The sequence below is a fragment of the Streptomyces scopuliridis genome, from assembly GCF_042790125.1.
Lineage (GTDB): Bacteria > Actinomycetota > Actinomycetes > Streptomycetales > Streptomycetaceae > Streptomyces > Streptomyces scopuliridis_A.
In genome coordinates this window covers 1-57671 of record NZ_JBHTZS010000037.1, presented here as the reverse complement: position 1 = coordinate 57671, position 57671 = coordinate 1, and the positions used below count along the sequence as shown (strand labels likewise).

At 69.2% G+C, this 57671-nt stretch carries 37 protein-coding genes and 5 pseudogenes (1 of these 42 running past the window's edge); 22 read left to right on the top strand and 20 right to left on the bottom strand.

The annotated features are described in order from the left end of the window. The 6 genes and pseudogenes from ACFRKB_RS34165 to ACFRKB_RS34140 all read right to left on the bottom strand — a co-directional run. Positions 1-24 carry the start of a cytochrome P450 gene (locus tag ACFRKB_RS34165; RefSeq protein WP_383110500.1) on the bottom strand. The gene continues 1437 nt to the left of window position 1, outside the view, so 24 of the gene's 1461 nt are visible here — the first part of the coding sequence; it begins with the start codon at positions 22-24; its stop codon lies beyond the left edge, outside the window. An 8-nt stretch (positions 25-32) separates the two neighbouring features. After that, positions 33-1049, bottom strand: a complete 1017-nt coding sequence (locus tag ACFRKB_RS34160; protein ID WP_383110499.1) for a 3-oxoacyl-[acyl-carrier-protein] synthase III C-terminal domain-containing protein — start codon at positions 1047-1049, stop codon at positions 33-35. A 17-nt stretch (positions 1050-1066) separates the two neighbouring features. Beyond that, entirely contained in the window at positions 1067-7168 is a 6102-nt protein-coding gene (locus ACFRKB_RS34155) for an SDR family oxidoreductase (RefSeq protein WP_383110498.1), read from the bottom strand. Then, a complete protein-coding gene (locus ACFRKB_RS34150) occupies positions 7165-8628 on the bottom strand; it encodes an acyltransferase domain-containing protein (protein WP_383110515.1) in 1464 nt (487 codons plus the stop codon). The genes ACFRKB_RS34155 and ACFRKB_RS34150 overlap by 4 nt, the downstream gene beginning before the upstream one ends. A gap of 864 nt (positions 8629-9492) precedes the next feature. After that, a pseudogene (locus tag ACFRKB_RS34145) lies at positions 9493-9591 on the bottom strand (integrase core domain-containing protein); the annotation flags it as partial. 99 nt (positions 9592-9690) lie between these two features. Further along, a pseudogene (locus tag ACFRKB_RS34140) lies at positions 9691-10010 on the bottom strand (transposase); the annotation flags it as partial. Between the two features lie 833 nt (positions 10011-10843). On the opposite strand from ACFRKB_RS34140, the gene ACFRKB_RS34135 reads away from it, so the two are divergent. The 5 genes from ACFRKB_RS34135 to ACFRKB_RS34115 all read left to right on the top strand — a co-directional run bounded on the left by ACFRKB_RS34135 (position 10844) and on the right by ACFRKB_RS34115 (position 17910). Then, positions 10844-11704: an SDR family oxidoreductase gene (locus tag ACFRKB_RS34135; RefSeq protein ID WP_383110497.1), complete on the top strand. Its 861-nt coding sequence runs from the start codon at positions 10844-10846 to the stop codon at positions 11702-11704. Positions 11705-11782: 78 nt separating this feature from the next. Continuing rightward, on the top strand, positions 11783-13426 hold the full coding sequence (locus tag ACFRKB_RS34130; protein WP_383110496.1) for an NAD-dependent malic enzyme: 1644 nt from the start codon (positions 11783-11785) through the stop codon (positions 13424-13426). Between the two features lies 1 nt (position 13427). Beyond that, positions 13428-14888 (top strand): class II fumarate hydratase, encoded by a 1461-nt coding sequence (fumC, locus tag ACFRKB_RS34125; RefSeq protein ID WP_383110495.1) that lies wholly within the window; start codon positions 13428-13430, stop codon positions 14886-14888. A 402-nt stretch (positions 14889-15290) separates the two neighbouring features. Continuing rightward, on the top strand, positions 15291-17318 hold the full coding sequence (locus ACFRKB_RS34120; protein ID WP_383110514.1) for a HelD family protein: 2028 nt from the start codon (positions 15291-15293) through the stop codon (positions 17316-17318). Positions 17319-17466: 148 nt separating this feature from the next. Continuing rightward, the gene (locus tag ACFRKB_RS34115) at positions 17467-17910 is read left to right on the top strand and encodes a hypothetical protein (protein WP_383110494.1); all 444 of its coding nucleotides are present in this window, start codon (positions 17467-17469) and stop codon (positions 17908-17910) included. A gap of 361 nt (positions 17911-18271) precedes the next feature. Here ACFRKB_RS34115 and ACFRKB_RS34110 read toward each other — a convergent pair whose 3' ends face one another. Beyond that, positions 18272-18841, bottom strand: a complete 570-nt coding sequence (locus ACFRKB_RS34110) for a TetR/AcrR family transcriptional regulator (protein ID WP_383110493.1) — start codon at positions 18839-18841, stop codon at positions 18272-18274. A gap of 102 nt (positions 18842-18943) precedes the next feature. On the opposite strand from ACFRKB_RS34110, the gene ACFRKB_RS34105 reads away from it, so the two are divergent. Further along, positions 18944-19855 (top strand): alpha/beta hydrolase family protein, encoded by a 912-nt coding sequence (locus tag ACFRKB_RS34105; RefSeq protein ID WP_383110492.1) that lies wholly within the window; start codon positions 18944-18946, stop codon positions 19853-19855. Between the two features lie 321 nt (positions 19856-20176). On the opposite strand, the pseudogene ACFRKB_RS34100 reads toward ACFRKB_RS34105, so the two are convergent. Next, positions 20177-20775: pseudogene (locus tag ACFRKB_RS34100) on the bottom strand (Tn3 family transposase); the annotation flags it as partial. A gap of 92 nt (positions 20776-20867) precedes the next feature. Between ACFRKB_RS34100 and fusA the strand changes: the two are divergent. Both fusA and ACFRKB_RS34090 read left to right on the top strand, forming a co-directional pair. Further along, positions 20868-21303, top strand: a pseudogene (gene fusA, locus ACFRKB_RS34095) (elongation factor G); the annotation flags it as partial. A gap of 125 nt (positions 21304-21428) precedes the next feature. Next, entirely contained in the window at positions 21429-22160 is a 732-nt protein-coding gene (locus tag ACFRKB_RS34090) for a hypothetical protein (protein WP_383110491.1), read from the top strand. 69 nt (positions 22161-22229) lie between these two features. On the opposite strand, the gene ACFRKB_RS34085 is transcribed toward ACFRKB_RS34090, so the two are convergent. Together ACFRKB_RS34085 and ACFRKB_RS34080 are read right to left on the bottom strand one after the other, a co-directional pair. Continuing rightward, positions 22230-22598, bottom strand: a complete 369-nt coding sequence (locus tag ACFRKB_RS34085) for a DUF6086 family protein (RefSeq protein ID WP_383110490.1) — start codon at positions 22596-22598, stop codon at positions 22230-22232. Beyond that, positions 22595-29788 (bottom strand): hypothetical protein, encoded by a 7194-nt coding sequence (locus ACFRKB_RS34080; protein ID WP_383110489.1) that lies wholly within the window; start codon positions 29786-29788, stop codon positions 22595-22597. The genes ACFRKB_RS34085 and ACFRKB_RS34080 overlap by 4 nt, the downstream gene beginning before the upstream one ends. A 491-nt stretch (positions 29789-30279) precedes the next feature. On the opposite strand from ACFRKB_RS34080, the gene ACFRKB_RS34075 reads away from it, so the two are divergent. Both ACFRKB_RS34075 and ACFRKB_RS34070 read left to right on the top strand, forming a co-directional pair. Beyond that, a complete protein-coding gene (locus tag ACFRKB_RS34075) occupies positions 30280-30702 on the top strand; it encodes a hypothetical protein (protein WP_383110488.1) in 423 nt (140 codons plus the stop codon). A gap of 107 nt (positions 30703-30809) precedes the next feature. Then, on the top strand, positions 30810-34388 hold the full coding sequence (locus ACFRKB_RS34070) for an NACHT domain-containing protein (RefSeq protein WP_383110487.1): 3579 nt from the start codon (positions 30810-30812) through the stop codon (positions 34386-34388). Positions 34389-34630: 242 nt separating this feature from the next. On the opposite strand, the gene ACFRKB_RS34065 is transcribed toward ACFRKB_RS34070, so the two are convergent. Continuing rightward, complete coding sequence (locus ACFRKB_RS34065; RefSeq protein ID WP_383110486.1) at positions 34631-35539, bottom strand: MBL fold metallo-hydrolase; 909 nt, start codon at positions 35537-35539, stop codon at positions 34631-34633. A gap of 592 nt (positions 35540-36131) precedes the next feature. Here ACFRKB_RS34065 and ACFRKB_RS34060 point away from each other — a divergent pair. The 3 genes from ACFRKB_RS34060 (at position 36132) to ACFRKB_RS34050 (ending at position 38146) form a co-directional block, all read left to right on the top strand. Continuing rightward, positions 36132-36536, top strand: a complete 405-nt coding sequence (locus ACFRKB_RS34060) for a nuclear transport factor 2 family protein (protein ID WP_383110485.1) — start codon at positions 36132-36134, stop codon at positions 36534-36536. 194 nt (positions 36537-36730) lie between these two features. After that, a complete protein-coding gene (locus ACFRKB_RS34055) occupies positions 36731-37039 on the top strand; it encodes a hypothetical protein (RefSeq protein WP_383110484.1) in 309 nt (102 codons plus the stop codon). Between the two features lie 120 nt (positions 37040-37159). Beyond that, positions 37160-38146: an SDR family NAD(P)-dependent oxidoreductase gene (locus ACFRKB_RS34050; protein ID WP_383110483.1), complete on the top strand. Its 987-nt coding sequence runs from the start codon at positions 37160-37162 to the stop codon at positions 38144-38146. Between the two features lie 207 nt (positions 38147-38353). Here ACFRKB_RS34050 and ACFRKB_RS34045 read toward each other — a convergent pair whose 3' ends face one another. The 3 genes from ACFRKB_RS34045 to ACFRKB_RS34035 form a co-directional block, all read right to left on the bottom strand. Then, a complete protein-coding gene (locus ACFRKB_RS34045; RefSeq protein ID WP_383110482.1) occupies positions 38354-39277 on the bottom strand; it encodes a helix-turn-helix transcriptional regulator in 924 nt (307 codons plus the stop codon). Positions 39278-39340: 63 nt separating this feature from the next. Further along, positions 39341-39550: a hypothetical protein gene (locus tag ACFRKB_RS34040; RefSeq protein WP_383110481.1), complete on the bottom strand. Its 210-nt coding sequence runs from the start codon at positions 39548-39550 to the stop codon at positions 39341-39343. Between the two features lie 342 nt (positions 39551-39892). Further along, positions 39893-40696: a helix-turn-helix transcriptional regulator gene (locus ACFRKB_RS34035; protein ID WP_383110480.1), complete on the bottom strand. Its 804-nt coding sequence runs from the start codon at positions 40694-40696 to the stop codon at positions 39893-39895. Between the two features lie 136 nt (positions 40697-40832). Between ACFRKB_RS34035 and ACFRKB_RS34030 the strand changes: the two genes are divergently transcribed. Then, positions 40833-41249: a DUF2000 family protein gene (locus ACFRKB_RS34030; RefSeq protein ID WP_383110479.1), complete on the top strand. Its 417-nt coding sequence runs from the start codon at positions 40833-40835 to the stop codon at positions 41247-41249. A 237-nt stretch (positions 41250-41486) separates the two neighbouring features. On the opposite strand, the gene ACFRKB_RS34025 is transcribed toward ACFRKB_RS34030, so the two are convergent. From ACFRKB_RS34025 to ACFRKB_RS34015, 3 genes are all read right to left on the bottom strand, one after another. Beyond that, entirely contained in the window at positions 41487-44600 is a 3114-nt protein-coding gene (locus tag ACFRKB_RS34025; protein WP_383110478.1) for an nSTAND1 domain-containing NTPase, read from the bottom strand. A 5-nt stretch (positions 44601-44605) separates the two neighbouring features. After that, positions 44606-45916 carry a S1 family peptidase gene (locus tag ACFRKB_RS34020; protein ID WP_383110477.1) on the bottom strand — a complete coding sequence of 437 codons (1311 nt, stop codon included), beginning with the start codon at positions 45914-45916 and terminating at the stop codon, positions 44606-44608. Positions 45917-45992: 76 nt separating this feature from the next. Beyond that, entirely contained in the window at positions 45993-46433 is a 441-nt protein-coding gene (locus tag ACFRKB_RS34015) for a CU044_2847 family protein (RefSeq protein WP_383110513.1), read from the bottom strand. 322 nt (positions 46434-46755) lie between these two features. Between ACFRKB_RS34015 and ACFRKB_RS34010 the strand changes: the two are divergent. After that, positions 46756-46914: pseudogene (locus ACFRKB_RS34010) on the top strand (GNAT family N-acetyltransferase); the annotation flags it as partial. A 286-nt stretch (positions 46915-47200) separates the two neighbouring features. Continuing rightward, complete coding sequence (locus ACFRKB_RS34005; RefSeq protein ID WP_383110476.1) at positions 47201-48124, top strand: MerR family transcriptional regulator; 924 nt, start codon at positions 47201-47203, stop codon at positions 48122-48124. Between the two features lie 111 nt (positions 48125-48235). On the opposite strand, the gene ACFRKB_RS34000 is transcribed toward ACFRKB_RS34005, so the two are convergent. Next, positions 48236-49498, bottom strand: coding sequence for an IS701 family transposase (locus tag ACFRKB_RS34000; RefSeq protein WP_383110475.1), 1263 nt, complete (start codon positions 49496-49498; stop codon positions 48236-48238). Positions 49499-49902: 404 nt separating this feature from the next. On the opposite strand from ACFRKB_RS34000, the gene ACFRKB_RS33995 reads away from it, so the two are divergent. Beyond that, positions 49903-50292 carry a fucose-binding lectin II gene (locus tag ACFRKB_RS33995; protein WP_383110474.1) on the top strand — a complete coding sequence of 130 codons (390 nt, stop codon included), beginning with the start codon at positions 49903-49905 and terminating at the stop codon, positions 50290-50292. 419 nt (positions 50293-50711) lie between these two features. Continuing rightward, entirely contained in the window at positions 50712-51194 is a 483-nt protein-coding gene (locus tag ACFRKB_RS33990; protein ID WP_383110473.1) for a MarR family winged helix-turn-helix transcriptional regulator, read from the top strand. An 18-nt stretch (positions 51195-51212) separates the two neighbouring features. On the opposite strand, the gene ACFRKB_RS33985 is transcribed toward ACFRKB_RS33990, so the two are convergent. Beyond that, a complete protein-coding gene (locus ACFRKB_RS33985) occupies positions 51213-52598 on the bottom strand; it encodes an MFS transporter (RefSeq protein ID WP_383110472.1) in 1386 nt (461 codons plus the stop codon). Between the two features lie 583 nt (positions 52599-53181). Then, entirely contained in the window at positions 53182-53337 is a 156-nt protein-coding gene (locus ACFRKB_RS33980) for a hypothetical protein (protein WP_383110471.1), read from the bottom strand. Between the two features lie 462 nt (positions 53338-53799). On the opposite strand from ACFRKB_RS33980, the gene ACFRKB_RS33975 reads away from it, so the two are divergent. Genes ACFRKB_RS33975 through ACFRKB_RS33960 form a run of 4 tightly spaced genes read left to right on the top strand, consistent with a single transcriptional unit; the run spans position 53800 to position 57608 of the window. Next, complete coding sequence (locus ACFRKB_RS33975; protein WP_383110470.1) at positions 53800-54678, top strand: alpha/beta fold hydrolase; 879 nt, start codon at positions 53800-53802, stop codon at positions 54676-54678. Further along, complete coding sequence (locus ACFRKB_RS33970; RefSeq protein WP_383110469.1) at positions 54675-55292, top strand: hypothetical protein; 618 nt, start codon at positions 54675-54677, stop codon at positions 55290-55292. Before ACFRKB_RS33975 ends, ACFRKB_RS33970 begins: the two co-directional genes overlap by 4 nt. Then, entirely contained in the window at positions 55292-56857 is a 1566-nt protein-coding gene (locus tag ACFRKB_RS33965) for a linalool dehydratase/isomerase domain-containing protein (RefSeq protein ID WP_383110468.1), read from the top strand. Before ACFRKB_RS33970 ends, ACFRKB_RS33965 begins: the two co-directional genes overlap by 1 nt. 40 nt (positions 56858-56897) lie before the next feature. After that, positions 56898-57608, top strand: coding sequence for a DUF169 domain-containing protein (locus ACFRKB_RS33960; protein ID WP_383110467.1), 711 nt, complete (start codon positions 56898-56900; stop codon positions 57606-57608). The last annotated feature ends 63 nt before the right edge of the window (positions 57609-57671 follow it).

Sequence of the window (57671 nt, the reverse complement as noted above, 5' to 3'; positions counted from 1 at the left end):
GGTCGCCGTACTCGTGTCTGTCATGGACAGCCTCAATTCATGGTTGATCGGCCGGCAGGTGCCGCGGCGACGGAATCGCGGGTGATCTCGATCAGCGCGGTGGTCCAGCGGAAGCCGACCCCGAAACTCACGACGAGGACGCGGTCCCCGGCCCGCAGGGTGCCGGAGCGGAACGTCCTGTCGAGGGCGAGCAGGACATCGGACGGGCCGGCGTGGCCGAGGTGCCGGCCGTAGGCCCAGCTGGTGTTGTCGGAACGCAGGCCGAGCGCCGAGCCGCTGAGCAGCAGGTCGAGGACGACCGAACCGATCGCGATGGGCACCACGTGCGAGATGTCCGCCGGTTTCACGGCGGCTTCGTCGAGGACGGTTTCGATGCAGTGGTGGGTGGCCCGTTGCAGCACCTCGATGTGGGGCATGAACCCGGTCTCCTCGACGGGGAACCGCCGGGCGGCACCGGTGTACCCCTGCCTGGCCCGGGTCTGCGTCTCCAGTTGCGGCTCCGTGACATGGGCGGTTGCCACCAGGCGGGCGCAACCCGTCCCACGGGTGAGGACGGCGGCGGCACCGGCGTCACCGGCCACATAACCCAACTCCCGCGCATAGCCCCACCGTTCGTTCGGGAACCGGACACCGGTCGTGACCAGCGTGGCTTTCGCGTCCGGCCGGGCGGTGAGGTGTTCGGCCGCGGTGACGAGCGCGGCGGCACCGCCGTCACTGGCAGCGCCGACCTCGATCGAGGCGGTGTCCTTTCCGCCCAGTACTCGCGTCAGGTAGGCCGCGGGCGTGTAGTGGTCTCCGTCCTGGAAGCCGGCGTGCACGAGCAGACTCAGGTCGGCGGGGGCGACGTCCGCGTGGCGCAGCGCCTTGAGTCCGGCCCTGGCCGCCATCTGTGTCGCCGTGTTGTCCTTCGAGACGGCGGCCGAGGTGAATCCGTTGAGCGCCAGGGCGGAGGGCTGCCGGGCGCCCGGCCCGCCCCGCGGCTCGTGTTCGGGTTTGATGGGGGGTACCCACGCTCCGGTCCCGGCGATCGTGATGTCCTGCCACAACACAGCTGTCTCCTCGGCTGTCACGAAAGGGGCGACTGGGGAACGCGGGCGCGGGGCCGGATCACTTCTCCGCTGTGGTCCAGGGGGTGTGCGGTGACCCCGGCGATCCGGGCCAGCACCCGGCCGTGACCGGTCGCGGCGGTGAGATCCCCGGTGGCGTAGTCGCAGTGCAGCCGGATGGCCGGATTCTCCGCGCTGAGCCGGCAGTCGTTGCCCGGTCCGCTGAGATCGACCTCGTCGAGGCCGGCCATCGGGCCGACCAGGGGCGGGCTGTCACCGCGCGGCGGCAGCAACAACAGGTGCACCATCGCGTCCAGCAGGATCGTCGGCACGCTCATCCCGGCCAGCGCCGGAGCCCAGGCGGCATGGTCCAGAGCGAAACGGGCGCTGTTCCCGTCCGGCCCGCGGGCGTAATCGCTGGTGCCGGCGAACGGGCCGGTGAGCGAGATCGGCGGGTCGGGGGAGTAGACCGGCATCGCGAAATCGGGTTCGGGTTCGTAGGAGGAGCAGTCGGGGGGGCCGGCGAGCGCGGGGTAGCGGTCCGCCAGCAGGACCCTCGTTTCGCACAGCAGGTCGTTGAAGCGCAGCACCTTGCCGTTCTTGCCGAGCCGGTGCGCCGTCATCCTGACGGACACCTCGGCGCGGTCGCGCTCGCGGCTGGTGACCCGGGCCTCCACCGCGACGGTGCGCAGCGGCCCGCCGAGCCTGACCGTGATCGACGTCCGGCAGGTGAGGCCGCGGAACCCGGTGACCATGAGGCCGGGGCAGAGGGCCGAAGCCGCGCCGGCCGCGGCTTCGAGGGTGAAGGTGCCGGGCAGGGTGTACTCGCCGTTGACCCGGTGGTGGCGCATCCACCGGCCGTCCTGTTCGGCCAGCGTGAGCGGATCCCAGGTCTTGTTGAAGACGGCCCAGTCCTTGCCGCGGTACTGGACCCCGTCGAGCAGTGGCGTCGTCAGTGCCGGATCCGGCGTGGCGGGCGGTGGCGCGTCCGGTGCGGGGATACGAGGATCGGCGGCACGACCGTAGGTGCTGATACCGCGCAGGGCCAGCAGGCGGCGTTCTTCCTCCCGGATGAAGAACGACACCCCGCCGGCGGGTGGCCGGGTCATGGCGGAGAGGAACTGCGCCTGTCCCTGGGCGGTGCTGATGTACGCGTCCATCTGGTTGCGTTTGAGGGTCTCGCGCATGCTGACGCTGCTGGCGACGCCGACCTCCCGCCAGCCGCTCCACAGGACCGCGACCTCCCGGTGGCCGTCCGGTGCGTGCCGCTGGGCCTGGGCGCTGGCGTACGCGAGGTACTCGTTGACGGCGCAGTAGTCGATGTCACCGGGCGCGGGGGCGAGTGTGGCCAGGGTGCTGAAGTTGCACCAGATACGGGGCGGATGTCCGGCCAGAGCCCGTTTGAGGTTGCGGTAGCCGGTCGCCTTGGTGGTCCGGACCGCCCGGAAATCGGTCAGGGTCTTGGCGTGCAGCGCACGCGAACGCAGGTCGAGGACGGTGTTGATGAGCAGGTCGATCTGTCCGTGCCGGGCGAGGACCTCGGCGACGACGGCGGTGGTGCGCTCGGCGTCGAGGATGTCGCACACCCGGTGGTGGACGCGGTCCTCGCCGCACAGCTCCGCCAGCCGTTCCACCGTGCGGTGCACTTCCAGGCGCGCCTCGGCCTTCTCGTAGGCGGCGCGCAGCTCACGGACCGACGCGTCGGGGCGCCTGCGGCGTTCGGCGGCGATGAACTCGGCCTGCGGGGGCAGCGCGTCGCCGGTATCCGGCAGCGGGGTGCGGCCGATGACGTACACATGCGGCCGTTCGCTGGTGCGGGCGAGGGCGTGGAGGAGCTCGGGCGTGATTCCCCGGGCGCCGCCGAAGGCGACCACGACCGCGCCGGGCGGCAGCGAGGGCTCTTCCGCCGGGGGCGGTGCCGCGTGGTCGTCGGCGACGGCCAGGGTGAACCAGCCGTCCGCGCGGTGGACGAGCGTGTGCGTCGGTACCTGGGCCGTGCCCGCCCGCGCCAGTTGGTCCAGGGCGGTGGCGGTGTCCGGCGCGTCACTGAGCAGGATCACCCCGCCGCACTGCGGGACCTCGGCCCGGACGGAGCGGATGAGGCCGGTGAACAGGCCGCTCAGCGGGGGTGGCAGGTCGAACGGCACCGCCCCGAGCAGGACCGCGCCGAGCGAACCGCCGGTGCGCAGCGCGGGCAGCGCCGCCTGGAGTGTGGTGAAGGTGAGGTCCTGGAGATCCTCCAGCCGGGTGGCCTCGGCCTCGTCGCCCACGTCGTCGTGGACGGGCAGCCGGGAGAGGACCCGGATGTGGCGGGGGACGAACGGCAGGCCGGCCAGGGCGCCGGGTGCCTCCTCGGCCGGTACGTGGTCGGCGGCCGCGACGCCCGGTCGGGGTGACCAGACGGCGATGTCCGGGCCGGTGACCGCCGCCGCGAGATCCGGGGCGTCGGTGAGGACGACGGTGCCCGGCGGGATCGGCGGCGTGGCCGGGCCTCCTGGCGGCGGGGGCGTCGGGACGAGCCGGAGGGTCTGGCGTCGGCCGGTGAACTCCTCGGTCTGTTCGGGCGCGGCGGTTACCGGTTCGGTTACGGGTTCGGTCCGTGCGGGGTGACTCGTTTCCGTACGTACGGCCTCCTCCGGCCCGGTACGTACGGCGGCTTCCGGGGAGCGGTGGGGCGGTTCGTCGGAGGGCGGCGTGAACCGGATCAGCGGTGATCCGGTTGCGGCGGGCGTCACCACGGCGTCCGTGCCGGTGACAACGCCCTTGAGGACCGCCAGCAGCGCGTCCAGTGACAGATAGGTGTGCCCGGCGCCGGCCAGCACGGGAAGGGCGTGCGCGGGCGTGGCCCCCGGCTCGGGATCGGCGCTCTCGACCGCGGTGGAGAGCGTGCCCAGGACGGGCAGGTCGTGCTCCAGCGCGGTGGAGCGCCGGGTGACCGCCAGTACGGCGGCACCCTCGGCGATGGACCGGCCCTCTGGTACCAGACCGTCGAGGTAACGGTCCCAGCCGCTGATCGGCCGCAGGCATACGGCTCCGACGAGGGCGAGGTCGCAGGCCCGGTGCCGGAGCTGGCGCAGGGCCAGGTCGACAGCGGTGTGCGTGGAGTCCCGCTGGGAGTAGAGGCTTGCTCCCATGGCCTGGAAGTCGTAGTAGTTGGCGGCCCGGCCCGACAGGATGCAGGAGACCGCGCCGGTGAAGTCGTCCTCGTTCAGGTCGCCGGGGATCACTCCCGTGGCCTCGGCAATCCCTTTCGCGAGGTACTCCCTCAGAGTCCGCGCCTGCACCGGGTCGGGCAGGATGTCGAACGTGGTGGCGGCCTCGCGGGCATGCACCCGCAGCGCGGCCTGGGTGTTGTGCGTGGTCGGCAGCGTCGACCCCACCATCACCGCGGTACTGGGCCGCAGGCTGATGCCCGGTTCGCCGAGCTGGTCCAGCAGCGGGCCGAGGGCCTCCAGCATCATGAGGTGGGCGGCGTCCATGTGGCGCATCGTCAGTGGCGGGATGCGCACGTCACGTGGGGACGGCAGGGGATACGGCGTACCGAAGCCGGACTCCGGGAGCGGTCCGTCGCCACCCAGCCAGGCGGGTACCCGGGCGGCGTCCAGACCGGGCAGGTGGGTGTTCCAGCCCACGACGACCAGGTCCTCCGTGTCCGTGGCCGCGTCACCGCCGCGCCTCCGCGCGGGGGCTGCCCGGGGCACACGGTCGGACAGGACCACGTGCGCGTCCGCTCCTCCGAGGCCGAACGACGACACCCCGACCACACGCGGTCGCGCGTCGTCCACCGGCCAGGGCGCGTCCTTGACCGGAACGGTCAGGTGCGCGCCGTCGCCCAACAGCGGATGCGGATCGGTGACCACGGGCTGACCGGGGACCGCTCCGCGTTCCAGGGCGACCAGCGCGTGCGCGACCGAGACCAGGCCCGCCAGCACACCGGTGTGCCCGAAGACCTGCTTGTTCGACGTCAGCAGGCACGCCCGCTCCCGCGGCCCCAGCCGGGAGAGCAGCGAGCGCAGTTCGATCTCGTCGCCCACCGGTGTGCCGGTGCCGTGTGCCACGACCCAGTCCACGTCGTCGGCCTCGATGCCCGCGTCGGCCCAGGCCCGGGCGATCGCCAGCTCCTGCCCGCGTGTGGCCGGAGCGTGAATGCCCTTGCCCCGGCCGTCGGCGGCGAGGCCGGTGCCCCGGATGACACCGAGTACGCGGTCGCCGTCGGCCACGGCCCGCGCGTATGTCTTGAGGGTGAGCATGATGGCGCCCTCGCCGATCAGCGTCCCGTCGGCCGCCTGGTCGAAGGGGCGTACCTTGCCGCTCATCGAGATGCCCTGGGCGCGGCAGAAGAGCGTGAACCCGATCGGCTCGATCACCGAGGTCCCACCGGCCAGCGCCACGTCGCAGGAGCCCTCGCGCAGCGCCTTGACCGCCGCGTCCAGGGCGAACAGTCCACTGGCGCAGGCCGCGTCGAGGGTCAGGTGCTGGGATCCGGCGGGGATCAGCCCGCGCAGCGCGTTACGGGAGACGGACGCGGGCAGATACGCCTTCGGATCCCCGCCGTCGCCGCCGTAGTGCGCGCTGAGCGCGTGGTCGGCCAGCTCGGCCAGCCAGTCGCCGTCCTCACCTGCGGGGGCGGCTTCGCGCACCATGCGCCGGTACTCGTCGCCAAGGACGACGCCCTGGGGGCCGAGCCCGGTCTGGTCGTGGATGCCGGTGGTCGCGGCGAGCCACCGGTCTGTCGGCCGTTGGCCCACCCCCGCCAGGGCCTGGACGGCGCAGTGCCGCAGCCAGCGGGTGGTCCGTGGCCAGCCGGGGTGGCCGGCGTTCCCGTCCGGTTCGGCGATCGAGGCGGGGTCGGGGACGAAGTCGTGGAGGTACCCGGCCTCGCGGACGTAGAAGGCGTCGGTCTCCTCACGGGTGGGCGCCCAGAAGTGCTTCAGGTCGAAGGCGGACGGTTCGCTGGAGAGCAGGACGCCCTCCCGCAGCCGGTCCCAGAACTCGGACGTGTTGTTCGCGCCGGGCAGGGCCAGGCCGATGCCGACCACCGCGACGGCGCCGGGGTCCGTCTCCGGCACCTCGTCCGGCGCGGGGAGCGCCGTTGGCGCTGGTGAAGGCGTCGGCGCGGATGCTGCCGGCGCGGATGCCGCTGGGGGTGGGGGCGGTGGGGTCGGACGGGCGGGCTCCGGAACGGGGGACGGTTCCGGTGTACGTACCGGAACGGCGGCCGCCGGCCGCTCGGGAGCGGGCCGGTGCGCCTCGGACGGCGGCATCGTTGTCACCGCGGCCGACGGGACCGGTCGGCGCCGGGCGGGCACACTCACCTGGTCCGCGAGCCTGCTGTGCAGCCGCATGCCCTGCATCCCGCCGATGCTGATGCCGCCGTCGGCGACGATGGTCTGCCCGGTGATGAAGCCGGTGTCCTCGTGCAGGAGATGGCAGATCAACTTGGCCGCGTCCGGCGTCGAGAGGGTACGGCGCATCAGCTCGCTGGCCCCGGACGGGTCGGCGTGCACCGCCGCCGGGTCGTCGAGATTGACGACGATCTCGCTGTCGACGGAGCCCAGCAGCACCGTGTTGACCCTGACGCCCTGGCCGACCAGCTCGAGTGCCAGATAGCGGACCAGCGACTCCAGGGCCGCCTTGGTGACCCCGCCGGGGCCGTAACCCGGAACCGGCTGGTGCGCCCCGACGCTGGAGAGACAGAGGATGCTCGCGCCCTCTCTGCCCTTCATCAGCTCGGCCGCCCGGCGCGAACAGTGGTAGGCGCCCATCACATTGGTGGACCAGGCCCGCTGCCAGTACGTGTCATCGATGTCGAACAGGGGCAGGAACGCCCCACCCGCGGCGTTGTTGATCAGGATGTCCAGGCCACCATGGCGCTCCTGGACCAGGTCGAACATCCGGTCGATCTCACTGGTCTTGGCCACCGAGGCGCGGATGAACTCACAGCTATGACCAGCCTGCTCCAGCTCGGCCCGCAGCAGCTCCGCCTGCTCGACCGAGTGGAAGTAGTTGACGATCACGTGGGCGCCGCCCTGTGCCAGGCGGCGGACGATGTCCGCGCCGAGGCTCTTCGCGGCTCCGGTCACCAGCGCGACCCGGCCCCGCAGGCCGTCTGTGGAGGTCATCGCCCGGCAGCCTCCGCCCGCGCCTCTACGACGGTCTCCGCGATCCGGCGAAGTGTGCCGACGGTCAGCAGGGAGGAATTCGACCGCAGACCGGGCAGGTCGAACCGGTCGGACACCCGCCCGAGCAGGACGACCTGCTTGAGCGACTCCACACCCAGCTCGGACTCCAGACCGTCGTCCTCACCGAGGAGATCCGGCGGATAGCCGAGGAAGTCGCCGTACAGCGTCTGCAGTTCGGCCAGCACCGTTTCGTAGTCCAGTCCGGCGGACGTGGGTGTGGTGACGGGGGCGGCGGTCACCGGAGCTTCGGCGACGGGTGCGACCGCGACCGGTGCCGCGGCGGCCGCGGGGGCCGGAGAGGCGACGGAAGCCACATAGGACACGGGGGCCGCCGCTACGGGCACATCGGTCCGGGGCAGCGGAACCGCGGCGGAGTGCACCGGAACCGGCTCGGCCGGCACGGACACACTCACCTGCGCGGCGGGACCGTGTCCATTGCCCGACCGTACCGGTACGCGCGAGCGGAACGGTCCACCTTCGGCGGACTCGGTGATCAGCGCACGGACGGCTTCGACCGGATCACTCTCGCTCAGCGGGACGACACACCGCACGCCCGGGACCGACGCCTCGACGAACTTGGTGACGACGGGCCACTCCCCGCACTCCACGAACGTGTCGGCGCCCGCCGCGTGCAGGTCGCGGATCGTGTGCAGCATCCGGACACGGGCGGTGAGCGCGCCGGCGACCAGGTCGACCGGGTCGTCGTCGCCGATATCCCGCCCCAGCCAGGGGGAGCACACTCGCCAGCGCCCGGCACCGTACGGAACGCGGGGCGCGGTCGCCCGCAGGTCACGCGCGGCCTGCGCCATCGCCGGGGAGTGGGTCGGATGTGGGACGCCCAGGGGAAAACTCGGCCAGCCGAGCGCGTCGGCCACCCGTTCCACGTGCTCGATCAGCGCTTCGGGGCCACTGATGACGCTCTGCCGAGGGGCGTTCTCACAGGCCAGTACCAGGTGGGGATGGCTGATCAGCCCGGCGAGCGACTCCGCCCTGCGGCCGTCCACACCGACCGCGAGCATCTTTCCGTCCCAGCTCTGCCGGGTCAGTACCTGGGACCGGGCCACGGCCAGGCGCGCGGCGTCCTCCACGGACAGGTGTCCCGCGGCGGCCAGGGCCCACAGCTCTCCGATGCTCTGCCCGACGATCGCGACAGGCCGGGCGCCTTCGGCGATGAGCATGTGGTGCGTCGCGATGCTGACCGCGAAGATCTCCAGATACTGCACCTCCGGGCCGCGCTGGTCACTCGTCTCGTTCGGCTCGATCAGCCGTGCGCTGATGTTGGGCAGCCCCATTTCCCGGGCCGCTTTGTCGATGCGGGACAGTGTTTCACGCACGGTCTCGTAGCGGTTATAGAAATCGCACAGGATTCCTCCGCGTGGCGCAGCCACCGTACCGGGCATGACAAAGACAGAATTCACCACGTGCATCACCCTTATCTCTGTCCCGACTGCTGGCGGATTCGCATGGCCAGCCGGGGTCCTGAAACGCACACGACGGCGCGACGAAATACGTCCCCTTGCATTGTTAAGCCCGGGCGGCGGGCGCGGAAAAATGCGCCCCTGGCCGCCCCTCGTTGATTGTCATTCCTGTGAATGTGTGACTCGGGGCAGGATTATTCCTGCTGAACGGGGTCGCCATTGAAGGTAGCGGCGTGTCTCCTGGGGGGTCAACGATCCAGTTTCGGCCTAGAGTGATTATGTTTAAATTTGCCAATCGTGTGACGGCGGATGGTGATTGCGCTCTTGTGCCAGGTGGGGGCCTGTGTTAACAAGGACTGCCCATTTGAGATGTCAATGCCCGCAGCGTCCCGTTTTGATCCGAATGGGATTCGGCTCCTCAACCGTCATGTCTCTGAAATTCCGATGTAATTTTGACGAGCTGACTTGGCCGAGATCAGACTCCTGGCCTCAGACATCAAGAATCCCCGTCAGTTCGCCGACGGGGACTCCAAGTTTGTTTGGTATTTGTTTGTCGCCCATTCGGTGCCCCTTTCAAGTCCGATTCGAAATCGAGGCCCTTGGGGACTGGTCGGGGCGAGGCCGCGGTCAAGGTTTGCGTGCGATTCCCGCGTAGGAGGCCGCTTCGGCGTCGGTGATGTTCTCGGCCCCGTCGTCGGGGCCGGGCCGCAACCGTTGGGCGGGGACGACGCCGGTGGGGGGAGAGAGAAGGCCCCAGACGGCGCAGAACCGGGCGATCTCGGCATGGAGCCTGGCCTGGCCGGGCGTGCCGGCGGCGCGGTGGGCGCTGGTGAGGCGGGCGATTCCGTAGTTGTTGGTCTCGTGCTCGTGGGGCGGGATGTTTCCGATCGCTGTGTGGAGGCGCTGGTTGTTGAACCAGTCAACCCATTCCGCAGTGGCGAGTTCGGCGCCACAGGGCCATGTCGAGGGCGTCCAGGACGAGCTTGGCCCGTTTGCTGGTGGCGGGCGGACCAGCCCAGGATCGTGCGGGAGAGGACATCGACGCGCCTCGACGGCCGGTCGAGCTCGGCCGCGAAGAAAGCCGACGCCGCCTTCAAGATCTCGTTCGCGCGACACAGTTCGGCCTTCTCGGCCCGCAGACGCTTGAGCTCCGCGGTTTCCTCCGAGGTGGTGCCGGGCCGCTGGCCGGTGTCCACCTGCGCTATGCGTACCCAGGTCCGCACCGTCTCCGCTGCACCGATGCCCAGCTTTGCCGCGACCGCCTTCATCGCGGCCCACTCGGTCGGGTAGTTCGGGCGGATCTCCTCAACCATGCGCACCGCACGCTCGCGAAGCTCGGGAGGGTAGGGGGACGGACATGCCATGACTCGATCCTCTCGGGGAATCGAGCCTCCATCAGACCCGGAGCGCTTCAGGTATCTCACTGACCACAGCAGCAGCCGACGCTTCACCTTGAGGAGGGTGAACTCGGTGTGGCTGCGGCCGAGTTGCCGGTGAGGCGGTGGTTGAGGTCGCGCAGTCGCGCGGTGCGGGCCTCGCGAGGCCGCCGGGTTGGTGCCCGGCGGCCTTGGTCGCGGTTTGCCGTGCCTCGAACTCGTCCTTGGGGCGCCCCCAGGTCCGGTAGACGGCGGCGCGGGAGACGCCAGCCTCACGGGAGAGCGTCTTGACGTCGCGGGGCCCGCCCTTGGGGATCGGGCCGGCCAACGACCCACTCGTCGACCCGGCCGCCCCATAGGCGCCCCTTGACGACCTTGTCGACCAACCGGTGCCGGGCCAGACCGGTGCCGTCGGCGTCGTCCGTGCGGCGGCAGCCGACCGCCGGCTCCATCAGTTCGCTGGACCGCGACCCGGTCAATGCGGAGGTGGCGACCTTGCTGGCGCGACCGGCGACCCGGATCAAGGCATCAGCGGCTCTGTTCGAGAAGGGCACAGACCAAGGTCAACGCACCAGGCGCAGAGGCACACGATGTGCCCCATTACCCAGGAACCACGTCGCCGTTGGGGCTGTGCCTGAAGTTCGCGGCGTTCAGAATCTCGTGTCGGCAGACCCGGTTGCGGGCTGGCCGGGGGCGAGAAACACTGGAAGCTGTGGCAAACCCCCATCTTCTGATCGAAGACGGAATTCACAGCCTACAGGTACTGCTACCAGGATGCCGACCGTCGCGCGGGCGTGCTACGCGAAGGGAAGTAATTAACCATGGCAACCTCCCTCAAGAACGTTCTCATCACCGGAGCCGGCTCTGGCTTCGGATTTGAAGCTGCCATGCGCTTGGCCCAAAAGGGATTCAACGTGATCGCCGCAGTCGAAATCTATGCGCAGGTCCAGACACTGAAATGGCAGGCAGCTGAACGGAAGGTCGAGCTGCAGGTGGAGAAGCTCGACGTCACCAACGATGGAGATCGGCGCAAGGCTCTCGACTGGGACGTGGAGATCCTCGTGAACAACGCGGGCGTTGGCGAAGGCGGTTCAACCGTCGACATCCCCGGACCGAACATTCGACACCAGTTCGAGGTCAATGTCACGGGTCCTCTTCTCCTCACTCAGGGGATCGCCAAGCAGATGGTCAGACGCGGCGCGGGGCGCATCGTGTGGGTCTCCTCAAGGGAGGGCCTGAACGTCAACCCGTTCACCGGTATCTACTCCGCCTCCAAACATGCAATTGAGGCGATCGCCGAGACCATGGCTTATGAACTGCAGGAGTACAACGTCGAAGTCGCAACGGTCAATCCTGGGCCCTTCCTGACGGGGTTCAACGACCGCATGTTCCAGACATGGGAGAGCTGGGAGGACGCTCCGTCGCAGCGGCTCTTCGACTACTCCAAACTAGCCTTCCCCCGGGCGCAGTTCGACCCCGAGCCTGTCTTCGCCACACTGACAGCCGTGGCCGCCGGCGAGACCGAGAGCTTCCGCAATCTGGAGCCCAAGTCGATGATTGACGAGACCAAGGAGCTCCAGCGGATTCCATGGGAGCGAAAGGTCACCGATGGTCTCGGCACTCGCCACCAGGCCATTAAGAACGCGTACTCGATGGATCCGGAGACGCTGGTTACGGGTTGACCATGCGTCGCGACGCAGTGCCACGCCTCGGCAAGGGTTCTCTCACATGATCGCCCGCAACCCGCTGAAGGGGTATCCATGCCTGTCAAACCGACCGTGCTGCAGGATCGCAATCGAAACCGTGGCACCGCTTACACTCTGGACGAGCGGGCTGAACTCGGAATCACCGGACGATTGCCGGCCGCCGTCGAGACCTTGGACGAGCAGGCCGACCGCGCCTACGCGCAGCTCGAAGGCCAACCTTCCGACCTGCACAGGTACATCTACCTGAACGAGATTCACGACCGCAACCAGGTGCTTTATTTCAAGCTGCTGACAGACCATCTCGATGAACTCCTACCCGTCGTGTACGACCCGACCGTGGGTGATGCGATCGAACAATGGTCCGTCGACTATCGCGACTCCCGAGCCCTGTACTTGTCGATCGACCGTCCGGGTGATGTAAGGGCCTCCTTCGAGTCACTCGGACTTGGTGCGGACGACGTCGATCTGATCGTTGCCTCCGATGCTCAGGAGATCCTGGGCATCGGGGACTGGGGCGTCAATGGGACTGACATCTCCATCGGCAAACTCGCCGTCTACACGGCAGCGGCCGGCATCGATCCGAACCGGGTGATCGCCGTAAACCTCGACGTCGGGACGGATAACGAGCTGCTGCTCAACAGCCCTTTGTACCTGGGCAATCGGCACGCGCGGGTGACTGGCAAGAGGTACGACGAGTTCATTTCCCGCTACCTTCACATCGCTTCCGAAATGTTTCCACATTCGCTTCTGCATTTCGAAGACTTCGGACCGTCCAACGCCCGCCGGATCCTTGTGGAGAACGCCGATAAGTATCGGATCTTCAACGACGACATGCAGGGGACGGGCGCGATCGTGATGGCGTCGGTATTCTCGGCGCTGAAGGTTACCGGAGGGCGCTGGGCCGATCAGCGGCTCGTGGTCTTCGGAGCGGGCACCGCCGGCACCGGCATGGCCGATCAGATCCACGCGGCCATGCTGCGTGACGGTGCGACGCCGGAACAGGCGAAGAACAACATCTGGCTCGTGGACATCCACGGCCTGGTGACGGACGACATGCGGGACCTGCCCGACTATCAGCGAGTCTACGCGCGGCCGAAGTCCGACGTCGGCAGGTGGGCTGACGACGGTGCCGATCTTCTCACCACGATCAAGCACGTGAAGCCCACCATCCTCATCGGCACTTCGACCGCCCACAACGCGTTCTCCCAAGAGGTGGTACGCGCACTGGCAGAGGGTGTCGAACGCCCTGTCCTGCTTCCTCTGTCCAACCCGACGAGCCGCATTGAGATCATGCCGGCTGACGCTGTGGCCTGGTCTGACGGCCGAGCGTTGATCGCCACGGGTATTCCGGCCGCGCCAGTGGATTACAACGGGATCTCGTACGAGATCGGAGAAGCCAACAACGCGCTTCTGTATCCGGGGCTGGGCCTCGGCGTGATCGTCTCCGGCGCCCGCCACGTGACTGACAGCATGCTTCTTGCCGCGGCGGAGGCTGTCGCCAGTCAGGTCGACATCTCGAAGCCGGGCGCGTCTCTGCTGCCTCCCGTCGCCAACCTGAGGGCATCGTCAGCAACCGTCGCGGTTGCGGTTGCCCGCGCCGCCGCAGAGGACGAGGTCGCAACGAAGTCCCACGGCAATCTCATTCAGGCAGTCCACGACGCTATGTGGCAGCCGGTCTATCCCACGGGGGAGGACTGAAATGGTCACTGACAGCGAGCCGGCCCCGGAGATGAAAGACGTTCCGATCGGGATTCACCGCAGCGGCAGGCGTGAGGAATTCGACAGCATGGGCCCGGTCGAGGTGCCGGCCGACCGCTATTGGGGCGCGCAGACACAGCGGTCCCTGATTCACTTCTCCATCGGTGGCGACCGGATGCCGAAGGCGGTCTATCACGCTTACGGGTACGTGAAGAAGGCTGCGGCCCTCGTCAACGCCGCCGCCGGCCGGCTGCCCGAGTGGAAGCGGCGGGCGATCGTACGCGCGGCGGAGGAAACCATCGCGGGGAAGCTGGACGACCACTTTCCGCTCTTCGTGTGGCAGACGGGATCCGGCACCCAGAGCAATATGAACGTCAACGAGGTGATCGCCAACCGGGCGTCGCAGTTGCTGGGCGGTGCGCTCGGCACCCAGAAACCGGTGGGCCCGAACGACGACGTCAACATGGGGCAGTCCAGCAATGACAGCTTCCCCACCGCGATGCACATCGCCTCGGTGCGGGAGATCGACGACCATCTCCTTCCGGAAGCCCGGAAGCTCGCCCGTTCCATCGAGGGCAAGGCCAAGGAGTGGAACGAGATCGTCAAGATCGGCCGCACACATCTCGAGGATGCCGTGCCACTCACCGTCGGGCAGGAGTGGTCGGGTTACGCGGCACAACTGCACGCATGCATCGAGGAGATCGAGCACGGCCGTGCGGGTCTGCTCGCACTGGCCCTCGGGGGGACCGCTGTTGGGACGGGCCTGAATGCCCCGAGAAATTTCAGTCGTGACGTCGCCGCACAGATCGCCGAGTTGACGGGCAAGCCGTTCGTGACCGCCGAGAACAAGTTTATGGCGCAGGGTTCATTGGATCCCATGGTGCGGGCGCACGCCGCGCTGCGAGGTCTGGCTGTCGCCTTGATGAAGATCGCCAACGACATGCGTTGGCTGGCGTCGGGCCCACGAAGCGGCTTCGCGGAACTGCTGCTGCCCCAGAACGAACCCGGTTCTTCGATCATGCCCGGCAAGGTCAACCCGACCCAGTGCGAAGCCATCGTGATGATTGCCATTCAAGTGCTCGGCGACGACTCCGCAGTGACCTTCGCCGGCAGTCAGGGCAACTTTGAGTTGAACGCGATGCGCCCTGTGATCATCAACAATTTCCTGCACTCCGCTCTCATCCTTGCCGACGGCATGGAAAAATTCCGGAGATTCTCTGTCGACGGCACGGAACTCAATCGCGTGAAAATTGCGAAATATGTGGACGAGAGTCTCATGCTGGTCACGGCGTTGAGTCCGGCCATCGGCTATCAGAATGCCGCGCACATCGCCGAGTCGGCGCTGAGGAACGACCAGAGCCTGAAAGAAGCGGCTCTCGCAAGCGGAATCGTCGACGAGAAGACGTTTGATTCCATCATCGACCCCCTCTCCATGGTCGGACGGGGTACCGCTGGGGCCTGATCGTCGTGGCACAACCGCAGGCGATACGGAGAGCCCGAGAAGCTCGTGCAACGTGGCGCCGTGCGGGTCTCGGGGTCCCGGAGAAGAACAGCGGCCGCCGCGGCCTGGCGGAAGTCGTCCAGCGCGAAGCCGAAGGCCTGTTGTCCGCACCGCTGGAGGGCACCACCTCGGTCCGTTCAGCACCGAGCCCGGCTCGTCCGGCACCCGCGACCTTCTTTTCAACCCGAGAGGTCCGGTGGCGAACAGGGCCTGGGCGGCTGATGCGGACAAGTAAGTCAAGCCTTACTTTCATGGAGATCTATCTGCATAGTGAAGGGCCGAGTCGAGGGGAGCACGGCTTTGCCGCAGTTCAACCAGGGTGCCGTAGGACAGGTCGAGGTGGAGCAGGCCCACGTATCCGCGATGTACAGGCTGCTCGACGAGCGAGTGGTGGATGTACGGGCCCAGCTGGATGACGTACTGAAGTCGTCGGCCGACAGCGCGGGAGAGGTGTACGCGCGTGATGTCGCCGCAGAGCGTCTGGCACGCCAGGTCCACCAGCTCGTGGGGGCCGAGGAGGGGCTGGTTTTCGGCCGGATCGACGGCGCGGACGGCACTGTCCTGCACATCGGACGGCTCGGCCTGCACTTGGGCGACCGGGACCTGCCGCTGCTCGTCGACTGGCGGGCAGAAGCGGCACGGCCCTTCTATTCGGCGACGGGCGTCCACCCGATGGGGCTGCGGCGGCGCCGTCACCTGCGGGTGGAGGAACGCGCTGTGCGCGCGGTGAGCGACGAGCTGTTGGACGGATCCGCGCCCGCGACCGGCGACATCGTCGGCGACGGTCCGCTGACGGAGGCGCTGGAGGCGCGGCGCACGGGGCGGATGCGCGCGGCGGTGGCGACGCTGCAGGCGGAGCAGGACGAGATCGTCCGCTCCCCGCATCCGGGAGTAACGGTGGTGCAGGGCGGACCGGGTACGGGCAAGACGGTTGTCGCGCTGCACCGGGCAGCGTACGTGCTGTATGCCTTCCCGCGCGCCGCCGAGCGCGGTGTCCTGGTGCTCGGGCCGAACGCGCGATTCCTCGACTACGTCTCGCGCGTGCTCCCCTCGCTCGGGGAGAACGACGTGGCCCTGGCGACATGCGGGGAGCTGGCCGGAGTGGTGCCCGCTGCTGTGGAGCCGTCCGACGTCGCACGGCTCAAGGGCAGCTCCGCCATGGCCGAGGCGCTGGAGGGCCTGGTGCACTCCCGGCAGGCGCCTTTGGACTCCCGGTTCGCGGTACGTGTGGGGCAGGAGTGGGCCCGGCTGACGAGCGTGGATGTCGCGACGGCACGAGAGGCTGCGGTGGCGAGCGGCCGGGCGCACAACCAGGCGCGGGAGGTGTTCAAGGAGCACCTGATCGGCATGGTCACGAGCACGCTGGAGCGTGGCACTGCCGAGGCCCTCGCGCACATCGACGCCGAGATCGCTGACAGCACGAGCCTCGACCTCGATGCCGCGGCCGAGGCCGACATGCAGGCCCTCGGCTTCGATGGCGCGGCAGCCGCCGATCCGGCCGAGATGTTCGATGCGGAGGCTCTGCGCGCGAACCTCATGGGCGACGCCCACGCCGAGGGTGCGGTGCAGTCCCTCTGGCCACGGCTGACGTCCGAAACGGTGGTAAGGGCCCTGCTGAGGGACGCTCACACCCTGGCCACGCATCTGCCATCACTCACAGATGACGAACGCGGCCGGCTGCTGCGCTCTGCCGGCGCCCCGTGGACCGATGCCGATGTGGCGCTGTTGGACGAGGCGGCGAACCTGGTGGGCGGGCCGCCGCGGCGAACGTTCGGGCACGTCGTCGTCGACGAGGCACAGGAGCTCACCGCCATGCAGTGGCGGATGGTGCTGCGCCGGTGCCCGGCCAGGTCGATGACGCTGGTGGGCGACTTCGCCCAGGCGGGTCCCGCGACGGCGGCGAGCGACTGGTCCCAGGCGCTGGGCCCGCATCTCGGCACCCGCTTCACCCTGCACACCCTGACCGTCAGCTACCGCACCACCCAGGAGATCCTGGCCACCACCCGCGACCTGCTCGCGCGGATCGCCCCTGGTCAGACGCCGAGCCGGTCCATCCGCCACGGCGAGCCTCCCCGCAGCCTCACCGCACATCCGCACACACTGGGCGCCACCGTGGCCGGAGAGCTCCAGGCCCAGACCGCAGCGCATCCGGGCGACCTGCTTGCCGTGATCTGCGCGGATGCCCGGCTCGATGACATGACGTCAGCCGACGTCACACGGTGGGCGCGGCTCGTGCCGGCGTCCGAGACCCGCGGCCTGGAGTTCGACGCGTGCATTGTCGTCTGCCCGCAGGAGATCATCGAGGCTCGCCCCAGTGGCGAACGTGACCTGTACGTCGCTCTCACACGTGCCACCAAGAGGCTCTGCGTGATCGCCGTCCACCCCGCGTGAACACAGGCCTCATGACGGGACATCACAACACCTGGCTTCGTTCACCTCTGGGGGCAGCGTTTGCCGGGTGTCCCTTCTCGTGAGATCCAGTCGCTGTCTCATCGAACGCAGTCCAACAGGGCATGCCTGTATGCCCGAAGATGTGCGGATGGACTTGGATGACCTGCTGGTAGGCCACTGGAGCAGTGTCCCGTTCTCCTATGGCGTCATGGAAGCCTCTGAGCTCGGGTTCCTCGGCGACGGTTGGGGGTGGAGCTCATGGTTCAACGTCGCCTCGCTGTGCGTCACGCGCTTCAGGTGGCGGTGCCCGGAACCAGGGGTTCTGGAACTGCGTACGCAGTGGACGGTGCAAGGAGCACCCAGCCGGGCGGTCGGCCCCGCAACGTTCGCCTCGGTGGAGCCGGCCGAGTGGCTGGAAGAGGTGACTCACCATCGCTACGTCATCGCCCCGGCTGTACCGATGCCGGGAGCAGAGGCGTTGATGGCAGTCAGCTTCGAGCAGCCAGTGGAGTTCTGTGATCAGTACGCCCGGGGGGCGACACAGATCCGGCGTGAGGAGGACCCCACCCACATCGTGCTGCCCTATCGATAGCCTGGCTCGACTACGTTCGATGAGACGACGACTTCGTTGAGAAATGACGGCAGTGACGTCGCCGGGAACGCAGGGCGGCCAGCTGGCCGTCAGGTCTGCCGGCCGCCGAGGTGCACCGCCGCGCGCACTGGGAGATCGAGCAGTACCTCAACGCGTCTGGGCTGCGGTGCGTCACCGCAGGCCACCGGCTACATGCAGAATTTCTTCACCGGCGAGGGCGGCTTCACGCACAGTGTTGCCCTGGAAGGTCCGTACGGTGCGGGACGCGTGCCTCTCTGATCGCTGCTGCGGGGTGAGGCGGACGCCGCCGCTCTGGTGCAGGAACCGACGGGCGCTCTGCCACTGCCCCCTGAGGCAGCCGTCATACCTTGGTGCGGCATCCGGCCAGGAGGAGGGCGACCATGCCCTTGGCGTCGGCCTGGCCGTAGTCGGGGCCGGTGATGCAGAGGTTTCCGATGGCGCGCAGGAGCGTGTAGGCGGCGACACCAGGGCGAAGTTCATCGGTGGCGGCGCAGGCGTCCAGCAATGACGCGCAGGCAGGGACCAGGGTGTCGAGCATGAGGGCGTGGAGGTTCTCCAGTCCTGGGTCACCGGACCCCAGCGCCGCGCCGAGGCCGTGCTTGGTCACCAGGAAGTCCACGAACGCGTCCGTCCACAGGGCCAGCGCGGTGAACGGCGAGGCGGATTCCTCAAGGAGCCGGGGCGCGAGAGCGGCGCAGGCGTCGATCTGATGCCGGTAGACGGCAGTGACGAGATCCGCGCGGGTCGGGAAGTTTCGGTAGACCGTGCCGACACCGACGCCGGCGCGTTCGGCAATGTCGCGGACGGGTGCCTGGATGCCCCGGTCCACGAAGACTGCCGCAGCGGCCTCCAGCACGCCACTGCGGGTGCGCTGAGCCTGTGCCTGGCGTACCCCGACCGACTCCGGCACGGATGCCTCCCATTGCTCGCGGAACAATGTTCCGCTAATTTGGCGGAACGGCGCTCCGCCAAATTATGGCATCCCGGTACTCGTAGAAAGCGCAGGACCCTCATGTCCTCGTCCCACTCGCTCAGCCAGCAGATCGTCTCGGTCAAGCCCATCGTTGTTCCCTCGCCCGGGCGCGGCATTGACCTTCAGGTCAAGGTCACCGCACCCCGGTCGGGCCGGAACCTGCCTGTGATCGTTTTCTCCCACGGGAACGCGTGGTCACTGGACGGGTACGAGCCCCTCGTCGACCGGTGGGCCGCCGCCGGATTCGTCGTGGTGCAGCCCACCCACCTGGACTCCCGGCGCAACGCCATCGCCTGGGACGACCCGCGCTTCGCCACCATCTGGCGCGTGCGGATCACCGACCTGCACGCAATCCTCGACCACCTCCCAGGCGTCCTGGCCCAGGCCGGCCTGGAGACCCGCGCCGACCGTGAGCGCACTGCCGTGGTCGGCCACTCCTGGGGCGCCCAGACCGCAGGCGCCCTCCTCGGTGCGCGCGTGCTGGACGCCGAGGGTGTTGCGGGAGAGGACTTCTCGCACTCCGCGGTTTCGGCCGGCGCGCTGATCGGGGCGACGGGCACCGGCGACACCCTCACCCCGTTCGCCGCCGAGAACCTTCCGTTCATGAAGCCGGACTTCTCCACCATGACCACCCCGGCCCTGATCGTCGCGGGCGGCAAGGACGACTCGCAGCTCTCCACCCGCGGGCCGGAGTGGTTCACCGACGCCTACCACCTCAGCCCGGCGCCCAAGAGCCTGCTCAGCATCACCGAGGCCGAGCACACCATGGGCGGAATCGCCGGCGAGAAGGTCACCGAGACCACCGACGAGGACCCCGCCCGTGTCGCCCTCACAGCCGACGCGATCTCCGCCTACCTCCGCGCAGCCCTCAACCTCGACGACGCCGAGTGGACCGCCCTCAACAGCACCGCCGAAGGCAGCGACGGTACGTGGAGCCTCGCCAGCAAGTGAGCTCAGCCTGACCGCCGGGGCACGCTCGGCGGTCAGCGGCGAGCGGGGCGGAGTTCGGGACCGAGGCGGCGCCGACGCGCACGCTGGGCCGGTTCGAGGCGCGCGTTGACGCCGCCCGGCCCGTCGGCGCTTCCCTGGAGGAGTTCCAGGCCTCCGAGTTCCGCTTCCCGGTGCGCGGCGGGACCCGTACCACTGGAGCGACTGGTACCTGCTCTCGTGCGTGCTGCTGTCTGGGCCGCCGAGCAGTACGACGCCGCGCTGGTACCCGTCGGCTGCCCTCTCGCCTCACTCGGCGTCGTCGTCCTCGTCCAGCTCGGGCGCGTCCTCGTCGCGGATCTCGTGGCCCTCGGCGCGGAGCTGGGCGACGGCGGCGTCGATGTACTTCGTGGTCCACAGAACGATGGCGTTGAGGACCAGGCCGAGCGCGCCGAGCGGGTCCTCCATCCCGTCGCGGTACGCCTGGTGGATGGTGCCGCGCTTGCGGTGGCACACGTCGCGGGCCAGCTTGTGGCGTGACTCCTGCACGGTGAGCTGGCGGTTCATCTGACGGCGGTAGGTGTCGTCGACCGGGTCGACTACGCGCAGCAGGTCGTGGGCGCGGACCTGTTTGGTGACCAGGGAACCGGCGACCTTCAGCATGTCCGGCCAGTGCGTGATCACCTTGTTCAGGTTCACGCGGTTGCGGTCCAGATCCTCCACCGCGCCGTACGTGCCCGTCTCGACGCCGGGCATCGTGGCCCCCAGAACCGCTGGTCGTCCAGGTCGCGGAACCTGGGTGAGAAGTTGTAGCCGAGGATCTTGAACAGGCCGAACACCGTGTCGGAGTACGAGGCGTTGCCGGTCGCCACCATCTCCGGCTTCACCCCGCCGTCCAGGTTCAGCAGCGCGTCCAGGATGTGCAGGGAGTCGCGCGGGGTGCCCTCATATTCGTTTAGGTGCGGACTGATGACGGGAGTGGGTGAGCACTACAACTCCGTCGACGAACCCGGACCGGATCTGGTGGCGCACCTTCGACATGCTGGTCGACCGCATGAGGCGAGAGTTCAGAGTCCAGGCCAACGTCGGCCGAGCGGCAGGTCGCCCACCGCGAGACCGTCCGCCAGAAGGCCGAGAAGATCGAGTACACCCGCAGGAAACACACGGGCGGTTCCGACCAGTTCGCGCGCGTCCAGATCTCGATAGAGCCGATCGAGTCCGGCGAACCTCGTACGAGTTCGTCAACCAGGCGGCCGGTGGCCGCATTTCGAACGGGGACGTCCCTTCGGCCGACGGCGGTTGCCAGAAGGTGCTACAGCGCGGCGTCCTCGCCGGTTACGGGATGACGGCTGTCCGGGTTGGACCGCCCGCAACGCCTCGCCCGTGTTCCGGAGCCGATGATGGCCGTTGAGGTCACCACCCCGAACAACTCCCTGGACGCCGTTGCCGGCGACGTCGCCTCCCGCCGCGGCTAGGTAAAGACCACGGGAGACCGGGCCAGGCCGACACCAAAACGTAATGAGGGATACTCTCTGTCGCCGGTAAGATCATTTTCCTCATTCTTTATCCGCGAGAGACGCCAGGAAAGAAAAAGAACATGAGACTGCGTAGGGCCCTCCCGATCGCCGCCGTATTGCCGACCCTGCTCGCGATATCCGGGTGCAGCGGTGAATCGGCGGAATCCGACGAGAAGAAGCCGAAGGCAAGCGCGCAGAGCACGCCGGGCGAGACGGGTGCCGACGGCGAGGCAGCTGCCGAGGCCAAGCGCATCGGCGCGGTGGACCCGCAGACCCTCGAAAAGACCACGCTCTCCGGAAAGAAGAACGGATTCGAGGTCAAGAAGGTTGCCGAAGCCGAGGTCGACGCGGGCCGGGACATGAAGGCCGACAAGGCCGAGTGCCAGCCCCTCGCGAGTTTCGCCGGTGGCTTCACCCACATCCCCGCGGTGAGTGTGGAGCACCGCTCGCTCGAACCCACCGAGGCGAAGAACGCCACCATCGGCTCGATGTGGCTCGCCGCCCATTCGGAGAAGAACGCCCAGAAGGTCATGTCGGATCTTCGGACCTCCCTCAAGGAGTGCCCCGGCGGTTTCAAGACCCTGGGCCTGACCTACACGGCGGTCAAGCCGGTGAAGGCCCCCGCCCTGGGCGACGAGTCCCTCGGTTACAGCATCACCAGTGTCGTCGCCAAGCAGAGCGTCCCCATGACGTACACCGTGGTCCGGAAGGACGGCGTGCTTGCGGTCTTCTACGGCGTCAACATGCTGACCCCGCAGAACAGCGCGATCCCGGAGGCGGTCGTCAAGGCGCAACTGGACCAGCTGGGCTGAGCCCCCGCACTGCACATGTGAAGCGCCCGGCCGGGGATACCCTGGCCGGGCGCCTTCATGCGGTTTCCGCTAGTCCGACGGTGCGAGCATGGGCAGCTTCCGCGCCCTCACCTCTTCAAGGTAGGCATTCTCCTCCGGTGTACGGGCGGTGACTCCCAGCTTTCCTCGGTCCGCCATGGCGATGAGGATCGGCAGGATTCCGTCCAGCATCATGCTCTTGTACATGTGCAGGCTCTGCGCCCGTTCGGCGAGAACCCGCTGCACGAAAGCGGCGAACGCCACGGGATCGATTTCCACCATTCCCATGAGGTCGTCCCCGAATCCGGACGGGACTCGGTATTCCTCCGAGAGTGTCCTCACTGTTCCCAGGAAGACGCGTGCGACGGAATTGGCCGGGCCCCAGATCGTGTCGTCACCGATGTCGAAGGTGTAGCTCATGACGGCCAGTCTAGACGGATGTCCAGGTCCGGATGGATCGCTTTGAGTTCCTTCATGCGCTGGGCCACGAGATCCTTGAGGCCCGGGTTGATCTGAAGGATCGCGGGGTCCTCGAACCGGATTCCGACGGGCGCGTCCTCGTATCCCGCGAGGAAGGGGCGTGCCCGCTTGTAGCCGGCGATCTTCTTCCCGACGTGCTTGTCCACCCACTTCTGCAGTTGTTCCTGCGTCAGTTTCCGGGCGGTCACGGTCTTGTTCTCCCAGAGCACGCGGCCACGCACGAGATCGATGTCCGTGACCGTGTCGGAGAGGTCGTTCGGGTTGTCGATCTGGATCTCGGTGTCCCCCTCCTTCAGGTGGTACCTCATGTCGGAGCCGAGGCGCTTGCGCCCCAGGTGCCCGTCGAGAACGTCGATCTTGTCGCAGTCGATCGGATCGTCGGCCGAGGTCGCGGCGGAGAAGCCCATCGCGGAGACGCCCGACCTGGCCGAAGACCTGGTGCCCGGGACGCTGAGGCAGTCCGGCGTGCGGTCCGGCTTGCCCTCCGGCTCCTTCTTGAAGTTGTCGATGACCTTCCGGAGCCGCTCGATGGTCTTCTTGCCCCACTCGGCGCGCGAGAAGAACTTCGATACACCCGCCGTCACCGTCGCGATCGCCTTGGCCACCGCGGGCAGCTTGCCCACGACCACGACCAGGCTGGCGACGTTGACCAGGGTCCACAGGCAGCTCTCGACGTCGCCCTCGCCGAAGCAGCGCTTGAGGTCGTTGACCCCGATGAGCTCCAGGAGTACATCAGCGCCGTTGGCCTTGATCCAGTCGACGACGGTCTGCGACACCGCGGCGAACGCGGCCTTGTAGTCGTCGACGCACTGCTGTCCGCACGCCTCCAGGAGGATGGCCTGTTCCTCGGCGGTCAGCGGGACACCGGGATCGAAGAGAACACCCTTGTCACCCGATTCCACCGCCCGCTTGCGCTCTGCCGCCAGGCGCTCGCGCTCCTCCTTCTCGGCCCGGTCGGCCGCGGCGTCGGCCTGGACGGCGGACTCCCGCGCGTTGGCCGCAGCGGTCTCCGCGCGGACGGCGTCGTTCTCCGAGACCGTCGCGATGCGGCCGGCCGTCCTGGCATCCGCCTGGGCGTCGTCGGCCGCGGTACGGGCGCTCGCCGCGTCCCGTTCCGCCTCGGTGGCCTCCCGGTCGGCCGCGGCCGCGTCGGCGGTCGCCTCGCTGGCGGCGAACGACGCGTACACGGCGTCCGTACCCGCCTGCATGGCATAGCCGTCGGCCCGCTCGGCGGCGGCCTGAGCGGCCTGGGCCGCCTTCTCCGCCCCCGCCGCCGCGGCCTGGGCGCGCTGCACGGCGAGTGCCGCGCGCTCCGCGTCCTTGGCCGCCGCCGCAGCCGCCTCGGCCGCCAGCTTGTCGTCGGCCGCCGCCTGCTCGGCGAGGCGCTGGGCGGTTGCCGAGTACGCGGCCGCCTGGGCCGCCTTGGCCTCGGCCGCAGCCGCCTGCTGCTGCGAGAGGGTCAGCGCGCCCTGGCCGGTGAGCACCGCGAACGCCGCCGCCGCGTCAGTCTCCTGGTACGGAGTGCCGACGCCGATGGCTTCCTGGGCCGGCTTGACGACCTGGGTCGCGGTGTCCCGTGCCGCGCTCGCCGCCTGGGCGGTGGCGTAGGCGTAGCCCGCCGTCTTGCCTGCCCACTCGGCGGTCTTGACCGCCTCGGTGTGGGCCGCCGCCGCTTCCTTCTTCGCGACGACCGCCGCGGCGGATGCCTTCTTGGAGTCCTCCTCGGCCTTCTTCGCGTTCAGTGCCGCTGCCTCGGAGGCGTCGATGGCATCGGCCGCCGCCGAGTGGGCGGCTGCCGCCGACCCCTGGGCCGTGTAGTACGCGGACCACGCCTTGTCCGCGGCCTCGTTGGAGTTGGCCGCGGCGACCTTCGCCTCGGTGGCCGCCGCCCGCGCGTTGATGGCCGCCTGAGAAGCCTCATTGGCCGCCGTACGCGCCGCCCTGGCCGCGGACGCCGCTTCGTTCGCCGCCGTACGGGCCTCGGTGGCCGCCGTACGGGTCTCCTCGGCCGCCTGCGTACCTGCTGCGGCTGCCGCGGCCGCTTCCAGGGCCGCGGCCCTGGACTCCGTGGTGCGCTGGTGGTTCTCGGCCTCGACCGCGCGGTCCCGCGCGTCCGCGGCGTCCAACTCGGCCCGCTCGGCGGCGGCCCGCTTCGAGGCCGCCGTGCCGCCCGCCGCGTTGGCGTCGTTCAGCGCGTCACCGGCGCGGGTCCGTTCGTTCTGGGCCCGGTCCTCGGCGGCGCCCGCCTTGGCGCGCTCCGACTCGGCGGTCGAACGGGCGGCGGCGGCCTTGGCGTGCTCCAACTCGGCGACGGCCCGCTGGCTCTGTGCCGTACCCGCGGCCGTCCTGGCCTCCTGCTCCTCCTTCTCCGCGGTGCTCTGGGCAGCCTTGGCGATCTTCAGATTCGCCTCGGCCTCGGCAGCCTGCTTGTCGGCGCTGTCCGCCGCGGCCTTCGCCTGCGAGGCGGCCTCCTGGGCGGCGATGCGGCGGAACTCGGTGTTCAGCGCGTGCGCCTGGGTCTGGGCCAGGGCCAGCAGGGTCTGGGACGTCGAGACCGTGGCCTTCGTCGCGTTCAGCGCTGTCTCGGTCGCCTTCGCGGCGGCCGCGGCGGCCGCGCCCGAGGCTCGGGCGACCTGGACCGACTGCTGGGCGTACATCAGACCGCGGCCGCGCGGCAGCCCGGCCGCGTCCGCGATGGCCCAGGCGTCCTGCTGGGCCGTGGCCGCGCGCTGTGCGGCGGCGGCGGCCAGGTCGGCCTGCTCATTGGCGGTGGTGACCAGGGCCTGGACCGTGCCGCGGGCCTTCGCCAGGTCCGTCTTCGCCTTGTCGAACAGGGCCTGTTTCGGTTTGTGGATGCTGTCCGGGTCGGTCTTGAGCTCGTCCTGCCAGTACTGCTGCCAGAGCAGGATCTGGTCGGCGAGCCACGCCTGGCCGATGGCCTCGACCATGGTGTCGGCGGCGGAGCGCGTCGCGGCGGCGGCGTCGGCCTCCGCCCGCATGATGACGGCGCGCGGGGCGTTCTGGGCGGCGTACTCCGCCTCCCACTCGGCCGAAGCCTGGGAGACGGCCTCGCTCAGGGCGTTGCGCGGGTCCACCGGGTCCTGGTGGTTGCACGAGGACCACGCCTGCTTGAGGTTCTCGACCTCGACGCGGAACGCCGCCGTGCCCTCGGTGACCTTCTGGGCGGGGAAGCCGCCGTGCCGCAGGTAGGTGGCGATGTCGGCGGAGGTGGTGCCGCCGGACCAACGGGTGTTGTTCAGGCTGGAGTCCCGCAGCATGATGTCCGCGGACCAGTCGTGCCAGTCGTCCTTGCCCCGGTTCTGCTCGGTGAGCTCACGGGCCTTGGCGATCGCCTCAGGGCCGGCGTTGGTGTGGGCGTCCCACCCGAGGCGGTCAGCCAGCTTCGCCTGCGTGGAGAGGGTGTAGCCGAGGATGTCTGCGCTGAACTCCGGTGCGTGCAGTGTGATTTTGTCGCTGAAGGAGCTCATCGCGTACGGGCGGTTGGCGTCCTCCAGGAGGGCCTGACGGGCCGCGACGGCGTCCCTGTAGGCGTAACCGGCCGCCTTGTCCAGGTCGCTGGCCTGCCCCAGGGGCATGAACCCGATCCAGCCGACGTCGCCGATCACGGCGTGCAGCTGGTCGTTGGTGCCCCCCAGGCCCTCGATGGCCTTGGCCTTCATGTTGGCGCCGCCCGCGTGCAGGGCGACTCCGGCGAGGCACCTGTCAAGGCGCGGGGTGCTGCGGACGTCACTCATGACGGCCGTCAGCTCGTTGAGCCGGCGCAGGGCGTTGTCGGCGTCGGTGAAGATCTTCCGCATGCCGGTGGAGACCTTCTCGATCGCCTGGGCCAGCGCGGGCATGCGGCCCACGATCACGGCGGACGAGGGGATGTCGACCAGCGACCAGAGGCACTCCTCGACGTCGGAGCCGGCCAGGCACTCCTTGGCCTCGGCGGCGTCGAGCTGCTCGAAGAGGATCTGCCCGCCGTTGGCGGTGGCCCACTCGACGACGTTCACCGAGACGGCGGCGAGACCCTCACGGTAGTCGTCCACGCAGGTCTGGCCGCAGGCGTCGAGGAGGATCTGCGCCTCGCGCTCGCCGAGCTTCGGCCAGTTGTTCGCGCCGCCCTTGACGGGCGTGGTGCCCTCGGCAAGTGCGTCCTTGTGGGCGGCCTCGTTCTTCTCGCGCTGCTGCTGCTCGGCCTGCTCGGCGGCCTCCTCGGCTCTGGTGCTGTCGCCCTCCGCGTCGGTGGCCTTGTCCTCGGCGGCCTTGGCGTCCTGCTCGGCCTGGGTCGCCTTGTCCGCCGCGTCCTTGGCCGCGTCGCCGGCCCGGCCGGCCTTCTCGTTCGCCTCGGCGGCGTGCCGCTCGGCGTCGGTGGCCTCGCGGTCTGCCTCCAGGGCGACGCTGTTCGTCGCGTCCGCGGTAAGGCGGGTGCCGACGGCGTCGTTCCCGGCCTGCTGGGCGTAGCCGTCAGCGGTGTCCGCGGCGGACTTGGCGCCCTTCTGCGCGTCGGCGGCCTCAGTCACGGACGCCTGGGCGCGGGTCACGGCCTCGACGGCGCGGGCCGAGTCCTCGGCGGCGCGGGCGGCGGCCTCGGCGGCGAGCTTCGCATCGCCCTGGGCCTGGGCGGCCGCCTGCTGCGCGGCCTCGGCGGCGGCCGCCGCCTCGACGGCCTTGGCTTCGGCGGCTGCCGCCTGCTGCTGGGCGATCGTCTTCGACGACTGACCGACGAGCACGGCGAATGCGGCGGCGCTGTCCTTCTCCTGGTACGGAGTGCCGACGACGATGGCCTCGCCGGCGGCGGCGACCGCCTCCTTGGCGCTGTCGCGGGCGGCGAGCGCGGCCTGACCCGCGGCGTAGGCGCGGCCGACCGCGGTCCCGGCCGACTTCACCGCCTCGGCGGCACCGGCCTCGGCCGCGACGGCATCCTGTTCGGCCTTCTTGGCCAGCTCGGTGGCGTTCTCCGACGCCGTGGCAGCGTTGTCCGCACGGATCGCGGCATCCTGCGACGCGTCCAGGGCGGTGGCGGCGGCGGCGCGCGCGGTGGAGGCGGCGCCGTTGGAGGAGTGGTATGCCGACCACGCGTTGCTCGCGTTGGCCTGGGCGCGCTTGGCGGCGCCCTCCGCCGTGGTGGCGGCGGAGCGGGCGGCGATGGCGGCCGTGGTGGCCTGTGCCGCGGCGGTCTGTGCGGCGGTGGCGGCCTCGGCGGCCTCGTTCGCGGACGTACGGGCGGCGGTGGCGGCGTCGCGGGCCTCGGTGGCGGCCTCGCTGCCCTCAGCGGCGCGGGCCGCGGCTTCGAGGGCGGCGGCGCGAGCCGCAGTCGCCTGCTTGGCCTGGAGGGCCGCGGTCGCCTTCTCGCGCGCGGTCTGGGCGGCCTTTGCCTTCTCATCGGCGGCCTTGCGCTTTGCTGTGGCGTCCGTGGCCCCGGTCTCCGCGGCCCTGTCGGCGTTCCTGGCCGTGGTCTGCTGCGTCGCCGCCCGTTCCTCGGCCTCTTGCGCCTTGGCGCGCTCGGTGGCGGCCTTGGCCCGGGAGGCGACGGCGGTGGCGTGCTCCGCCTGGGCCTTGGCGCGCTCGGCGGCGGCGGTGGCGGCGCCGGTCTCGGCCTTGTCGCGCTGCTTCTCGGCCGTCGTACGGGCGGCCTTGGCGGTGGTCGCGCTGTCGGCGGCGGCCGTGGCGTTGGCCTCGGCGCTGTCGGCGGCGGCCTTCGCCTGGGAGGCGGCCTCCTCGGCGGCGACACGGCGGAACTCCGTGTTGATCGCGTGCGAATCGGTCTGCGCCTTGGCGAGCAGCGCGTCCGCGTCGGCGACCGTCGCGTTGGCGGCGGAGAGCGCGGTCTCGGTCGCCTTCGCGGCGGCCGCGGCGGCCGCGCTGGAGGCGCGGGCGACCTGGACCGACTGCTGGGCGTACATCAGACCGCGGCCACGCGGCACATGGGTGGCGTCGGCGACGGCCCAGGCTTCCTGCTGGGCGGTCGCGGCCTTCTGGGCCGCGGTGGCCGCCGAGGCGGCGTGTCCCTTGGCCGAGGTGACCAGGGCCGCCACGTTGGAGCGGTAGCGGGCGAGGTCGGCCGTGGCCTGGTCGTACATCGCCTGGTCCGGCTTGTCGAAGATGGTGTCCGGGTCCTGCGCCAGCTCGTCCTGCCAGTACTTCTGCCAGGTCAGGATCTGCTCGGCGAGCCAGGCCTGGCCGATGGCCTCGACCAGGTTGTCGGCGGCGGCCCGCGTCCCGGCGTAGGCGTCGGCCTCCGCCTGGATGATCGTGGCCCGCTGGGCGGCCTGTCCGCCGTACTCCAGCTCCCATTCGGCCATCGCGGCCATGACCGGCTCGTTGAGCGTGCGCCTCGGGTCGACCGGGTTCTGGTAGTCGCAGGCGGCCCAGGCCTGCTTCAGGTCCTCGACCTCGACGCGGTACTCGGCGGAGTCCTTGGCGGGCGCCTCGACCGCGAAGCCGCCGCGACGCAGGTAGGACGCGATGTCACTGGAGGTCGTACCGCCCGAGTACCGGGTGTTGTTGACGTCGCTGTCCCGCAGCATGCTGTCCGCGGACCAGTCGTGCCAGGTGTCCTTGCCCCGGTTCTCCTCGGTGACCGCCCTGGCGCGGGCGACGGCCTCGGGGCTGGCGTTGCTGTGGCCGTCCCAGCCGAGGCGCCAGGCGAGTTCCTTCTGGGTGACGCGGGTGAAGTGGGTGACGTCCTCGCCGAACGCGGGCGCGTGCCACTCCATGTCGTCGCTGGCCCAAGCCGATTCGCGGTAGCGCTTGTTGGCCGCGTCGAGGCCTTCGGTGCGGGCCCTGTCCGCGTCGGCGTACTCGCCGCCGGCCTCCTCGTCGCCGTCGGCGGCCTGGCCGAGGGGGCCGAAGCCGATCCAGCCGATGTCCCCGACGACGTCCCGGAGTTGCTGGTCGGTGCCGGTCAGGCCCTCGATGGCCTTGGCCTTCATCTGAGGGCCGCCGACGTGCAACGCGACCCCGGTCAGACAGCGGTCGAGGCGCCGCTGCTGGCCGATGGTGTTCCGGTCGTAACCGGTGTCCTCCTCGGGCACCGGGTCGGCCGCGGCGGGTGCGGCCTGAATCAGCGCCAGCAGAACGGCGGAGGCGGTCGCGAGCGCCGTCGCGCTGGTGGCTCTGGTCAACGTGGACCGGATGCGGCGCCGGCGTCTGCCGACGTCTCTGAACAATGACATGGTCTGCCTGGCAATCTCTAGATCGGTCGGCAGCACAAATCATGGGCATGGCAGCAGGCCCCGACACGGCAGTGCCGGCGCGCTCGCCCCCCACGAGTCGGCACTGCCGCTACGCCGCGACGATGCCACGCCCTGCCCGACAAGTGAAGATCAAATAATCTTCACCAAGGACACACAGAATCCCGCCAGCATGGACAAATCGATCCGCTTTGTGATCATCTCGTTACCTGATGTAAGGAGTTGCTCCAGGGGCCACGTCGGATCCGGCGGCCTCCGACGACCTCTGGCACCGCAGACACGAGGCAAAAGCAAAGAAGCCGCTGTCAACGGACATCGTGAGGCGTTACGGTCGTGGGTGACTGGCACTGGCGTTGGCTGAACGGGGGCAGTACGTGTTGGGAGAAGCGCTGACAGCGCTGGCGGCGGCCGGTGGAACTGCCGTGGCACAAGCCGCGGGAACCAGTTCGTGGCAGGGCCTCCAGCAGGCGGTCGCGCGCTGGTTCGGCGGCGGACAAGAGGACCGCGAGCGCGTAACGTTGGAGCGCCTGGAGCTGAGCGCTGCGACCCTTGCGGCGGCTGACGACGAGGGCATCGTGCTGGTCCGGCAGAGCGAACAGGCCCTGTGGCAGGCACGCTTTGAAACGGCGCTGGAAGGTTTGGACGACCGGGAGCGGGAGGCGGCCGCGCAAGCCTTGCGGGCCCTGCTGCGTGAGCAGGCGTCTCCCCCCACGGTATCGGCGGGGGAGGGCGGCGTGGCCGTCGGCGGCGATGTCAGCATCCATGCCGACCACGGCGCCGCCGCGTTGCAGATGAGGGACGTGACCGTGGGCAGCCCTTCGTCGCCGGGCCCGCATCAGGGCTGAGCGCGTCCGGCAACGCTCAAGCCCCGTACATTCCCGCCCCGCACATCCAAGCGCACACCGCCGTCACCGCGACGCACGGCGGGCTGGCAGTTGGCCAGGCCGCCAGCGTGGCCATCTACACCGAGCCGGCGGAAGCCGCCCTGTTGAGACAGGCGGCCCGGCTTTCCCAGAAGGTCGTAGTGGTCGAACGCACGGCACGCAGCAGCCTGTTGGGGCCCGCCGCCGCCGCGGCGGACGTTCCGTTCACGGTTCGGGTGACGCTTCTTCGCGGAGAGGCGGATCCGGTATCGGGCACGCTCGGTGAACTGGTCAACGCGTATACCGCACTGCCTGAAGGGCGACTGGTCATCACGGGGGCGGCCGGCGCGGGCAAGACCGTGCTGGCGCTCGAACTCGTGCTGTTGCTGCTTCAGCGGCGACGCCCCGAACAACCGGTGCCGGTGCGGCTCTCCCTTGCCGAGTGGGACCCCGACATCCCGCTGGAGCGCTGGTTGGTCCGGCAGGTCAGCGAGACGTACAGCCTTCGCCTGCGTACGGCGGAGGCGCTGGTGGCGCAGCGTTTGGTGCTGCCCGTCCTGGACGGCCTCGATGAGATGGACGGTGAGGCGGGCTCCTCGATGAGGGCAGCGCGGGCACTGGAGCAGATCAATCATTACCACGGCCCGAGAGGCGTCACGCCACTCGTGGTGACCTGCCGAGCCACGACCTACGAGCGGGTGAGCCGCGAACACGGGGGACTCGCCGCGGCGGCCGTGGCCAGGGTCGAAGAACTCGACATCGAGCAGATCCGTAACTACCTCGAACAGGCGCTCGCCGCACGTTCCGAGGGCGAGAAGCGCGCCTGGACCGAGGTCATCGACAATCTGCACCGGCTTCCGGCCGATGCCCTGGCCACTCCCTGGCGGCTCTACTTGGCCACCACCGTGTACTCGGGGGGACGCGACCCACGCGATCTGCTGGCTCTCAGCGCCCCGGGAGAAGTCGACCGGGTCCTGCTCGAAAGGCTCATACCGGTAGCCGTCGAGTCGTATCCGAATCGACGGTACGACACCGAGCGCACCAAGAAGTGGCTCACCTCATTCGCCACCCGTTCCACTCACCCCGGCAAGAGCGATCAGAGCAGTCCCGTCGCAGATATCGCGCTGCACCGGCTTGAGTTCATCGTCGGGCGGAATCGCGTCCTCGCCCTGCACGGATTCATCTTCGCTCTCGCCTGTATCGGGCTGCTGCTCCTGACGCGTGCCCGGTGGGGCCAGGTTCCGGATGAAGACATCATGGCGGCGTCCGACGCGATCCTGCTCATCGGGACCCTGTTCGGCGCACTGGCCATGGGGAATTCGGTGGAACCGATTCGGCTGATCCGTCCGCGACGGCGCAAGAGGGACGAAGGCGAACCGTTCTGGGACGTCATGCGCCGCAACGACCGGGAGAACCTGAAGTTCCAACTCAAGGGAGCAGTCGGGCGGCGCATCCTGACGTATGTCGGTCTGGCCTCACTCTTCCCTCTCACCGTCGTTCTGCTGTCGATCAAATGGCTCTTCCCCTACTACTCCTGGCCACAAGCGGTGCTGGCAGATCTTGTGGTCCACGGCCTTCTCCTTGCCGGCGTCGTGCTGCTGTTCGCTGCCCTATTGGCGTTCGAGGCAACCCCGGTTCTCGTCACGGTCGCTGACACCGAGCCGGTGCTCAGGCCCGGTGCTCCTCTCCGCCAGGACGCGGTGGTGAGCGCGCTGATCGTTGGTTCCCTGGGCGTGTGCGCACTGTTCTGGCTCAAAGTCGCCTGGACATTGGGGCTGTTGATTCTGCCGTACGTCGTCGGGCGAGCCTGGATGCGGTACGCGGTGTCCATCGCGGTCGGCGCGAACCGCGGGATGGCACCACTGCGCCTCACCCAATTCCTCGCCTGGGCCCATCGGGCTGGTCTGCTGCGCACAACAGGGCGCACCTATCAGTTCCGTCACCGGGCGCTCCAGCAGTGGCTGCTGAACGAGGATCGGGAGTCCGGTGAGATCCAGCATTTGGATGACCGCGTCCGAGACCGGTCCCTTGGCGGCGGAGAGCGTCTGGCGGCCGCCGGCGCGCTGGTCGATCTCGGTACTCCTGAAGGCACCATGGCGCTGTATCACCTGGCCACGGACGGAAAGGCCCAGCTGGACACGCGGGTCCAGGCCATGGAAGCGCTGGCCGGGGAGGAGGAACTACGGGATGTCGCCGTCAGAATGCTCACGGCGTTCTGTGAATTGTCGTCCGTGAACCGCACACTCGAAGAATTCATCACGGCCACCCAGGCCCTCGCGCGGCTGGAGCCTCGCACCGCGTTCGATCTCGTGGGGCAGGTAGCCCAGAACCGGAAAGCACGGCCCGACATCCGGGAGTTCGCGGCCTCGATCTTGCAGAGATCAGCCAAGTCGTCTTCGCCACCGAAGACTCCTCAACCCTCCGCCCCCGGACCGGACCCGACGTGGAACAGCCATCTGATTTCCGACCAGCTACGGAAGACCTGGGGCCAGAGTGAGACCCGGCGGAGGCTCCCCTCAGAGACGACCGGGCCGGGCGGAACCGCCGATCTGGCATGGGTGCGCGGGCTGGACGCCTACATGGCGGGCGCGTATGCGGATGCGACGGACAACTTCCGCGAGGCTGTTCGACTGGACCCGGGGATGGCGGACGCCTGGCTGGGCCTGCATGTGTTAAGGACCGGCGCGGGCCCTGATGATGAGCCGACGCAGGCCCTGCTGGCGATGGTCCGGCACCAGGATCGCTTCGGCGAGCAGCGCCGTCTCCACGACCGTCCGCTCAACTCGTGGTACTGGCTGGGCTGGTGGGGGCAGTCGGCGCTGGAGACACCGGCAGATCTGCAGCTCGCGCACGCCTCTCAGTGGTTGGACAAGCAGCACCTGACAGAGCTGAACGAGGCGCTCAACGCGTGCCCGTCTCCGGAGGACAATCCGCAGGCGCAGTTCCTGCATGCCTGCCGCTGCTACCTGGTCAAGGACTGGGAGCGGCTCGTGCGGCTCACCGAATCGCTCCTGGACGACGCACACTTGGGCATCGAGGCCAGGCTCTTCGGCGGCATGGCGCGGGTGCACCTGGGCCTGGGCTCCCAGGCGGAGAAGCTCCTGGAGACGGCTCTGGTGCGGTGCCGTTCGGAGACGCCACAGCGCATGGAGTTGCGGTACTGGCTGGCGCGGGCGTACGAGGCGAGCGGGCGGACAGCGGCAGCGTTGCCGCTGTACAGAGCGGTGCACGAGAAGGACGCCGAGTTCACGGACACGGCCGACCGCCTGGCGGCGCTACAGGCGGAGAGCTCGGTCGAGACAATAGCGGGGCCGGACGGCGCCGACGCGGATGAGACACCCTCAGGGGAGACGGCAGGTCCTGCGTCCGAACCCGGCAACGGGCGTTCCTACGCCGGCCTCACAGCTGACCAGCTCGTCGACCACGTCGTGCAATGCCGTCGAGCGGGCCGCCCCGAGGATCCGTACCTGCGGGGCGTCCTCGCCGAATTGCGCCGCGGCTACGGCCATGATGCCTATCCGTTCGCAGCCTCCCTTGAGCGCATCGCCTTCGGGACGCATGGCCCCGCTCTGTTCCAGGAGGGAATGCAGTCAGACGAAGTGGAGATCGTGAGCACGGCCTTGGAGCAGCTCACGGGCAGCACGGGGGAGGAGAGCCTGCCTGAATGAGACGCGGTCGACCAGTCGTGGGGCCTTGGAGGGTACTCGACACCGCTATTGCCGGAGTGTGCACCCGAACACCGGTGCCTACAGGTACCTGCGGAGGCGGGCTCCGTTCGCATGAGCACTACGAGGGAGCGAACATGCAGGTCCGAGCCCCGCGAGCCTGTACGGGCCGGGGTTCCACCGCGCACGTCCTGTCGGGCGCAAACGCAATCACCGCAATTCGCCCCTCATCCGTAGGTGTCGTCCTAGTCGATGAAGACGCTCCACGCGGTGGCGTTGAGGTTGTCGGCGAGGAAGATGTCGGTCCCTCCCAGGCGCTGTTCCCAGGACGGCATGAGTTCGGCCGCGCGGGCGGTGACCGCGTCCATCCAGACCTTGATTTCCGCCTGCTTGTTGTTCGCCGGCACCTTGGCGGCGGCCGAGGCTTCCTTCATGTCGACTGTGCGCAGTGCTTCGGAAGCAGCGGCGCGCAGGTCCCGGACGTACTCCCGGTTCGTCGCCACGTCCTCGGGCGTACCAGGCAGAGCCATATGGCCGGTGACGATGGTCTCGTAGTCGTACTCCAGCAGCTGGTCCATGGCGTCGAAGTACGCGGGCACGTGTGCGGAGAAGTACAGGCGGAAGAATGGCGCGCTCTTCGGAGTGAAGCTGTCCATCGCTCCCATGAGCTTCAGCTCGGGCAGGTGGATGAACAGGTTGCCGGCCTGATGCCAGTCTCCCGTGTAGTCGAGGACGAACCGTACCCCGTCGATGTCCATCTCCTCGCGACGGCCGCTGAAGGTCTCGGTGGGCTGGGGGCGCCGGTCGTCGTTCTTGACCTCCTTGATGAACTCGCCGGTGATCTCATGGGAGATGATCTTCAGGCCGTTCCGCTTCAGCAGGTGAGCTGCCCCGATGTGGTCGGCGTGCGCGTGGCTGTAGATCAGGTGGGTGACCGGCTTGGGGGTGACCGACTCGATCGCCTCCAGCAGTCTGTCACCCAGGAACGGTGAGGCGTCCACGAGGACGACACCGTTCTTCGTCTCCACGAACATCGTGTTGATCATCCCCTGGGTGACGAAATGGGCACCGCCGCCCAGGTCCTTGACGACATACCCGGACTCCGGGATGTCTGGGCCCAGGGCGAAGTCGGGTAGAGGCGCGAACTCGGTCATGGTGATCTCCTTGGGCGGCCCGTCCCAGGGCTGAGTGGAGGGTCTCTTGTGATGGGGTTCCAGGGGGCCGAGTGAGGGCTGGCTCCGGCCTGGCCTGCGGCAGCGTGGCCTTCGAGGCAATAGCAGACCAGTGCGGGACAGCCGCTCCTTTCCCCGGCCCCGGCGCGGGGAGGTCCCTGGCTTCCTCGCCGGAGAAGGTCGTCGCTTTTAAGTAAGCATGACCTGATTTGCGTGTGTGTGGACGCTCCGAGGGCGCCCTGCTGAACCTAGGTCTGGCTGGTCCACCTTCACCGGCCCGTCACGTCGCTATGGGGAGCACACTGGCCGCATGAACGACAACGGCGAACCGGGTGACTTCCTGCGCTCGCGCTGAGCCCGAAGCGACGACGCGATCAGCGACCGCCTGACCGAATTCCACAACGCCGCGCCGACCACCTGGCCGTGCGGCTCATCACCGTCGAGGGAGGCGAGACCCCGCCGCTCACGCGGTGGCGTCGCCTCGCCGACATCACTGGCGTCACCGCGAAGAGCGCGTAGCCGCACACGGGACGACGCCCGAGGCACTCATGACAAGCATCCTCTGGAGCACGGCATGGCCACACCCGAGCAGAACAAAGGACTCGTTCTGACGGCCTTCGACACACTCTTCACCAAGCGCGACTACGCGGCCGCCCAGGAGTTCTGGTCCGAGGACTACCTTCAGCACAGTCGGCACATCCCGCCGGGACGGGAAGGTCTGTTCAACCTGGTTCGCGCCCTGCCGGCCGCCCTGCGCTACGACAACCAGCTCGCGGTCGCCCAGGGCGACTACGTGATGCTCTACGGCCGGTACTCCGGCACCGGCGACACTGCCTCCGTCGTGACCGACGTCGTACGCGTCGAGAACGGCGGACTGGCCGAACACTGGGACGTCTGGGAGGACGAGGCGACCCGCGCCGAGTCCGCAAGCGGACTGCCGATGTTCGGCGACCACTTCGCGCCCGACCAGGTGAGGTGAGCCGAGATGACCGGCATCAATCGCCGGTTTCGCCGCAAGGCCCGCCCGGCCGGTCCCTTCGAGGACTCCGACCTCCAGCTTGTCCGGACACCCATCCCCGTGCCCGGCGACGGCGAGTTCCTGGCGGAACCGGGGTCTGCAAGGTCCAACCCGAGGCGAGTCAGCCGCTCGCGGCGTATCTCGGCGTCCTGGGCATGGCCGGCATGACCGCCTACTTCGGGCTCCTGGACGTCGGCCGGCTCGCCGTGGGCAACACGGTGCTCGTATCGGGAGGGGCCGGGGCCGTCGGAAGCGTCGCCCGTCAGATCGTGCAGATCAAGGGCACGTACGTGATCGGGATCGCGGGCGGCCCCGAGAAGACCCGCATGCTCGTCGACCGGCTCGGGTTCAGCACCGCCATCGACTACAAACGGGGCGACCTTGCCGACCAGCTGAGCGAGTGCACCCCCCCGATACGTCGACGTGCTCTTCGACAACGTCGTCAAGCTCATTCTCGAACTTGAGCATCGGGCGTGAGCCACCCCTTGTCCCTCTGGCGTGCCTGCACAGGGTCCGCCGGGACCGCCTCTCTCGCCTGTTCAGGTGAGGGCAAGCAACCGACCAACTGACTGGGACGTGAGGTCGTGACAACCACCCAGCGCATCCACACCCCCTTCGGAGAAGGGTCGACGGCCGCCGAGGTCATCGAAGGCATCGATCTCACCGGCAAGCACGCAGTCGTCACCGGCGCCGCGTCGGGTCTCGGTGCCGAGACCGCGCGCGCCCTCGCCAGTGCCGGCGCCTCGGTCACCCTCGCGGTCCGCAACACGGACGCCGGCGAGACGACAGCGACCGACATCCGCAGGGCGACCGGCAACGACGCCGTCCAGGTCGGCCGACTCGACCTCGCCGACAGGACGTCGATCGCCGCCTTCACGAGCGCCTGGACCGGGCCCGTGCATATCCTCGTCAACAACGCCGGCGTGATGGCCCTGCCCACGCTTGAGCGCACACCGGACGGCTGGGAACTCCAGTTCGCGTCCAACCATCTCGGGCACTTCGCGCTCGCTCTCGGCCTGCACGACGCGCTCGCGGCGGCCGGCAACGCGCGGATCGTGTCGCTGAGTTCCCGCGGCCACCACGCCTCGCCCGTGCGGTTCGACGACATCAACTTCACCTCGCGCGCCTACGACCCGTGGCTCGCCTACGGACAGTCCAAGACCGCCAACGTTCTCTTCGCGGTCGCGGCGAGCAACCGTTGGGCCGCCGACGGGATCACCGCCAACGCCGTCCATCCCGGCGTGATCATGTCGACGAACCTGTCGCGCTACATGGATCCCGATCAGGCCGCACAGTTGCGCGCCGCCGAGGCGGCCGGAGAACTCGGCTCGATCCAGGGCGCGCCGTTCCGGTTCAAGACAATCGCCCAGGGCGCCGCGACCGGCGTGCTGGTCGCGACCTCCGCCCTGCTGCAGGACATCGGCGGTCGCTACTTCGAGGACAACAACGAGGCGGAGAAGCTGACGCCCGAGGCCGTGGGATCCGCCCCCGGCGGAGTAGCCCCGTACGCGCTCGACCCGGACGCCGCCGAGCGCCTGTGGGAACTGTCACTCGCCGCAACGGACGCATGAGTGGAACCCTCGCAAGGGCGGCACTGAACTCGTGGCATCGATTCCAGCGCCATTCACTGGCGCAGCGCTGACCCGCACATCGCTTACGTGAGCCGGGACCTGTACGAGGCGTTCTACCGGGACGAAGTCGCTGGCACCGCAGCGTGGCCCGCAGGCTCCCCGTTACGGACATCGGCCTGACCATCGGATCGGGTCTCGAATATCCCGTCAGTGGGAAGGGCCTCGACGCCGCGATGTACAGGACACCTGCCTCCGTTTCTCGGGGGAGTTGCGCCCTCGTCCGTCCGTCGGGGCACGCCATCTGGCGAGCATGCGCAGCGTCTCCGCAGAGGCCGAACCAGGTTCCGCGGTGTACGGGCAGATACTCAGGTCAGGGTCGGCGGGCAGGGCCAGAATCTCGTAGGCGAGGGTGAGTTCGCCGACCACGGGATGGTCGAGGCGCCGGGTGCCGTGGGCGCACTGGTCCACGCGGTGACCGGCCCACCAGGTGGAGAACTCGGGAACCTCGATGGACAGCTCGCCGACGAGTTCGTTCAGCAGTCGGTCGTCGGGATGGCGTCCGGCAGCCAGGCGCAGACTGGCGACGAACGCCTCCGCGACCCGGTCCCAGTCCTGGTACAGATCCCGCGCCGCGGGGTGGAGCAGGACGAACCGGGCGAAGTTACGGTCGCGGTACGGCAGCGCGTCGAAGTCCGTGATCAGCGCCTTGGCAAGATGGTTGACTGCCAGGACGTCGCTTCGGTGGTTGAGGACCAGGGCCGGCGAGACATCGTTCAGGACATCCAGCATCTGGTGGATCGCCGGACGCACGCGCGGTACCCGGGCCGGAGGGTGCCGGTCCGGGCCGGGGGACTTGGGCCGGGCGAGTTCGAAGAGGTAGCCGCGTTCGGTGTCGTCCAGGCGCAGGGCGCGGGCCACTGCCTCCAGTACCGTCTCCGAGACGTGTGGGTGCCGGCCCTGTTCGAGACGGGCGTAGTAGTCCGTGCTCACCCCGGCCAAGTGCGCGACCTCCTCGCGTCGCAGTCCGGGCACCCGCCGCGGGCCGCCGCCGTAGGCGACCCCCGCGGTCTCGGGACGCAGACGGGCTCGCCGAGAGCGCAGGAAATCACCGAGCTCGCCGGTTTGATCCATGCATCCAGTGATACACCACGGCGCCGTGACGGGCCGGTGAAGGTGGACACGCCAGACCTAGGTTCAGCACGGCGCGCGCTCGGAGCCCTGCTGGAGGATGTCACCGGCCTCACCGCGGGACTGGTACGTCTCGCGCTCGGACTTTAGGGCGTCGGCGCGTTCATCGGCCTGACCCTCGGAGGGCGCGTAGCCGACCGCGCGCCCTGCGCACTCCTGCTGGTCGCCATGGCCGGCTTGCTCGTGGCCGCGATAGCACTTGCCGTGACCGCGCATGTCGTCTGGGTCACGATCGCGCTGGTGGTGCTCCTGGACGCCGTCAACTTCGGCGTCACGCCCGCCGTCAACGCCGGCCCAGCCCAAGGCCCCACGATCGTGCGTCCGCTGTGCCAAAGGCTAAAGATCAATCTCACCGATACTGGCTGTTCATTTGGGCCCCAGGCCGCTGCCCGGCACTGCACCCCGGTCAACGATTCAGTTCCCCCGGGAGCGACGCCGGGCGGGTGCTCTTCAGGATGCCGCCCCGGGCCCCACCGTCCCCCGCCGAGCGGGCGTCTTCCGCCTCGGGCGCGGCGCGGGGCCTGGGCAGCATGGCCGCCCGCAGAGGGCGGCTCATGCTCAGCCGGCGGCTCCGGTACGGGCGTACCGTCCCGGGGTGATGCCCACGACCCGCTTGAAGTGCCGGGTGAGATGGGACTGGTCGTAGAAGCCGGCTGCGGTGGCTACCTCGCCGGGAGGCTGTCCGTCGAGTAGCAGACGGCGGGCCAGGTCGACGCGGCGGGACATCAAGTACTGATGCGGGGCGATCCCGAAGGCGCCGCTGAAGGCACGTACAAGATGCGCGGGGTGGGCGTGGACCAGGCGCGCGGCCTCTTTGAGGGCGATGCCTTCACACAGTCGCCCGTCGAGGAGGTCACGCAGGCTCTGGGCGAGGCCGCGGTCGGGTTCCGCACTGGCGGAGACCAGCCTGGGGCGCAGGTGCTCGCGCAGCCGCTCGCTGATGAGGGCCAGACGGCTCTCCGCCTCGAACTCGTCACCACGGCTCGCGAGGGCGGTGTGCAGTTGTCCGACGCGTCTGCGCAGCACGGGATCGGTGAGGTCCGGGCCGTCCACCGCCGGTCCGATGAAGCGCTCGTCCAGCTGTTTCATGTCGAGGTAGAGCACGCGCTTGCGAAAGCCGTGCGGGGTGGCGGGTGAGCCGTTGTGCGGGACCTGCGGCGGGAGCAGGCTCACGGTGTCACTCGGAGTACCGCGCTCGTAGCGGTCCAGGTCGTAGCGGACCGCGCCGTCGTCGACGATCAGCAAAGTCCAGGCGTCGTGGACGTGCATGGGGTACACGTGCTCGGTGAAATGGGCGTGGAAGACCTCCACGACACCCGCGATCGGCGGGCGCCAAGCGGAGATCTCCTGCTGGGGCGTCACGCAAAGAACGTACAAGACGGAGAAGGCGCGCATCCGGGAGTCTCGAAGCATGAGAACCGAGGATGAGACCAACGCTGGGGCTGGGGCTGGGGCTGGGGCTGGGGCTGGGGCCGGTGCCGGTGCGGGGTGCGAGAACGTGCCCGTCCGCTTCGACACCAAGATCGCCGTCCTGTTGCGCGACGACCTTGAGTCCTGGCAGCGGCTGAATGTGACCGCCTTCCTGGTCAGCGGGCTCGGCACGACGTCACCCGAGGTGATCGGCGAGCCGTACGCGGACGCCGACGGCACCGCGTATCTGCCGATGTTCCGCCAGCCCGTGCTGGTTTTCGAGGGGACGAAGGAAACACTGAGCGCCGCGCACGGGCGGGCGCTGTCCCGTCTGCTGCCGAGGGCCCTGTTCACGTCAGATCTGTTCAGCACAGGCAACGACCGGGACAACCGGGCGGCAGTACGGGCCGTGGGAAAGGATCAGCTCGATCTTGTAGGGATGGCCGTCTACGGGCCGCGCAACGCGGTGGACAAGGTCTTCAAGGGCGCGCGAATGCACCCCTGAGCGGCCTCACATCTCGCCGGCCCTGCCCGGAACCCGCGGCCCCGGCCGAGCGCCCCGACGGCGCCGACTGTGACGCCCGGCGGGCGCCCCGGTCCGGTCACGGGCGCTACTTCAGGTGCCTACGACCCAGTCGGTGCAGACGTTCGGTCAGCACCGACGACATGCTCCACACCGTGCTCCGGCGCCGCGATCAACCGACTCAAGCGCGACCGGGCGGTTACCAGGCGAGTTCCGGCCTCAGCCCTGCGTGGGCTCGGGGCAGATTCTGTTCGGCAGCTCCCCGGAGAGGGCCGTGCGTTCGTCGGGTGTGAGCTCCCGGCCGACGACACCGCAAAGGTGTTCTTTCCAGAGCGTGGGGTCGATCCGGAAGAGTGTCAGCAGGCGTCCGGGGCTGGACGGGTCGTCCAGATCACCTTCCACCGGCATGCTCAGCAGGGTCCTGCCGTCCTTGGTGGCGTCCAGGAATCGCTGGACCTTCGAGAACACGAACGTGTCCCGGGATTCGGGATCGTCGGCCCGGAGACGGATCATGGTGTTCTCGTAGGCGAGGAAGAATCCGGATCCGCCGGAGGATCCCATGGTCCAGCGATGTTGCTCAAGCGGTCCGAACGGCCCGAGCACCTTTCTCGGCGGTGACCCCTTCTCCACAGACCAGAGTTCGACGATCCTGCCGGTGGTGAGCACCGCCATGTAGCGCGTGTCCGGCAGATACTCCGCGGTGAGCAGGTCCTCGGCGAGGCGGATGCGCTGCTTCCTGTCCTCCCTTCCCGTCCGCAGGTCGATGGTGTGTACCTCGGGCTCTCCCCCCACGATCACCGTGGCATATGCCGGGTCCGGATGGGCGCCCATGGTGAAGAACGGGTCCTCGGCGGTACTGAGCCCGAGGCTGCGGAGTTCCACGGCGGACGAGAGACGGCGCCCTTGCCGTGCGTCCCAGTACTCGAGGACCGAACCCGACAGGGTGACCACCTTGTCGTCGCTCTGGAACATGATGTCGATCGTGCCCGGCTCTCCGGTCGCCTCGTCGAGGGGCGGCGCGGACACGGCGAATTGGCTGATCCGACGTAGCGAGGGCAGGGCGCGGACCGTGATCCTCTTGCGGTCCGAGACGTCCGCCATCAGGGTCTCGGCCTTGTTGGTGACGAGGGGCTGCTCCTCGGTGGGTGGTTTTCCGGGCGTCTCCGTCCGGGCGAGAGTGCGGGCCCCGGGCCTGGTCTCCACGATACGGACCACCTTGCCGCCGTCGCCGCGGACCAGCATCCGGCCACCGTCACCGAGCAGCACCGGATACCCGTGTGCCGGCTTGGAGGGGCCGACGGACATGCTGACGCCGGTGACAGTACGGCCCATGGCGAAGGGCATCACGGTTTCCGACCCGGACATCAGGAGGGGCAGGCGTTCGACGCCGACCGAGCTGGCGAGGTGCTGACGGGGCACCAGCCGTTCGGGCGCCTCGTCACCATGGATCGCGATACGGGACCAGGTGCCCAAGTCGCCCTCGACGGCGAAATAGCGGCCGGCGGTGTCGAACTTCGGTTTCGGGCAGTTCGGTCGCTTTAGCTCCTGATTTCGGAGGACGCTGCCGTCCGAGACCCGGATGGCCTGGTAACGAGAGACATTCTCCCCCTTCTCCTGGCATACGACGGCCGTTCTCCCGTCCCAAGAAACCTCGGGGAAGTAGGCAAAGTCATGGACCAGTTCACGGGATGACCCGGTGGCGACATCAATGGCCAGCAGGGAGGTGCGCTCTCCCATCAGTTTGCTGCCCTTCTCCGCGACCAGGGTCCCGCTGTCCGGACCGAACCAGACGTTCCGCACTTTGTTGAAGGACTTCGGCAGTTCGCGAGGGCGGCTGCGGGAGAGGTCCCACACCAGAAGGGGCAGTCCGCCGGGCAGCTCGGAGGCTTCCACCAGATGCCGTGAATCGGAGGAGAAACGGATCGATTTGGCTGCGAGGACGGCGCCTTCCGCGTTCCGTGCCTGCACGTGCCGGAGCAGATGGGCCGGGCCCGCCAGCTGCTTCCCGGCGGTGGTCACCTCGTGCCAGGCGAGGAGCGCATCGGTCTCGCGCATGTAGGCGATTCTGCGGCCGTCGCCGCTCACCTGAGGGTTGCGGATCTTCTGGCCCAGCCGCAGGTTCTCCTGCCGCACTCGTCCGTCGTCGGAACGGACGAAAAGGATCGCCCGGCCGCCTGAGGTGATCACCAGGGTCACCTTGCCGTCCGCGCTCATACTTGCCTGGCCGATGTCTGAATCCAGTCCGGACAGGACCCAACTCGCCTTCATCATCTCCGAGTACCGTCGCATCAGCGCGTTGCGGGCCTCCTGCGTCGGGGAGGTGTCGTAGCCCGCTATCGCGGCCAGAGCGGCCTGGGTGGGATTGGTCTCGGCCAGTTCGTCGGCCTGCACTGCCAGCGTCCTGGACCGGCCTTCCGCTGCCCGCTCCTCGCTCACCCGGGACTCCTGGACGAAGAACATCCCCAAGGCGGCGATCAGCGCGAGAGCGAGGCTGCCGGCCGCCCAGGCCAGCCGAATGTGCCGCTGCCGGGCGCGGAGCTGTTGCTGTACCGCGCGGTGTTGCCGGGCGGCGAGGTCGAGGAGTTCGCTCTCGGCCGCCGTCAGTTCGTCGGTGCGCCCGGCGAGACGGCTTTCGAGGGAGCTGAGGTGTGCACCCCGCGGGAGGAGCTCGTCAGCACGCCCAGCGCTCTCCCAGCGTTCCCGGTCGTGCTGCAACTCTGTGCGCGCGGCAAGGAAGTCCCGGTCCTCGCGCACCACTTCGGACAGAGTCGGCCAGGCCGTGATGAGGGCTTCGTGGGCGAGTTCCACACTTTCCGGCACACCTGCTCCGCCGTGGAGCATTAGCAGACGCTCGTCCCTCCCGGCGAACAGTACGGCCAGGCGCCAGCGCTGTTCGCCGGCCTCCGCCCGGGTCAGCACCCGCCGCAGTGCGGGGGCGCCGCTGCCCGGCACCACTCGTACCAGTCCGGCGAGGAGCCGCCGCGCGTGCGTGACGGCTTCGGTGGGGTCAGGGATCTCCGGGGCGCCCGGGATGCCAGGGGGGTTCGGGGAGCCGGTCTCGGTCACGGACGGGACGTACTTCCGCCACGCCGCCTCCGCGTGACTGCGCAGCGCACCGGAGACGCCGCCGGCCCTCTCGTACGCCTCGACCCTCAGGCGGCCGCCCGACTGTTCCTCCCACAGGTGCCGCAGGACGAAGCCGAGGAGGGGGAGGGCACCGGGCTCACCGCCGGCGTCCTCAAGGATGCGGTGGGCCAGCCCCGGTTCGTAGGAGACACCGGGGACGCGGTCCACGGGGCGGGTGATGACGGCGTGCAGCTGCTCCCGGGTCATCGGAGTCAGCGGCAGGACGCTCCCCGCTTCAGCACCGGTCCGAGGTGCTCGTGGCTGAGGGCGGCATCGATGAAGTCGGCGCGCAAGGTGAGCAGCACCCGCATCCCGGCGGTGCGCCGGGCGGGGAACAGGACCGACAACAGGGCCGTGAGGTCCCCCGCGGGCAGGTCGAGCAGAGCCTCGGCCTGGTCCAGTACGACGAGGAGGTCGGTGGTGGCGCTGCCGGTGAGCCGGTGGACGGTGTCCGCGAGGCCTGCCCCGGTCAGCCAGGTGACCACCCGCTCGACGCCGATGGCGCGCGGTGGCCCGAACTGTTCCTGGCGTGCCAGTTCGAGGAGTTCGACCGCCAGAGCGCCCACCGGACGGGAGGTGCGTCCGCAGTGGACGACCACCACCTCGTGGCCGGCACGGCGCATGACGGGCGCGACCCCCGCGAGGGCGAGAGAGGACTTGCCGCACCCCGAGGGTCCGCACAACGTCACCGCTGCACGGTCACCGCGCAGAGCGGTGACGACGGTCTCCGTGTCCTCCCCGCGGCCGAAGAAGACCTCGGCGTCCTCCTCGCGGTAAGGCTCCAGGCCACGGAAGGGCGTCGGGGCCAGGAGCACCTCGGCGAGGGCGGGAATCTCGTCGGCGAGCGCCCCCAGGTGCAGCATGTACGCCTGCTGGTCGTCCCGTACCGGCTCCGCGGCCACGATCATGCCGACGACGGCGCCGAGGGCGTTGTCCCAGACCGGGCTGCCGCTGAAACCGCCGGTGACACGGACCGTCTGCCCGTCGGCCCGGGACAGCTGTACCCAGCCCTTCCCCGCAGGGCCGAGGAGACTGCCCCGCTGCCACACGGGCCGGTCGGAGCGACCGGTGAAGCCGACGATGCGGGAACCGTGTTCCCACAGACGCCGGGACAGGCTGGTCGGCAGCGGCCGCGCCCCCGGTGCCGGCGCGAGCAGTCGAAGCACGGCCACATCGCCGCTCCGGTCCTCCCGGATCGGCACCCAGTGCGCCACCTCTGCTTCGACACCATGGCCCGGGGTCTTCGGTCCGGCGAGGAGAGGCATGTCGACGGTGACACGGGCCTCGGGGAGCACCTCGCTGTCGCGGGGTTTCCCGAGCGCGTCGCACACCACATGGGCGCAGGTGAGGACGAGCCCGTCGCCGACGAGGAAACCAGTACCGGCGGAGTCGCCGTGCCCGTCCCGGAGGCGGACCGTCCCGGAGGCGAGGACGGTGTCGGCATCCTCGTATTCGCCGTGCCCGGCAGCCTCGCCGTGCCCGGCTCCGGTCGCGGTACGGCCGGGATCGTCCTGGTCGTGCACGGGACCTCCTCGATGCGGTGGGGGAGTGGGAGAGTGCTGGCGGTGCGACGGCGGATCCCGGTCTGCCCCGCGGGACTCAGCCCGCGAAGGCGAGGCCGCCCGCCGGGCCTTGGCCCGCGGACTCCGGGCCGGGTGCGGTTACCGGCACCGCGTCCGTACCGGCGGGGCTGCTGTGCCAGGTGAGGCTGACGGAGAAGTTGGCCCCCGCAAAGGAGCCCGTGACGAGGACCTTCGCGTCTGCGGAGAGCGACATGCCGAATTCGAGGGTCGCCTCGTCCGGCGGCCGGAGCATGCCACGGCAGCGGCCGGCGAAGACGTCCGCGACCGGCCGTACGACATCCAGCATCTGCTCCGGGGACCGCTCGGCCCGGACGACGGCACGGTTGCGCGTCCGACGCGCACGACGTCCTCCCCGGCGCCATTCACCCGTACTCGTACGACCTCGCCGCCGCTCCCCAGCGGCACGTCGACGGTGTACACGGCTTGACCTTCCGACAGTGGCGTGACATTCCCCGATCGTGAACTGCGCCTCCGCGCACCTGAGTTAGGCGGCTCGTGAGGTACACGGAGAGGTTACCCGGCTGTGTGCCGGGAGTCAGAGGGGCGACCTGGCGGTGTGTCGGCGTCCCGTCGCCTATGCCCGGGACCCGGCCGGCGTCCCGTCCAGGCGCAAGCAACTCCGTGTGCCGCACTGCGCGTCCGACGATGCGAAGGTCATGTGCCGCTTCCTCGCCCCGCCTGCCAGACCAAGTCGTCCTGGACCAGCGCGCGCAGGGCCTGGACGTGGAGAAGTCCCTGGTGGACGGGTGGGTGTTGAGTCCGGGTCGTCCCTGGTCGGGGTGTGGCGGCACCCGCGGTTCGTATTCGACAACGCCACTGTCAACGCACTCCACGCGCAGGCGCAAGTGCGGCGCCACAGTCTCGGCTGGGTCTGTGCCCGGCAGGAGGTCAGGCTCGCGGGGTTTGTCAATGTTGCCTGGGACGGTGGCGTCCATGCCTGTCGCGCGACTGGTAGACGGTGTTCGGTGGCGGGTTCGGACCGGAGTTCCGTGGCGGGACCTGCCGTGCGACGGTTCAGGTCGCGGCGATTCATCAGTGGCTGTGAACCCTCAGCCTGCCGTCGTGCGGATGCGCCAGCAGGAAACGGCGGCCCTGCGGTCATTACGAAGGAAGGGCACATTTCCTGGCATCGGCGCGGGGCGGTGTGTATGGGGTTGCACCTTCCGTAGCGGCATGTGGTCCAGTGGACTTACGTCCCGATCTCTTGAGGAAAGGTCCCTGTTCATGCATTCGCCTTTCGTGCCACCCCGCCAGGTCAAGATCGGTGACGCGGCGGCCTTCGTCGGCAGCACGCCACGGGCGATTCGCCATTACCACGAGATCGGCCTGCTCCCCGAGCCTGAGCGGGGCGGCGATGACCGCCGTCGCTACGGGTACGAGGACATGATCCGCCTGCTGTGGATTCGCAAGATGGCCGACGCCGGGATCGCCCTGGACGACATCCGTGACGCCTTTACCACCGGCACGGCTTCCGCCGCTGCGGACAGCGAAGACGGTATCGCGGGCATCCTGGAGCAGTTGGAGGAGACCCTCACCGAGCAGGAGGCGGAATTGCGGCGGCAACGGACCGCCGTGCAGCGGATGCGCACCGAAGGCAGCCGGATGGGCCTGCTCTCCGACTTCGTCACCGAACGCCTCAAGAGCCTGCCCGAGGGCTCCCTGCGTCAGGCGGACCTGGACACTCTGCTGGTCACTGAGCGGATCTTCGGCCCGCTCGGCGCGGCCGTCCAGGCCACTCGCTTCGTCGCCCTGGCCACGCATCCCACTCTGCGGGAGGATTCCGACCGCATCGATGACGCCGAGGAGGCACTCGACGACAGCGTCGCCGTCGATGATCCACGGGTGGCTCAAGTGGCCGCCGAGCGGCACGCCTTCGAAAACGCCCTGCACGCCGTCATCGAGGAGTCCGGCCTGGATAAGGACGACGATGCCCTCTTCGACGCCTGGGACACTTTGCACCCCGCTACCGCCGATGACGGCGAGGACGAGGCCGATCTCAGCTCCGGCAGACGGCAGGCTGACTCCATGAGCGTGCTCGAAGCCATCGGCAAGATGCCCTACGACTTTTCCCCAGCCCGCCTGCGCTGTATGGAACTGGCCGAAGAGCTATCCGCCCAGGACTCACCCGCTACCAATAACACGGCCTAGTAGGGCTTGGTCAGGTTGGTATCGGGTCTGGCGTGTTGCGGTGACAGGTGGGGCAGGCGCCGGTCCAGACCGCGAGGAGCAACTGCAGTTCGCGGGCGACCTGGTAGAGGCTCAGGCCGACGCCGTCTCTTTTGGGGACCGGGTGATGCGCTGGAGGGTGCAGAAGGCGTGCGCGGCGGAGACGAGGGTGACGTGGTGGTGCCAGCCTGGCCAGGTGCGGCCTTCGAAGTCGGCCAGGCCCAGGGCCTGCTTCATCTCGCGGTAGTCGTGCTCGATGCGCCAGCGCAGCTTCGCGGTGCGCACGAGGGTGGCCAGCGGGGTGTCGGCGGGAAGACTGGACAGCCAGAACTGCACAGGTTCGCGCTCGGTGGCGGGCCATTCGGCCAGCAGCCAGCGCACGGGCAGTTCGGGCCCGTCGGCGTTCTTGCGGATCTCGCGGCCGGCGGGCCTGATCCGCAGAGCCACGAACCGTGAGTACATGCGCTTCAGACCGCTGCGGCCGCTGCCCGGACGAGAGCCTTCCCGCCACTGCACCGGCCGGGCGGCTTGCCTGCCGGCCGCGATGACCAGCTCCTTCACCGTCCGGGCCGGCTCGGGGTAGACGGGTCGGGGCCTTGGGCCGCGTCCGCCGTAAGGCACGGTATGAGGCCGTGCCGCTTCCGGCTGGGCGGTGGTCGTGGTGGAAATGCCGACCGCGTAACTCAGGCCGCGCTCTTCCAGGCCCAGTCGGAAGAGCGCCGTGTCGCCGTACCCCCCGTCGGCGACGACGAGCGGGATATCGACGCCCCACGACCTGGTCTCGTCGATCATGTCCAGGGCCAGCTGCCACTTCTCCACATGGCCGACATCGGCGGGGATGCCACACCGGGCGCGGCGGGCCACCCTGGCCGGATCGGCCTTCGGTGAGGCGGGATCCCAGCTCTCGGGCAGGAACAGACGCCAGTCGACGGCCGCCGATGCACGGTGGGAGGCCAGGTGCAGCGACACCCCGGCCTGGCAGTTGGTGACCTTGCCCGCGGTGCCTGTGTACTGCCGGGCCACACACGCCGAGGCGTCACCGTCCTTGAGGAACCCGGTGTCGTCCACGATCAGCGCGGTCGGCTTGATCACGTGCTGCATCCGCCAGGCCAGGCAGGCGCGGACATGTGCCGCGTCCCACGGGCTGGTGGTAATGAAGTTCGCGAGGGCCTGCCGGTTGCCGTCCTCGCCCAGGCGGGCGGCCATCGGCTCCACCGACTTGCGCCGCCCGTCCAGCAGCAGGCCCCGCAGATAGACCGTTCCCCACCGGCGTTGATCCGCCCGCGCGAACGGCTCGAACACCTCCGCCGCGAAGTCCTCCAGATCACACCGGACCGCGGCCAACTCCCCACCCATCACAACAGGTCAACGGAGCAAGCGATCAAACGGACACGCCACCGGCGAGTGAACCTGACCAAGCCCTACTAGGAGTTCTCTTACGGCTCTTGGACCGTTGCCCGTTCTCCCTCCCTCTTCCTCTCCCTCTTCCTCTTCCTTGACCTCCTGCCGTAAGGCCGAGGGGGTCAGGCTGTCGCCTGCAGGTTCTTTGACGGCCTTGCGGGCACTACCGTCCCTCGGCCGGGTCACTCGTTCGTGGCCTTCTGCGCCGTCTTGAGCCTGAGGGCGCTCCGGCCTCGGCATGATCGTGCCGACGCGGCGCGATCATGCGGCGCCGCGTCGGGACGATCACCCATACACCCTCCGCGACTCCGGGGCACGATGCCCGTGCCCCGGGCCCGGCCGAGGCTAAGGAAGCCGTCATGAGCGACAAGGCATATGTGTTCACCAAGGACGACAAGGCGGAGATCGTCCTGCCCTCCGGTGTGACAGTCCAGGTCAAGGTGAAGACCAACTCGAAGGCCACGCAGAAGGTGACGCTCAAGGACAACCACGACGTGGTGGATCTGGAGTTCTCCGGCACCGGAGAGAGGAACACGATCGGTGACAAGACGATCACTCCGGTCGACAAGTCCCTGTTCACCGCCGTCTTCGAGTACGCCGGGGACGACGGCGTCTTCAAGCCGAGCAAGCTGAACTCCGGCGGGCCGTACGACATCGGCAACTACCACCTGATGGTCGTCGTCGCCGAGAACGGGGACGACAGTGACTACAACGACACCGTCCTCGAATTCAGCTGGCACTCCAAGTAGCTGACGATCCGGTCGGGACCTCGTCGCGCTGGGCAGCGCGCCGGAACAGCGGATGCCCGAACGGCGGGCCACAGGCCAGGTCGGCCGGTCGCACGATGTCACCGGGAGCATGTGGCCGGTATCCCGCCGCGGTTCGGCTGACGGCACGTTGACCAGGAGCGCCGATGGCCGGCCGAATCACTGGACCACTAGACCGCCGGGGAAGGGGCCGAAGCATGATCCCCTCGTCCTGGCGGCGCTCTGGATCATGAGAGCCCGGTTGCGCGCCGCCCCTTCCGCGCAAGCTGCTCATCCGATCCTGTCCTGCCAGGGTGAACGATGTGTGCGCGCAGCGGCAGAAGTTGCCCACTCGTCACGGCGAAGCCCGTTGTGGTACCGGTCGGTTCAGAAGCGTGTCTCATGCACGCTAGGATGGAGGTGTGTCTGATCGGGATGAATGGGGCGCTCAGGTGGCCGGTGCGATCGCCGTGCTCATGCAACGCGGCACGAGGGCCCAGCTGTACGGCATCCTGGTCGAAGGTGTCGGTCCGGCGATCAATGAAACCACCTACCCCGTCCTGTCCGGCCTCGCCCGAACGGGACCCCGGTCGGCCGCGGTACTGGCCACCGAGATCGGGATCGACCGCTCGGTGACCAGCCGTCACGCCAGCCGTTTGGAGGCAGCCGGCCTGCTTCGCCGCGAACCTGACCCCTCGGACCGCCGGGCGACCCTGCTCGTCCTCACCCCGGACGGGGAGCGCGTCGTCGAGGTCATGCGCCGGCGTCTCGCGCGGGCCGTGGGTGACTACCTCGCCACCTGGGACCCGGCCGAAGCGGGCGCGTTCGTCGCGTCACTGAGCAGGTTCGTCGAGGAAGGGCCCTGGGACCGGCTTCCGGCCTCGACAGGCACGGACTCGGACTGACCTGACTGACCGCGCTGTTCACCGCAGCGCGATCCCGCTCGTCCCCTCGCTCAGCTGACCTGCCAGAGAGGGGATCACGGAACCGCCGCGGACAAACAGGAAGCCGACGGCGGAGGCGAGGGTCGTGGCCATGAGGAAGGCGAAGGCGGCCTCGAAGGAGTAGCTTTCGGCCAGCACTCCCATCATCAGCGGCGCGATGACGCCCGCTAATTGTCCGCCGGTCATGAGCACGCCCACCCCGGACCCTGTCAGTTCGGACGGTACGGCCCGGATGATCGTGCCGATGATGGCAACCTCGGCCAGGCCCGATACGCACAGCGCGAGAGCTTGGAAGAGGATGAACCCTGTGAGGGAAGATGACGTGATCATGAGGCCGAGGAACGTGGTGCCGGTGAGGAGTGCGGGTACCACCAACAGCCGGGGCCGGGCCGTGAACCATCGGTTGAACACCAGGCTGCCCAGGATCGCGGTTACGCTCATCGCGGTCAGGGGCACCACAGTAGCCAGCCCCGTGTCGCCGATGGCGACGCCGCGTTCCTGAACCAAGTACGTCGGCATCCAGCTGACGACTCCGAAGGAAAGCATATTCGTGCAGCAGTACAGGAGGGCGAACCCCCAGATGGGCGGGGATCGCAGCGTCGCTGCGAGTGAGGAGCCCGGAACCCGGTCGACGGCGTCATGTTCGTTCATGCCGTAGGTGTCGGCCTGGGTGGTGAGGGGGCCGGGCCGAGGCAGAACCACATAGACCGTCGCGGCAGCGACGAGGCAGAGGGCGGCCACGACTGCGGCCGTCGTACGCCAGCCCAGTCCTCCGACCGACGGCGCAATCAACAGGGGCACGACCGCTCCTGCCGCCAGATTGCAGGCGATCACGAGCCCGGCGGCCACTGTCCGCCACCGTTGAGTGGTCCGCTCGCTCAGGACCTTGAACACGTTCGGGACGACCGCGCCCGCCACCATTCCGCCCAGCAGCCGGAAGGCCAGCAGGTAAAGGTACGTCGCCGACATGCCGGCGGCGGCGGCGAGCCCTGCCCACACCACCAGCTCGACGGTGAGCACCCGGCGGGGCCCGAACCGGTCGGCGATCAAGCCGCCCGGGATCTGCGCCGACACCATGGTGAGAGCAAACCCGCTCACCACCCAGCTGAGTTGCGCCGCGCTTAGCCCGTACTCCTCGCCGATCAGCGGCAAGGAGGTTGCTATCAACGCACGATCGGCGTTGTCCACGAGGAGGAGCAGGGCGACGACCGCACCCGTGACCACAGCGCTTCTGGAACGTCGTTGGTCCAGTGCCACGGTGCTCAGGCCCCGAAGATTGCGGCGACAGCCGGATTCCGGGGGTGAAGTGGTCGAAGAGTTCGAGCGCGACCAGCGAGGGCTGGAGGGCGCGCAGGGCGTTGGCATACTCCTGATAGGCAGAGTCCTCGGGAGTCAAGCCTTCCATGGCCTTGATGTTCTCGATCGCGGCCCGGATCGAGCCCTTGCGGACGTACGCGCCGTTGAACTCGCCGCCGTCGAGTCCGTCCGCGAGGACATCTGTGGGCGTAATGGATCGTTCCATGCGAAACACCTCCATCTGAGCGTGCACGGTGCACGCTTTGTAGCGTAACGCGGAAGCGTGCGCCGTGCACGCTTTGGAGTGCTCTCGCTGTCCATGTCGCGGGCCGGTGAAGTGAGGCGCTTGTGTGTCGGCGCACAGGCTTCCGCGGCCTGCTTCTACCGCTCGAACGGCCGCACCGTGCATGCAGGCCAGTCCGCCGAACCCACCGCCGGAGAAGCAGGTGATGTCGAACTCCTCGCCGGTCCACGCCAGTTGAGGGATCGTGCCGTGCGTGGAGCTGTGAGTGGTGAGTGTGGGCTTCTTCCACTGTGTGCGGCTGTTTCCGATCGGTCTCGGGGTGGGTGGGGTGGCCGTGTCGGCGGACGCCGTGGTGTACGGGGCGACGTCGGCGGTCCTGGCACGGCTGGTGCCGGAGCGGAGCCTGGATCAACTGCGGGGAGCTGACCCGGCAGGGTTCGCGTTCAGGCCGGCCAGCGGGCCGCGGTCGACGAACCGCCGTGGCACGAACGCCGTCACGTGCGTCTTCTCGCCGTACGTCGCCGGGTTCTGGGTGTCCAGGGCGTCGGCGTCCAGTGCCTCCACTGCGGCCTGCGGCCACTGCTCACAGCACGCCCCGGATCAGGGATGAGCCGGGGAAGGGTGCCAATCCCCTTTGGAGCGGGGGAGTTGTGGGGTGTGGCTGGAACTGCGCCCATGTGTGCGAAGGGCGGCCCTCAGGCTCAAGATGCGACGTGACATGCGGCGCCGTAGGTTGGATTTGTGCGCCGGTCCGAGGCGATGACGGCAATCGCCGCTCCGTGAGGCGAGAGGTCGGCCCGTGCGAGGGCAGGTTCTCGAACCCCTCCCTCCCTTTCGGCACAGCATTCGGGCACGATGCGGCCGCGTCGGATCAGGCCCGAGCACACCCGGTCCCGGTCAGCCGGCAAAGTGGTGGCGAACTGTCGTGCTCGGGCCGTGGTCGCCCGTCCCCGCCGTACCGCGTGCCTGCCCGTGTGTCGCGAGCCGAGACCCAAGAAGCGAGCGAGACGGAAGAGTTGATCGATCATGTCCGACAGCGACATCGCGCTGACCGCCCCGAATCAGTTCGTCGAGGGTGCCAACGGGGTCACGTACGCCTACCGGCGGTTCGGCACCGCCTCCGACGACGTGCTGCCGCTGGTGATGCTGCAGCACTTCCGCGGCAACCTGGACAACTGGGACCCGCTGCTGCTCGGCTCCCTCGCCGCCCACCGCGAGGTCATCCCGGTCGACAACGCCGGTGTCGGCCTGTCGACCGGGACGGTGCCGAACACCATCACCGGCATGGCCCGCGACGCCATCACCTTCGTCGAGGCGCTCGGGCTGCCCAGGATCGACCTGTTCGGGTTCTCCATCGGCGGGATGGTCGCACAGGAACTCACCCTGATCCGTCCCCAGCTCGTCCGCCGGCTCGTGCTGGCCGGCACCGGGCCGCGCAGCGGTGTGCTGATGCACGGCTGGATCAACGACGTCCAGGCCCTCGCCAACGTCGCCGACAACCATCCCGAGGACCTGCTCTCCCTCTTCTTCGAGGTCAGCCCGACCAGCCAGCAAAAGGGCCGGGAGTTCCTGGAGCGGCGCGCCTCGCGGACCGAGGACCGGGACAAGCCCGCCGGTCTGCAGGCCCGCGACGCCCAGATGGACGCCATCACCGAATGGGGCATCCCCGACCCGGCCCAGCTGGACCGCCTCGCCGGGATCACCCACCCGGTGCTGGTCGCCAACGGTGACAACGACATCATGATCCCGACGCCGAACACCTGGCTGCTGGCCAAGCACCTGCCCAACGCACGCGTCCGGATCTACCCCGACTCCGGACACGGCTTCCTCTGGCAGTGGCCCGAGGAGTTCGCCGCCCTGGTGCACAGCTTCCTGTCCGGCGCGGGCGAGGAAAAGGCCCCGTGATGGGCACGACCGGCCGGGTGCACAGGCAGCGGCGAGCCGCACACGCGGGGGCCGTCACGGGGCTGCGGGTGCTGCTGTGGTGGCTCGGGCACGGCCTGGTGCTGGCAGCGCGGTGCAGCGCGGCGCTCCGGTCCCAGATCACGCGCGATCTCACGGTCGAGATCTCCGCCGACGACGGTCCCGGGCGCCACTGGGACTTCGACGGACAGCGCCGCCTCGTCGCCACCTCGGCCGGCCGGGCCGAGGCGCCCGACTTCGCCGTCCGTTTCAGCAGCAGCGCTCACGCACTCCGTGACCTGGTCTCGCCGGATGCCGTCGACGCCATCATGCGCGACCGCATCGACGGAACCGTCCGCGTCGAGGGGAACCATCTGATTCTGATGTGGTTCCGCGGCCTGGTCCGGAACGTGGTGCCGATCGGCGGAGCCGACCCTTCCCGGCGCGCCCTCCCGGGCGCCTACGTGGCACACGACCCGGCCGCCAACGGCGTCGAGAAGATCACCGTCGAGCCGGCGGTGCGGCGGCTGGATCCGCAGTGGACCGGCGGCTGGCAGGCACGGGCCAAGCTGTGGATCGTACAGGGGACCAACGGGGAACCGTTGCGGGAGCCATGATGAGCGCCCACACCGTGACCCCCGAGACGGCGACACCCGCACCCGCGCTGAACGACCGCGCCCTGGGCTGGCTGCGCTACATCTGGGACAAGGCGACCACCCCGGACGACTGGAGCGACCAGGGCGAACCCCTCCCCTGGTGGGACCGCTACACCGCGCCGCCCATGTGCTCCTTCCCCCGGTTCGACGTCCACAACATGGCCTACGTCCTCCCGGTCCTGCTCGAATCGACCCCGGCATGGCGGGAGGTCTACACCCGCATCGCGGACGAACTCGTCCGCCGCTACACCTCGTTCTGGGGCGCGGTCGACTGGTGCACGCTGATCGGTCCCGACCCCGGTGCGGACCGCTATCCTCCCGCGTGGCAGGCGTTCATCCCCGAACCGCTGCGCGGCCGTTACCCGGTACCGGGCTGGACCGGAAACGGGATCGAACCGTGGGGGCTGCAGCCCGACCCGTGCGGCGCCGACGGGAACGTCTTCTACCGGGGCTGGCTGAACCTGGTGCTCGGCATCCGCCGCTACGTCTCCGGAGAGGCCACCGAGCACCGGCCGTTCGAGATCACCGGATACCAGGGCCGCCGGTTCACCTGGACTCACGCGCGGATCGCCGAATTCATCTCCGCCCAGTTCCGCAGCCGCCCACAGGGCCCGCACTGCGAGAACACGAAGATCTGGCCGTTCTGCGTCAGCGCCACCGGCCTCGGGCTCAAGCTCTACGACGCGCAGCTCGGAACCACCCTGAGCGAGCCGGTCCCACGCTGGTTCGACTACGTCCGCCGGCACTACATGAGCCTGACCCGCTCCGGAGAGCTGCGCACTTTCGCCCTCTACTACGACCCGATCGAGCAGCGCCTCCACTCACTGCCCGGCCCCTCCGTGGCCCACGGGGTGTTCCCCTGCCTGCTGTACATGTATCCGCAGGACCGCGAGTTCTCCCTGTGGATCTACGAGTTGGCGATGCGACGGCTCGGCTGGTCCGACCCGGATCTCCCGCTGGGCAGGCTCCGGGCCGACCCCAACCACCTCAGCACGGCCCTGTGGATGGCACACGAGACGGCGGACACCGCCACCGAGGACCGCATCCGGGAATACGTCGAAAGGGAATACCAGCCCCGGTTCTTCGGCGAGGAGAACGACCGTTTCGGATTCTGGTTCGGCTACGACTCCACCTGGCCCCGCGGACAGATCAACGCAGTCCTGATGCTCGCCGAGAGCGGCACCCCGGGAGCATGGTGGCGGATCTTCAACGAACCCCTGCCCGCTTCGACATCGGAACCGCGGCTCAGTGGCGTCGACTACCCCGCCCTCGGCATCCGGCGCGCCCGCAACGACATGGCCCACCGCGTCCTCGACATCGAGACCACGGCCGCCACCCCGTCCCGGCGGGGCACACCCACCAGTCTCACCGTCGACCGGCTCCCCGTACCCGCCGCGGTCTCGGTCACCGTCGACGACCGGGACACGGCCGGCTGGCACGTCACCGGCGGCGATTCCATCCAGATCGACCTCGACATCGACGACCACCGGATCCGGGTCGCCTTCCCGGACGGCGGGTCCCGGTGAAACAGCCCCTGCGCACGACACGCACACGAAAGGTGCCTCTATGACGTCCGCATCCGCATGGGCGGCCCCGCTCGTCGAACTCCTGGGCCTCGCCCACCCGCCGGTCGCGATCACCTTCAACACCCGGCAGCCCGCCGACGCCGACGGAAGCCTCCCCGCCCAGCCCGCGGGCTGCTGCTTCTGGGAACCCGCCCAGCGACAGGCCCTCGACACGCGCGCCGCGGACCACGCCCACTGCAGCACCGGAAGCTACACCCACGGCTTGATCGACCTGGCCGACGCTGCGTCCGGGACCGACACCGCCGCCCTGATCGACAGCGGCTGGATCACCCCGGCCGACCTCGATACCGTCGCCCGCCTGCCGTTCCGGCCCACGTCGATCCGCTACGTACCGCTGGCGTCCGCGACCGGCGCGGACGTCGTGCTCGTCCGTCTCTCGCCCGCCTCGCTCATGACACTCCAGGGCGCGTGCCCGGACCTGCGGCTCGCCTCCAGGCCGCAGTGCCAGATCGTTCCGCTGGCCTACGGCGGCCAGGTCGCGGTCAGCCCGGGATGCGCGGTCAGCCGCGCCCGTACCGGCCTTCCCGCGCAGGAGATGACGTGCGCGCTGCCCGCCGCACGTCTGCCCGCCATCATCGACCGCCTGCGACAGGCCGTCGCCGCCGACCGGGCGGTCGTCGGCTATGCCGCCACCGACCCCGGTATGACGCCCGGCGGCAACGGCCATACTCCGACCCCGCCGCCGGGGTAATCCGCGCCTCCACGCGCATCGGGCGGGGCCCCGCTCGCGCACGCCGGTCACACCCGTCCGGCG

Bases quoted from the DNA above. Each gene is read 5' to 3' on its own strand.
- ACFRKB_RS34060 (WP_383110485.1), top strand. From the start codon at position 36,132: ATGGCCACACCCGAGCAGAACAAAGGACTCGTTCTGACGGCCTTCGAC.
- ACFRKB_RS34150 (WP_383110515.1), bottom strand. From the start codon at position 8,628: ATGCCCGGTACGGTGGCTGCGCCACGCGGAGGAATCCTGTGCGATTTC.
- ACFRKB_RS34025 (WP_383110478.1), bottom strand. From the start codon at position 44,600: ATGACCCGGGAGCAGCTGCACGCCGTCATCACCCGCCCCGTGGACCGC.
- ACFRKB_RS34155 (WP_383110498.1), bottom strand. From the start codon at position 7,168: ATGACCTCCACAGACGGCCTGCGGGGCCGGGTCGCGCTGGTGACCGGA.
- ACFRKB_RS33995 (WP_383110474.1), top strand. From the start codon at position 49,903: ATGAGCGACAAGGCATATGTGTTCACCAAGGACGACAAGGCGGAGATC.
- ACFRKB_RS34120 (WP_383110514.1), top strand. From the start codon at position 15,291: ATGTACAGGCTGCTCGACGAGCGAGTGGTGGATGTACGGGCCCAGCTG.
- ACFRKB_RS33965 (WP_383110468.1), top strand. From the start codon at position 55,292: ATGAGCGCCCACACCGTGACCCCCGAGACGGCGACACCCGCACCCGCG.
- ACFRKB_RS33975 (WP_383110470.1), top strand. From the start codon at position 53,800: ATGTCCGACAGCGACATCGCGCTGACCGCCCCGAATCAGTTCGTCGAG.
- ACFRKB_RS34005 (WP_383110476.1), top strand. From the start codon at position 47,201: ATGCATTCGCCTTTCGTGCCACCCCGCCAGGTCAAGATCGGTGACGCG.
- fumC (WP_383110495.1), top strand. From the start codon at position 13,428: ATGGTCACTGACAGCGAGCCGGCCCCGGAGATGAAAGACGTTCCGATC.
- ACFRKB_RS33960 (WP_383110467.1), top strand. From the start codon at position 56,898: ATGACGTCCGCATCCGCATGGGCGGCCCCGCTCGTCGAACTCCTGGGC.
- ACFRKB_RS34105 (WP_383110492.1), top strand. From the start codon at position 18,944: ATGTCCTCGTCCCACTCGCTCAGCCAGCAGATCGTCTCGGTCAAGCCC.
- ACFRKB_RS34115 (WP_383110494.1), top strand. From the start codon at position 17,467: ATGGACTTGGATGACCTGCTGGTAGGCCACTGGAGCAGTGTCCCGTTC.
- ACFRKB_RS34000 (WP_383110475.1), bottom strand. From the start codon at position 49,498: ATGGGTGGGGAGTTGGCCGCGGTCCGGTGTGATCTGGAGGACTTCGCG.
- ACFRKB_RS34055 (WP_383110484.1), top strand. From the start codon at position 36,731: ATGGCCGGCATGACCGCCTACTTCGGGCTCCTGGACGTCGGCCGGCTC.
- ACFRKB_RS34040 (WP_383110481.1), bottom strand. From the start codon at position 39,550: ATGCGCGGTCACGGCAAGTGCTATCGCGGCCACGAGCAAGCCGGCCAT.
- ACFRKB_RS34130 (WP_383110496.1), top strand. From the start codon at position 11,783: ATGCCTGTCAAACCGACCGTGCTGCAGGATCGCAATCGAAACCGTGGC.
- ACFRKB_RS33985 (WP_383110472.1), bottom strand. From the start codon at position 52,598: ATGCCAACGCCCTGCGCGCCCTCCAGCCCTCGCTGGTCGCGCTCGAAC.
- ACFRKB_RS34045 (WP_383110482.1), bottom strand. From the start codon at position 39,277: ATGGATCAAACCGGCGAGCTCGGTGATTTCCTGCGCTCTCGGCGAGCC.
- ACFRKB_RS34135 (WP_383110497.1), top strand. From the start codon at position 10,844: ATGGCAACCTCCCTCAAGAACGTTCTCATCACCGGAGCCGGCTCTGGC.
- ACFRKB_RS34065 (WP_383110486.1), bottom strand. From the start codon at position 35,539: ATGACCGAGTTCGCGCCTCTACCCGACTTCGCCCTGGGCCCAGACATC.
- ACFRKB_RS34085 (WP_383110490.1), bottom strand. From the start codon at position 22,598: ATGAGCTACACCTTCGACATCGGTGACGACACGATCTGGGGCCCGGCC.
- ACFRKB_RS34090 (WP_383110491.1), top strand. From the start codon at position 21,429: ATGAGACTGCGTAGGGCCCTCCCGATCGCCGCCGTATTGCCGACCCTG.